This window comes from Kitasatospora sp. NBC_01300 (genome assembly GCF_041435235.1).
Lineage (GTDB): Bacteria > Actinomycetota > Actinomycetes > Streptomycetales > Streptomycetaceae > Kitasatospora.
In genome coordinates this window covers 3,813,240-3,869,943 of sequence record NZ_CP108408.1, presented here as the reverse complement: position 1 = coordinate 3,869,943, position 56,704 = coordinate 3,813,240, and the positions used below count along the sequence as shown (strand labels likewise).

The 56,704-nt window shown below is 71.3% G+C and carries 53 protein-coding genes and 1 riboswitch (2 of these 54 only partly in view); of the genes, 42 read left to right on the top strand and 11 right to left on the bottom strand.

Translation table 11 applies throughout. The features are described 5' to 3' along the window. On the bottom strand, positions 1 to 764 hold the 5' portion of the coding sequence (locus tag OG556_RS17270; RefSeq protein WP_371522649.1) for an IS30 family transposase. Its footprint begins 370 nt before the window's first position; only the first 764 of its 1,134 coding nucleotides appear in the window; the start codon lies at positions 762 to 764; the stop codon falls past the left edge of the window. 238 nt (positions 765 to 1,002) lie between these two features. Then, positions 1,003 to 1,137: riboswitch (TPP riboswitch) on the top strand. Between OG556_RS17270 and thiC the strand changes: the two genes are divergently transcribed. The 3 genes from thiC (at position 1,133) to OG556_RS17255 (ending at position 3,811) form a co-directional block, all read left to right on the top strand. Then, on the top strand, positions 1,133 to 2,989 hold the full coding sequence (gene thiC, locus OG556_RS17265; RefSeq protein ID WP_371517829.1) for a phosphomethylpyrimidine synthase ThiC: 1,857 nt from the start codon (positions 1,133 to 1,135) through the stop codon (positions 2,987 to 2,989). Its footprint overlaps the riboswitch before it by 5 nt. Positions 2,990 to 3,147: 158 nt before the next feature. Further along, positions 3,148 to 3,375: an AbrB/MazE/SpoVT family DNA-binding domain-containing protein gene (locus tag OG556_RS17260; RefSeq protein WP_371517828.1), complete on the top strand. Its 228-nt coding sequence runs from the start codon at positions 3,148 to 3,150 to the stop codon at positions 3,373 to 3,375. Continuing rightward, complete coding sequence (locus OG556_RS17255; protein WP_371517827.1) at positions 3,365 to 3,811, top strand: type II toxin-antitoxin system VapC family toxin; 447 nt, start codon at positions 3,365 to 3,367, stop codon at positions 3,809 to 3,811. The genes OG556_RS17260 and OG556_RS17255 overlap by 11 nt, the downstream gene beginning before the upstream one ends. Positions 3,812 to 3,901: 90 nt before the next feature. On the opposite strand, the gene OG556_RS17250 is transcribed toward OG556_RS17255, so the two are convergent. Next, positions 3,902 to 4,333: a CBS domain-containing protein gene (locus OG556_RS17250; RefSeq protein WP_371517826.1), complete on the bottom strand. Its 432-nt coding sequence runs from the start codon at positions 4,331 to 4,333 to the stop codon at positions 3,902 to 3,904. A gap of 319 nt (positions 4,334 to 4,652) precedes the next feature. Here OG556_RS17250 and OG556_RS17245 point away from each other — a divergent pair, with 319 nt between their 5' ends. Beyond that, entirely contained in the window at positions 4,653 to 5,159 is a 507-nt protein-coding gene (locus OG556_RS17245; RefSeq protein ID WP_371517825.1) for a DUF5994 family protein, read from the top strand. Here the strand turns inward: OG556_RS17245 and OG556_RS17240 are convergent. The 3 genes from OG556_RS17240 to OG556_RS17230 all read right to left on the bottom strand — a co-directional run bounded on the left by OG556_RS17240 (position 5,055) and on the right by OG556_RS17230 (position 8,657). Further along, entirely contained in the window at positions 5,055 to 5,888 is an 834-nt protein-coding gene (locus OG556_RS17240) for a hypothetical protein (protein WP_371517824.1), read from the bottom strand. The two genes, OG556_RS17245 and OG556_RS17240, sit on opposite strands and share 105 nt — an antisense overlap. 240 nt (positions 5,889 to 6,128) lie before the next feature. Further along, on the bottom strand, positions 6,129 to 7,385 hold the full coding sequence (locus OG556_RS17235) for a metallophosphoesterase (RefSeq protein WP_371517823.1): 1,257 nt from the start codon (positions 7,383 to 7,385) through the stop codon (positions 6,129 to 6,131). A gap of 114 nt (positions 7,386 to 7,499) precedes the next feature. Next, positions 7,500 to 8,657 (bottom strand): LacI family DNA-binding transcriptional regulator, encoded by a 1,158-nt coding sequence (locus OG556_RS17230; protein ID WP_363581576.1) that lies wholly within the window; start codon positions 8,655 to 8,657, stop codon positions 7,500 to 7,502. Between the two features lie 383 nt (positions 8,658 to 9,040). On the opposite strand from OG556_RS17230, the gene hisC reads away from it, so the two are divergent. The 5 genes from hisC to OG556_RS17205 all read left to right on the top strand — a co-directional run bounded on the left by hisC (position 9,041) and on the right by OG556_RS17205 (position 14,550). Next, positions 9,041 to 10,117, top strand: coding sequence for a histidinol-phosphate transaminase (gene hisC / locus OG556_RS17225; protein ID WP_371517822.1), 1,077 nt, complete (start codon positions 9,041 to 9,043; stop codon positions 10,115 to 10,117). A gap of 306 nt (positions 10,118 to 10,423) precedes the next feature. Beyond that, positions 10,424 to 11,830 (top strand): efflux RND transporter periplasmic adaptor subunit, encoded by a 1,407-nt coding sequence (locus tag OG556_RS17220; RefSeq protein ID WP_371517821.1) that lies wholly within the window; start codon positions 10,424 to 10,426, stop codon positions 11,828 to 11,830. A gap of 2 nt (positions 11,831 to 11,832) precedes the next feature. Continuing rightward, a complete protein-coding gene (locus OG556_RS17215; protein WP_363368137.1) occupies positions 11,833 to 12,636 on the top strand; it encodes an ABC transporter ATP-binding protein in 804 nt (267 codons plus the stop codon). After that, positions 12,633 to 13,844 (top strand): ABC transporter permease, encoded by a 1,212-nt coding sequence (locus tag OG556_RS17210; RefSeq protein ID WP_371517820.1) that lies wholly within the window; start codon positions 12,633 to 12,635, stop codon positions 13,842 to 13,844. The genes OG556_RS17215 and OG556_RS17210 overlap by 4 nt, the downstream gene beginning before the upstream one ends. Positions 13,845 to 13,851: 7 nt before the next feature. After that, the gene (locus tag OG556_RS17205) at positions 13,852 to 14,550 is read left to right on the top strand and encodes a hypothetical protein (RefSeq protein ID WP_371517819.1); all 699 of its coding nucleotides are present in this window, start codon (positions 13,852 to 13,854) and stop codon (positions 14,548 to 14,550) included. A gap of 65 nt (positions 14,551 to 14,615) precedes the next feature. Here OG556_RS17205 and OG556_RS17200 read toward each other — a convergent pair whose 3' ends face one another. From OG556_RS17200 to OG556_RS17190, 3 genes are read right to left on the bottom strand one after another with little or no spacing between them, the layout of a single operon-like run. Then, on the bottom strand, positions 14,616 to 14,750 hold the full coding sequence (locus OG556_RS17200; RefSeq protein ID WP_371517818.1) for a hypothetical protein: 135 nt from the start codon (positions 14,748 to 14,750) through the stop codon (positions 14,616 to 14,618). Next, positions 14,747 to 15,001, bottom strand: a complete 255-nt coding sequence (locus OG556_RS17195) for a hypothetical protein (RefSeq protein ID WP_063348409.1) — start codon at positions 14,999 to 15,001, stop codon at positions 14,747 to 14,749. The genes OG556_RS17200 and OG556_RS17195 overlap by 4 nt, the downstream gene beginning before the upstream one ends. Beyond that, positions 14,998 to 15,360, bottom strand: coding sequence for an ATP-binding protein (locus tag OG556_RS17190; protein ID WP_371517817.1), 363 nt, complete (start codon positions 15,358 to 15,360; stop codon positions 14,998 to 15,000). The genes OG556_RS17195 and OG556_RS17190 overlap by 4 nt, the downstream gene beginning before the upstream one ends. A gap of 240 nt (positions 15,361 to 15,600) precedes the next feature. Between OG556_RS17190 and OG556_RS17185 the strand changes: the two genes are divergently transcribed. The 3 genes from OG556_RS17185 (at position 15,601) to OG556_RS17175 (ending at position 16,963) form a co-directional block, all read left to right on the top strand. Further along, on the top strand, positions 15,601 to 16,461 hold the full coding sequence (locus OG556_RS17185; protein ID WP_371517816.1) for a Scr1 family TA system antitoxin-like transcriptional regulator: 861 nt from the start codon (positions 15,601 to 15,603) through the stop codon (positions 16,459 to 16,461). Position 16,462: 1 nt separating this feature from the next. After that, complete coding sequence (locus OG556_RS17180) at positions 16,463 to 16,663, top strand: DUF397 domain-containing protein (RefSeq protein ID WP_363368129.1); 201 nt, start codon at positions 16,463 to 16,465, stop codon at positions 16,661 to 16,663. Between the two features lie 99 nt (positions 16,664 to 16,762). Next, on the top strand, positions 16,763 to 16,963 hold the full coding sequence (locus OG556_RS17175) for a DUF397 domain-containing protein (protein ID WP_371517815.1): 201 nt from the start codon (positions 16,763 to 16,765) through the stop codon (positions 16,961 to 16,963). A gap of 56 nt (positions 16,964 to 17,019) precedes the next feature. Here OG556_RS17175 and OG556_RS17170 read toward each other — a convergent pair whose 3' ends face one another. After that, positions 17,020 to 19,221 (bottom strand): transglycosylase domain-containing protein, encoded by a 2,202-nt coding sequence (locus OG556_RS17170; protein ID WP_371517814.1) that lies wholly within the window; start codon positions 19,219 to 19,221, stop codon positions 17,020 to 17,022. A gap of 772 nt (positions 19,222 to 19,993) precedes the next feature. Here OG556_RS17170 and OG556_RS17165 point away from each other — a divergent pair. The 7 genes from OG556_RS17165 (at position 19,994) to OG556_RS17135 (ending at position 24,778) form a co-directional block, all read left to right on the top strand. Further along, positions 19,994 to 20,521, top strand: coding sequence for a DUF6879 family protein (locus tag OG556_RS17165; protein WP_371517813.1), 528 nt, complete (start codon positions 19,994 to 19,996; stop codon positions 20,519 to 20,521). A 134-nt stretch (positions 20,522 to 20,655) separates the two neighbouring features. Next, positions 20,656 to 20,847: a hypothetical protein gene (locus OG556_RS17160; RefSeq protein ID WP_371517812.1), complete on the top strand. Its 192-nt coding sequence runs from the start codon at positions 20,656 to 20,658 to the stop codon at positions 20,845 to 20,847. Beyond that, positions 20,831 to 21,343 carry a DUF6879 family protein gene (locus OG556_RS17155; protein WP_371517811.1) on the top strand — a complete coding sequence of 171 codons (513 nt, stop codon included), beginning with the start codon at positions 20,831 to 20,833 and terminating at the stop codon, positions 21,341 to 21,343. Before OG556_RS17160 ends, OG556_RS17155 begins: the two co-directional genes overlap by 17 nt. Then, the gene (locus tag OG556_RS17150) at positions 21,340 to 22,194 is read left to right on the top strand and encodes a helix-turn-helix domain-containing protein (RefSeq protein ID WP_371517810.1); all 855 of its coding nucleotides are present in this window, start codon (positions 21,340 to 21,342) and stop codon (positions 22,192 to 22,194) included. Before OG556_RS17155 ends, OG556_RS17150 begins: the two co-directional genes overlap by 4 nt. Before the next feature lie 140 nt (positions 22,195 to 22,334). Further along, positions 22,335 to 22,673, top strand: a complete 339-nt coding sequence (locus OG556_RS17145; RefSeq protein ID WP_371517809.1) for a hypothetical protein — start codon at positions 22,335 to 22,337, stop codon at positions 22,671 to 22,673. A 1-nt stretch (position 22,674) separates the two neighbouring features. Continuing rightward, positions 22,675 to 23,664 carry an ATP-grasp ribosomal peptide maturase gene (tgmB, locus tag OG556_RS17140; RefSeq protein WP_371517808.1) on the top strand — a complete coding sequence of 330 codons (990 nt, stop codon included), beginning with the start codon at positions 22,675 to 22,677 and terminating at the stop codon, positions 23,662 to 23,664. Continuing rightward, entirely contained in the window at positions 23,645 to 24,778 is a 1,134-nt protein-coding gene (locus tag OG556_RS17135) for a methyltransferase domain-containing protein (protein ID WP_371517807.1), read from the top strand. Before tgmB ends, OG556_RS17135 begins: the two co-directional genes overlap by 20 nt. 6 nt (positions 24,779 to 24,784) lie before the next feature. Here OG556_RS17135 and OG556_RS17130 read toward each other — a convergent pair whose 3' ends face one another. Continuing rightward, positions 24,785 to 25,465, bottom strand: coding sequence for a sigma factor-like helix-turn-helix DNA-binding protein (locus tag OG556_RS17130; RefSeq protein WP_371517806.1), 681 nt, complete (start codon positions 25,463 to 25,465; stop codon positions 24,785 to 24,787). Positions 25,466 to 25,793: 328 nt separating this feature from the next. Between OG556_RS17130 and OG556_RS17125 the strand changes: the two genes are divergently transcribed. The 21 genes from OG556_RS17125 (at position 25,794) to OG556_RS17025 (ending at position 54,761) form a co-directional block, all read left to right on the top strand. After that, positions 25,794 to 26,267: a carboxymuconolactone decarboxylase family protein gene (locus tag OG556_RS17125; RefSeq protein ID WP_371517805.1), complete on the top strand. Its 474-nt coding sequence runs from the start codon at positions 25,794 to 25,796 to the stop codon at positions 26,265 to 26,267. A 298-nt stretch (positions 26,268 to 26,565) separates the two neighbouring features. Continuing rightward, entirely contained in the window at positions 26,566 to 27,354 is a 789-nt protein-coding gene (locus OG556_RS17120; protein WP_350876882.1) for a response regulator transcription factor, read from the top strand. Between the two features lie 12 nt (positions 27,355 to 27,366). Continuing rightward, a complete protein-coding gene (locus OG556_RS17115; RefSeq protein WP_371517804.1) occupies positions 27,367 to 28,977 on the top strand; it encodes a sensor histidine kinase in 1,611 nt (536 codons plus the stop codon). A gap of 174 nt (positions 28,978 to 29,151) precedes the next feature. Next, positions 29,152 to 30,117, top strand: a complete 966-nt coding sequence (locus OG556_RS17110) for an LAETG motif-containing sortase-dependent surface protein (protein ID WP_371517803.1) — start codon at positions 29,152 to 29,154, stop codon at positions 30,115 to 30,117. Between the two features lie 287 nt (positions 30,118 to 30,404). Next, a complete protein-coding gene (locus OG556_RS17105) occupies positions 30,405 to 31,427 on the top strand; it encodes an LAETG motif-containing sortase-dependent surface protein (RefSeq protein WP_371517802.1) in 1,023 nt (340 codons plus the stop codon). A 206-nt stretch (positions 31,428 to 31,633) separates the two neighbouring features. Beyond that, a complete protein-coding gene (locus OG556_RS17100) occupies positions 31,634 to 32,212 on the top strand; it encodes a Uma2 family endonuclease (RefSeq protein ID WP_371517801.1) in 579 nt (192 codons plus the stop codon). Further along, positions 32,205 to 33,593 carry an oxygenase MpaB family protein gene (locus tag OG556_RS17095; RefSeq protein ID WP_371517800.1) on the top strand — a complete coding sequence of 463 codons (1,389 nt, stop codon included), beginning with the start codon at positions 32,205 to 32,207 and terminating at the stop codon, positions 33,591 to 33,593. The genes OG556_RS17100 and OG556_RS17095 overlap by 8 nt, the downstream gene beginning before the upstream one ends. A gap of 428 nt (positions 33,594 to 34,021) precedes the next feature. Further along, the gene (locus OG556_RS17090; RefSeq protein ID WP_371517799.1) at positions 34,022 to 35,566 is read left to right on the top strand and encodes a cytochrome ubiquinol oxidase subunit I; all 1,545 of its coding nucleotides are present in this window, start codon (positions 34,022 to 34,024) and stop codon (positions 35,564 to 35,566) included. Between the two features lie 19 nt (positions 35,567 to 35,585). Beyond that, positions 35,586 to 36,611: a cytochrome d ubiquinol oxidase subunit II gene (gene cydB / locus OG556_RS17085; protein WP_371517798.1), complete on the top strand. Its 1,026-nt coding sequence runs from the start codon at positions 35,586 to 35,588 to the stop codon at positions 36,609 to 36,611. 4 nt (positions 36,612 to 36,615) lie between these two features. Beyond that, the gene (gene cydD, locus OG556_RS17080; RefSeq protein ID WP_371517797.1) at positions 36,616 to 40,119 is read left to right on the top strand and encodes a thiol reductant ABC exporter subunit CydD; all 3,504 of its coding nucleotides are present in this window, start codon (positions 36,616 to 36,618) and stop codon (positions 40,117 to 40,119) included. A 139-nt stretch (positions 40,120 to 40,258) separates the two neighbouring features. Then, the gene (locus OG556_RS17075) at positions 40,259 to 42,067 is read left to right on the top strand and encodes a GAF domain-containing protein (RefSeq protein ID WP_371517796.1); all 1,809 of its coding nucleotides are present in this window, start codon (positions 40,259 to 40,261) and stop codon (positions 42,065 to 42,067) included. Positions 42,068 to 42,361: 294 nt separating this feature from the next. Beyond that, a complete protein-coding gene (locus OG556_RS17070) occupies positions 42,362 to 42,790 on the top strand; it encodes a hypothetical protein (protein ID WP_371517795.1) in 429 nt (142 codons plus the stop codon). Beyond that, a complete protein-coding gene (locus OG556_RS17065; RefSeq protein WP_371517794.1) occupies positions 42,780 to 43,184 on the top strand; it encodes a hypothetical protein in 405 nt (134 codons plus the stop codon). Before OG556_RS17070 ends, OG556_RS17065 begins: the two co-directional genes overlap by 11 nt. 321 nt (positions 43,185 to 43,505) lie before the next feature. Beyond that, on the top strand, positions 43,506 to 44,546 hold the full coding sequence (locus OG556_RS17060; protein WP_371517793.1) for a PstS family phosphate ABC transporter substrate-binding protein: 1,041 nt from the start codon (positions 43,506 to 43,508) through the stop codon (positions 44,544 to 44,546). A 210-nt stretch (positions 44,547 to 44,756) separates the two neighbouring features. Continuing rightward, a complete protein-coding gene (locus OG556_RS17055; protein WP_371517792.1) occupies positions 44,757 to 45,341 on the top strand; it encodes a hypothetical protein in 585 nt (194 codons plus the stop codon). A 312-nt stretch (positions 45,342 to 45,653) separates the two neighbouring features. Next, positions 45,654 to 48,233 (top strand): hypothetical protein, encoded by a 2,580-nt coding sequence (locus tag OG556_RS17050; RefSeq protein WP_371517791.1) that lies wholly within the window; start codon positions 45,654 to 45,656, stop codon positions 48,231 to 48,233. A gap of 455 nt (positions 48,234 to 48,688) precedes the next feature. After that, entirely contained in the window at positions 48,689 to 49,681 is a 993-nt protein-coding gene (pstC, locus tag OG556_RS17045) for a phosphate ABC transporter permease subunit PstC (protein ID WP_371517790.1), read from the top strand. 43 nt (positions 49,682 to 49,724) lie between these two features. Beyond that, complete coding sequence (gene pstA, locus OG556_RS17040) at positions 49,725 to 51,020, top strand: phosphate ABC transporter permease PstA (RefSeq protein WP_371517789.1); 1,296 nt, start codon at positions 49,725 to 49,727, stop codon at positions 51,018 to 51,020. A gap of 38 nt (positions 51,021 to 51,058) precedes the next feature. Beyond that, positions 51,059 to 52,924: a substrate-binding domain-containing protein gene (locus tag OG556_RS17035; RefSeq protein ID WP_371517788.1), complete on the top strand. Its 1,866-nt coding sequence runs from the start codon at positions 51,059 to 51,061 to the stop codon at positions 52,922 to 52,924. Beyond that, positions 52,921 to 53,832 (top strand): class E sortase, encoded by a 912-nt coding sequence (locus OG556_RS17030; protein WP_371517787.1) that lies wholly within the window; start codon positions 52,921 to 52,923, stop codon positions 53,830 to 53,832. The genes OG556_RS17035 and OG556_RS17030 overlap by 4 nt, the downstream gene beginning before the upstream one ends. 38 nt (positions 53,833 to 53,870) lie before the next feature. Beyond that, a complete protein-coding gene (locus OG556_RS17025) occupies positions 53,871 to 54,761 on the top strand; it encodes a phosphate ABC transporter ATP-binding protein (RefSeq protein ID WP_371517786.1) in 891 nt (296 codons plus the stop codon). Between the two features lie 51 nt (positions 54,762 to 54,812). Here OG556_RS17025 and OG556_RS17020 read toward each other — a convergent pair whose 3' ends face one another. Beyond that, positions 54,813 to 55,667 carry an HAD family hydrolase gene (locus tag OG556_RS17020; RefSeq protein ID WP_371517785.1) on the bottom strand — a complete coding sequence of 285 codons (855 nt, stop codon included), beginning with the start codon at positions 55,665 to 55,667 and terminating at the stop codon, positions 54,813 to 54,815. Positions 55,668 to 55,877: 210 nt separating this feature from the next. Here OG556_RS17020 and OG556_RS17015 point away from each other — a divergent pair, with 210 nt between their 5' ends. Next, the gene (locus tag OG556_RS17015; protein ID WP_371517784.1) at positions 55,878 to 56,054 is read left to right on the top strand and encodes a hypothetical protein; all 177 of its coding nucleotides are present in this window, start codon (positions 55,878 to 55,880) and stop codon (positions 56,052 to 56,054) included. A gap of 285 nt (positions 56,055 to 56,339) precedes the next feature. Then, positions 56,340 to 56,704 carry the beginning of a phenylacetate--CoA ligase family protein gene (locus OG556_RS17010; RefSeq protein ID WP_371517783.1) on the top strand. It continues 1,105 nt past the right edge of the window, so the window shows 365 of its 1,470 coding nt (coding positions 1–365); the start codon lies at positions 56,340 to 56,342; its stop codon lies off the right edge, out of view.

Sequence of the window (56,704 nt, the reverse complement as noted above, 5' to 3'; positions counted from 1 at the left end):
AGCATGACGTAGCGGGTGGCGCGTTCGACCAGGGTTCCTATGGCGGACTTGCCGTCCTTGCCGAGGATCAGGTCGCCTTCCCAGTGGCCGGGGACGGCCCGGTCCTCGGCTTCGGCCGGCCGCTCGCTGATCATGACCATGGGGTCGGTGAAGCGGGGCTGGCGGCAGTTGGCCTGCCGCTGGGGTCTGCGGCGGGCCCGGCCACTGCGCAGGGCACCGGCCAGTTCGCGGCGCAGTTCGCCGCGGCCTTGGACGTAGAGGGCCTGGTAGACGGTTTCGTGGACCACGTGCATCTCCGGCCGCTCGGGAAACTGTGCCCGTAGAGCGTGACAGATCTGCTCCGGGCTCCATTTCCTGTCGAGGTGGTGCTGGATGAAGTCCCGCAGCCCGGGTATCCGGCCGATCTTGCGGGGTTTGGGACGTGGCCGGCGGGCGTCGGCCCGGGCCTGGGCCGCGTGTGGGCGGTAGGCGCCGCTCTCGGGGTGCCGGTTGCGCTTGATCTCGCGGCTGACCGTGGAGGGGCTGCGGCCCAGCTCGGCGGCGATGGTACGGACCGCCGCCCGCTCTCGAAGCCTGTCGGCGATGTGGATGCGCTCGTCCTCGCACAGGTAACGGGAGGGACCGGAAGGCGGCACCACCGCGTGAATCGGTGGTGCCGCCTTCTGCCGTCGGTCGGCGCTGCGGCCGTTGCGCCACCGACGGCCTGTCCGGGGGGTGATCCCGACGATCCTGCACGCCTCGGTGTTGCTGTAGCCCTGCTGCATGAGCCGGGAGTATGCCGCTCGCTCCCGGCTCAGCTTCACGGGCCCCTGAGCCGTCCGGTCCTTGCGGATCTCGAAGTCCAATGCATCCCCTGAACTGGGGTGTTGCAACGACTCCTAGAACCCAAGGACGGGGGGCCGGGCCTTCGGCGTTCCTGGCGCGGCGTCCGGCCTGGTGGGGCGTGCTGGACCTGCGGCGATCGGCTCGCTACGGTGTTGGGCGTCATGTGCAGGCAACACCGCCTGCCGACGCGGGAGCTCGGAGCACCGGGCTGAGAGGGCGCTGACCGGGACGTCGACGGACGGACCGACGGCTGCGTCGACCGCAGGAACCTGACCGGGTAATGCCGGCGTAGGGAGTATGAGGTCAGATGACCACGTTCGAAGCACAGCCGCAGCCTGCCCGCAGCACCGGGAACAGCGGCACTGAGGTCGGCGATACCGCCACCGCCACCGTCACCAGCGCGGGCACCGGCTACCCCACCCCGGCCTGGCGCAAGGCCTACCGCGAAGGGTCCCGGCCCGACCTGCGGGTCCCGTACCGCGAGGTGCAGCTCACCAACGGCAGGACCGTCCCGCTGTACGACACCTCCGGCCCGTACACCGACCAGGCCTACGAACCCGACGTGCGGCGCGGCCTGCCCGCCCTGCGCGACGCCTGGATCCGCCAGCGCGGCGACGTCGAGGAGTACGACGGCCGCGAGGCGCGCCCCGAGGACGACGGGATCAAGCACACCTCGCCGCGCGGCGGAAACCTGCGCAACCTGGACGCCGTCTTCCCGGGCCGCCCGCGCCGCCCGCTGCGCGGCCGCGGCGGTGCCGCCGTCACCCAACTCGCCTACGCCAAGCGGGGCGTGGTCACCCCCGAGATGGAGTTCGTGGCGCTGCGCGAGGGCCTCGCCCCCGAGTACGTGCGGGCCGAGGTGGCCCGCGGCCGGGCCGTCATCCCGGTCAACGTGAACCACCCCGAGGTGGAGCCGGCGATCATCGGCACCAACTTCCTGGTGAAGATCAACGCCAACATCGGCAACTCCGCCGTCACCTCCTCGATCGAGGAGGAGGTGGAGAAGATGACCTGGGCCACCCGTTGGGGCGCCGACACCGTCATGGACCTCTCCACCGGCCGCAACATCCACACCACCCGCGAGTGGATCCTGCGCAACTCCCCCGTGCCGATCGGCACCGTGCCGCTCTACCAGGCCCTGGAGAAGGTCGACGGCAAGGCCGAGGACCTGAGCTGGGAGGTGTACCGGGACACCGTCATCGAGCAGTGCGAGCAGGGCGTCGACTACATGACCGTCCACGCCGGCGTCCTGCTCCGGTACGTCCCGCTGACCGCCCGCCGCAAGACCGGCATCGTCTCGCGCGGCGGCTCGATCATGGCCGCCTGGTGCCTGGCGCACCACCAGGAGAACTTCCTCTACAGCAACTTCGAGGAGCTCTGCGACATCCTCGCGCGCTACGACGTCACCTTCTCGCTCGGCGACGGCCTGCGCCCCGGCTCCATCGCGGACGCCAACGACGAGGCGCAGTTCGCCGAACTGCAGACCCTTGGCGAACTCGGCCGGATCGCCCGCGAGCGCGACGTCCAGGTGATGATCGAGGGCCCGGGCCACGTCCCGATGCACAAGATCAAGGAGAACATGGATCTCCAGAAGGAGATCTGCGACGAGGCGCCGTTCTACACCCTCGGCCCGCTCACCACCGACGTCGCCCCAGGCTACGACCACATCACCTCGGGCATCGGCGCCGCGATGATCGCCTGGTGGGGCACCGCGATGCTCTGCTACGTCACGCCCAAGGAGCACCTGGGCCTGCCCAACCGCGACGACGTCAAGACCGGCGTGATCACCTACAAGATCGCCGCCCACGCCGCCGACCTCGCCAAGGGCCACCCCGGCGCCCAGGACTGGGACGACGCCCTCTCCGACGCCCGCTTCGAGTTCCGCTGGGAGGACCAGTTCAACCTGGCCCTCGACCCGGAGACCGCCCGCGCCTTCCACGACGAGACCCTCCCCGCCGAACCCGCCAAGACGGCCCACTTCTGCTCCATGTGCGGCCCGAAGTTCTGCTCGATGAAGATCAGTCAGAAGATCCGCGCCGAGCACGGCGACGGTTCCAGCGCCGTGGAGACCGAGTTCGACGCCGAGGCCCTGGCGGGCATGGCGGAGAAGTCCGCCGAGTTCGCCGCCCAGGGCAACCGGGTCTACCTGCCCCTCGCCGACTGACGTCGTTCTGTCGAAGCGCTGCTCCGGGGGTCTCGCTGTTCCCGTGGCAGCGCTTCGGCATGCCTGGGCCACGGGGCTGCACGCGGGCCACCGGGGGAGCCGGTCGCCGAGCTAGTATTACGTGGTAGTGGTAATACGTGCTACTTCGGAGGTGGGAGATGCGGCTCAACAGCAAGGGGCAGGTCACGATCCCCGCGGAGCTTCGCGAGAAGTGCGGCCTGCGTCCCGGAGACGAGGTGGATGTCATCGAGGAGGACGGCGTCCTGCGGATAGTGCGTCGGGCAGGCCACAGCACCAGGGGGCAGCGGGTGGCCCGCCGGATGAGGGGAAGCGCCGAGGGCGGCATGTCCACTGACGAGATCATGGAGTTGCTGCGTGGCGAGTAGCCGACTGAGGCTGGTCGGCTCGGGCCGGGCACGGCCGGTGACGCTGGTGGACTCCTGTGTGCTGCTGGATCTGATGACGAACGACGAGACCTGGGCCGATTGGTCGGAGGCCGCGCTGTCCAAGGCCCAGGACGAGGGCGAAGTGGTGATCAACCCGATCGTCTACGCGGAGGTCTCGGTGGCGTACGCCGCGATCGAGGACCTCGACGCCGTCCTTCCGGCCGAGGACTTCGCGCGGGAGCCGCTCCCTTACGAGGCGGGGTTCCTGGCCGGCAAGGCATTTCTGCTGTACCGCAAGCGCGGCGGGCAGAAGACCGCACCGTTGCCGGACTTCTACATCGGTGCGCATGCGGCGGTGCGCGGCTACCGGTTGTTGACCCGTGATGCCGCGCGCTACCGCACGTACTTCCCGACCATCGAGTTGATCTGCCCCTAGTCGGGCTGCGACTGGCCGAGTGAGGCCGCAGCGCATGGGCGAGCCCCCCGGAGGCCGGGTAGGGCTCGCCGCGCGTTCCGGCGGGGCGGGTCAGGCGAGGGCGGGGGCGGGTTCGAGGAGGACGGTGGCGCGGTCGGCGGTGAGGATGCCGAGGATGTAGCCGTCGTCGTCGACGACGGGCCAGACCGCCATGCGCTTGATCCGCATCGTGATCGCGGCCAGGGCCAGGCCCAGGCCCGGCCAGGCGAAGGGGCCGCGCTGGTGAGCGGTGGCGCTTATCGAGGTCCGCTCGGTGCTCAGGGGGTGCTCCAGGAAGGTGTGGAGCCCGGTGCGGGTGACCATCCCCTCGCACCGGCCGTCGTGGCCGCGGACGAGCAGGTACTCGACGTGGGCGCCGCGCAGGATGTCGTTGGCCTGGTCGACGGTGCTGTCGTCGGCTATCTGGTACTCGCAGGGCTCCATCGCGTCGGCGACCGTGAGGCCGCGGCCGGTGCATGCCGCCTGCGGGGTGTGAGTGGTCACGGTGGTCACCGCTTCCCGTCCCCGGGTGCCCGGCCGGAACGGCCCGGACGACCCTTCACCCAGAACGAAGCCGGAACGGGTACCGGGATGCGGAATGCCCTGGATGTCTTCGAGCGTACTCCCGTGACGGCAGGCCCGCCGGAGGGTGCCGCGGAGTACCGTTGGGAGACAACCGAGGACATTCCGTATACCGGTAACGGCGCTGGTGTCGCCCTGGGTCATGACAGGTCCTTGCGGACCGGACGGGCGGCTTCTGATGCTGCCGATCCCTCTTCCCGTTCCCGCCACTCCCGGGCCGTGGTCCGTGCCCGGAGTCCCGTTGCTGCCACGTCTGGTGCTGGAGCCGACGATGGCGCGGGGCGGGGTGTTCGACGGCGCCTGGTGGCCGCGTTCGAACCGGGTGCTGGCCGAACTGCCGGACTTGGTCACCGCGCTCGGCGCCCACCTGGGGCGCATCATCCGGGTGGGCCTGGACACCTCGGCCTGGGACGGCGTGCCCCGTTCCGTCGTGGTGAACGGCCTCCTGATCAGGATCAACTGGCTCACCAGCAGCAGCGCGACGATCAGCGTCACCCGCGGCTTCCAGGACCACTTCCTCCTCCTGGTCGTGCCGCCCCGCACCGACCCGGAGACGGCCTCCACGGCCATGGCGGCGGCGTCGGCGACCGGCAACCGCACCCCGGCGGCCGAACTCCTGCTGGACTGGCCGGGGTTCGGGTGTTCAGGTGACGTCGTCGGGGCTGGTGAAGGCGGGGCTGGTGTAGCCGGGGGTGGTGAAGTCGGGGGCTGGGGTGGGGACGGTGCCGGGGCTGGTGAAGTCGGGTGAGGTGTAGTCGGCGGTGGGGACGGGGCCCGGGCTGGTGAAGTCGGGTGAGGTGTACCCCGGGCTGGTGAAGTCGGGGGCGCCGGCGGGGACGGCGGGCAGGTGGGTGTGCAGGTAGGGGAGCAGGCCGCGGTCGCGCAGCGCGGTGCGCCATTCGCGGTGGGCGTCGGCGAGTTCGGCGGCGAGTTCGGGGTCGGTGCCGGCCGGGGCGGCGGCGCCGCCGTCGCGTATGGCGGTGAGGACGAGTCCGATGATGCCGATGGCCATCGCGGCGACTCCGGCGGCGAGGGCGACCCAGCCGGCGGTGACGAGGCTGCGGGCGAGGGTGAGGTCGGGGTTGGCGGCGCGCAGCAGGTAGCCGATGAGCAGCAGGACCAGGGCGGCGGTCCAGGCGAGGACCGGGGTGAGCACGGTGAGGACGGGGAAGAGCCCGGCGCCGCCGTTGGCGGAGCGCAGTTGGGTGAGCAGTCCGGGGGCGGTGGGTTCGGCGCCCGGGGGCGGCGGGGGTGTGGTGCGCAGGGTCTCGCGCAGCCGGGTGTAGTGCGTGTACTCGGTGGCGGCCGAGGCGGCGATGGCGTCGGCGTCGCGCAGGCCGCGGATGCGCAGCTGGTCGGCGGTGAGCGCGCCGGGGGCGCGCAGGGCGGTGAGGACAGTGTGGTCGCGCAGGGCTTCGGCGAGGAGGCGCTCGTATTCCGGGCGGTCCTCGGCGAGCAGCGGCGGGGGGTTGGTCATGGGGACCCCGTTCATGCGGACCCCGGTTCGCTCCGCCCCAGGGGCCGCGGGACCCTCAGGGGCGCCGAAACGGGCGCGGAGGCGAGCCGCCGGACGGGCGGCCGGGTGTGGTGTGCCTCATGTTAGGTGCGGGCGCGGCCGTGCTGACAGTCGGTTTCCGGAATTTCGCGCCCCGGCCCGCGCGCGTGCGGTGGCCCGGGCGCCGGGAACGCCCGTTCGACCGGCCCCGGTCCGCAGGCCTCAGTTGACGGGGAGTCGGGCGACGAGCAGGCGCCCTTCCATGGTGACGCCGCCGTCCATGGCCACCGCGAGGTCGTCGGCGTAGACGTAGGGGCCGGGGATGTGCGGCGGCTGGCCGTCGTCGGCGTGCACCGCGCCGGTGAGGTACGGGATGGGGCTGTGCCCGTGCACGATGCGGGTGCCGCCGTAGGTGTCGAGGAGTTCGTGGACGGCCGTCGGGCCGGCGTCGCCGCGGAAGGCGAAGCGCTTGGTGAAGCGGCGGAAGCAGTCCCACCACTCGTCGACGCCCTCGTCGGCGAGCAGGCTGTGGACGGCGTCGTTGACGTCGGGGATGGACTCGCCGTACTCCAGGTACGCGGTGGTGTCGGAGTGCAGCAGCAGGTGGCCGTCCTCCAGCGCGATGGCGGGCAGCCGGGAGAGCCAGCTGATGTGGTGGCCCTCCAGCCGGTCCAGGTCGTGCTGCTGGCCGCCGTTGAGCCGCCAGGCGGCGAGGAAGGAGGCGGTGCCGGCGGTGGACTGGACGGGTTCGTCGCCGTACCGGGCGGCGCCGAGGAAGAGCAGTTCGTGATTGCCCATCAGGGCGCGGCAGTAGCCGCCGGCGGCGGCGGCTTCGGCGGCGAGCTGCATCACGAGGTCGATGACGCCGATGCCGTCGGGGCCGCGGTCGGTGAAGTCGCCGAGGAACCAGATCCGGGAGCGGCCGGCGGACCAGTGGCCTTCGGCGTCGATCAGGCCCTGGTGGCGCAGCTCGGCGCGCAGCTCCTCCAGGTAGCCGTGCACGTCGCCGACGACGTAGAGCGGGCCGGGGGGCTCGCCGGGGCCGGGGGCGGGGTACGGGTAGCTGGGCGCGGAGGGGTCGGGCAGCGGCGGGCCGAGTTCGATGGTCGGCGGGTCATCGCGGCCGTGGTCCTGGTGGGCGGGGGACTGCTGGTCGGACAGGGTCGGCTCGTAGCCGGGGTGGTCCTGGTGGGAACCGCCGTGGTCCTGGTGGGAGCCGGGGTGGTCCTGCGGGGAGAAGAGCGGGGCGTTCTCCGGGGCGTGCACGGTGTGGTCCTGCCCGTCGGCGGGCCAGTGCTGCTCCAGGTAGCGGGCTCCGCCGTAGCCGCTGTAGGTCTCCGCTTCGTACGGCGTGCCGGGGTAGCCGGTGGCGGGCTCCGGTTCGTAGTAGGTGCCGTACGGCAGCACGTCGAGGTCCGGCTGGTGGCGGGGGCCTGAGTCGGGGTGTTCAGGCCCGGGGAAGCGGTCCTCGGGTGTCATTCGCCCATCATAGGAAGACCACTCTCCCGGCGTCGTCACCTGGTGGGTATCCAATCCTCCGGAGCGTCAGCCGGGCCGTCCCGCAAGGTCCGTTTTGTCCCGGCTCGGTATGGTCTAGACCTCGCCCGGGAGTCGGGGAGGGCTGACGGTGGTGCGCGGGCTCCGGCGCTGGGAGGACGCGCGAACGATCAGCTCGGTCGGCATCAGGGTGCCCGGTGGCGGGCCGGTGCCGGCGGTGCGGAAGCGCGGCGGGAAGAGCCGGGCGATGTCGACGCCCGTCCCCGAGTCGACGCCCTCGATGGCGTCGATGAGCAGGTTGACCACGGTGGTGCCGATCCGGCGCGGCTTGAGGGAGAGCGTGGTGATCGGCGGTTCGGTGGTGGCGTAGACGTCGCTCTCGCTGCAGCAGACCAGCAGCAGGTCGTCGGGGACCCGCAGGCCGTAGCGGCGGGCGGCGGCGAGCAGGTCGGTGCCGTTGGGGTCGAACAGGCCGTAGACGGCGTCGGGCCGGTCGGGGCGGGCGAGCAGCCGGTCGGCGGCGACGGCGCCGGCGGCCGGGTCGTGCGCGGGGTAGGCCTCGTAGACCGGCTCCTGTCCGACCTTGGTGCACCAGCCGAGGTAGGCCTCGGTGGAGAGCCGGGTGTAGGTGTCGGTGCTGGTGCCGGTGAGCAGGCCGATGCGGCGGGCGCCGGCCTCGGAGAGGTGGTCGAGGATGCCGAGCACGGCGGCCTCGTGGTCGTTGTCGACCCAGGCGGTGACCGGGCAGTTGCCGGGCTTGCCGTCGCTGACGACCGGGACGCCGGACCGGTACAGCTCGCTGACCAGGGGGTCCTGGTCGGGCGGGTCGATCACCACGGTGCCGTCCAGGGCGATGTTGCCCCAGACGTCGTGGCGGGAGGAGGCGGGCAGCACCACCAGCGCGTAGCCGCGGCCGAGGGCGGCGCTGGTGGCGGCCCGGGCCATCTCGGCGAAGTACGCGAACTCCGTGAAGGTGAACGGTTCTTCACCGTAGGTCGTGACGGTCAGCCCGATCAGGCCGGACCGTCCGGTGCGCAGGGTGCGGGCGGCCGCGGAGGGCCGGTAGCCGAGGCGCTCGGCGACCTCGCGCACCCGGCTGCGGGTCTCGTCGGGCAGGCGGCCCTTTCCGTTCAGCGCGTCGGAGACGGTGGTGATCGACACTCCGGCGGCTGCTGCCACATCCCGGATGCCGGCCCGCTCCAGACGCCGTGAGGTGGTGGGACGCCGACCGCTCTGGTTGGCTGCTGCTGTCATGGCGGACCGATCGTATGGCTCCTGACAAGGGTCTGTGACCGGCGCATCGGGAGCCCTTGGAGATACGTTTCTCCAAGAGTGAGCCGGGGTGCGCTCCTTCGATACCCGCACGAAACCAGCCGTCTTACCTCTGACATGTGCCAAAGGAACCCGGCAGAATGGCTGATCTGCGCCTGTCACCCGACCGGGCATCTCACCCCTACGGGTGAGCGCGGTCGGTATCGTTCAAGGCACCCGACCGGGGTGCCCCGGACGCGTTCCGAGATCCCCGGCACGGTGGCGATCCCACAGGTGGCGGGGGCGACCGCACCGGAGAACGCGCACCGAACACGCGCCGAACGCGTGCCGAACGCGCGCGGACAGCATCGAGAAGGAGTAGGACCGTGACGAGTACGTCAGCGCAGGGCCCGCGGCTGCGGCCGACCCTGGACGGCATCCCCACCTACAAGCCCGGCAAGCCGGCCGGCGCCGACGCGTACAAGCTGTCCTCCAACGAGAACCCGTACGACCCGCTGCCCGGCGTGCTGGAGGCGGCGGTCGCGGCGGCCGGCTCGCTCAACCGCTACCCCGACATGGCCGTCGGCGAGCTCAGCGAGGTGCTGGCCGAGCGCTTCGGCGTGCCCGTCGAGCACATCGCCACCGGCACCGGCTCGGTCGGCGTCGCCCAGTCGCTGATCCTCGCCACCGCGGGCCCCGGCGACGAGGTGGTCTTCGCCTGGCGCTCCTTCGAGGCGTACCCGATCATCACCCAGGTCGCCGGCGCGACCCCCGTCCCGGTGCCGATCACCGAGGCCGGCGACCACGACCTGGACGCGATGCTCGCCGCGATCACCCCGAAGACCCGGCTGGTGTTCGTCTGCAACCCCAACAACCCCACCGGCAACGTGATCCACCGCGCCGAGCTGGAGCGCTTCCTGGACGCCGTCCCGTCCGACGTCCTGGTGGTCGTCGACGAGGCGTACATCGAGTTCATCCGCGACCCCGAGGTGCCCAACGGCATCGACCTCTACCGGGACCGCCCCAACGTCTGCGTGCTGCGCACCTTCTCCAAGGCGTACGGCCTCGCGGGCATGCGGGTCGGCTTCGCGATCGCGCACGAGCCGGTGGCCAACGCGCTGCGCAAGACCGCCGTCCCGTTCGGCGTCAGCCAGCTCGCCCAGAACGCCGCCGTCGCCTCGGTGCGCGCCGAGCAGGCGCTGCTGGAGCGGGTGGACGCGCTGGTCGAGGAGCGCACCCGGGTGGTGGCCGGGCTGCGCGCCCAGGGCTGGGAGATCCCGGACTCGCAGGCCAACTTCGTCTGGCTGGGCCTCGGCGAGCGCTCGCAGGAGTTCGCCGTCGCGTGCGCCGAGGCCGGGGTGATCGTCCGGCCGTTCCCGGAGGGCGTCCGGATCTCCATCGGCGAGACCGAGGGCAACTCGATCTTCCTCTCGGTGGCCGAGGCGTTCCGCAAGACGCTCTGATCCCTCTCCTCTCCGTAGGGTCTTCATCCGTAGGGGCGCGCCGTTCGCGGTGCGCCCCTACGGCGTTCCCGGGGGCCTGGGCCGGTCGGCGTCGGGACCCGGGGCGCTGCCGGATGGCTGGAGATCACCGGAACTCACCGGAACTCACTGGGAGCCCGCTGGGAGTTCGGCCAACGACGGCCCACGGCGGGGCCAAGGCGCCCGCGCGAACCGGGTGGTGTGACCGGAATGCCCGGATCCGCCCGGTCAGTCTTCTCCCAGCCCGCGCCCAGGGCTCCGCAAGAGCGCCCAGGAAAGCTGTCCGGCATGAAGGTGCTCCCGCGACGGCGAGGCGTCGTCCTCGTCAACTCCGCGCTCGGCGTGGCGCTCCTGGGCGGTGCCGCCCTGGTGTACGCCACAGTGAACAGCGGCACCAGTGCCGCCGCCGGCAAGACCCAGATCCGTACGGCGACCGTGGCCAAGGGAACGGTCCTGGCCACCGTGTCCGGAACCGGCACCCTGGTCTCACCGACCGACGCGGCCCAGGACTTCGCGACCGGCGGCCGACTCACCTCGGTCAAGGTCGCGGTGGGGGACGCCGTCAAGAAGGGCCAGGTGCTCGCCACCGTCGACACCACGGCCGCCCAGCAGCAGGTGGACGCCGCCCAGGCGTCCCTGACCACGGCCAACGCCAACCTCACCAAGGCGCAGGCCGGTGTCACCACCACGACCACCCAGCCGCTGCCGGGTGCGACCTCCGGCGCCGGCGGCAACGGCGGTGGTGGTGGGGACCGCGGAGCGGGCGCGAACAGCACGCCCGCTCCGCAGACCACCACCATCACCACCACCAAGGTCGACGACGCGGCCGTCGCCCAGGCCCAGCAGCAGGTCGCCACCGCGCAGACCACCCTCGCCAACGCCCAGGCGGCGCTGACCGGCACCACCCTGACCGCCTCGGTGGACGGGACGGTCGCGTCCGTATCGGCGAAGGTCGGCGACACCGTGGGCGGCGTGAGTTCCGGCGGCTCGTCCGGCTCGTCGGGCTCGTCCGGTTCCGCCGGGTCGACCGGCAAGTCGTCCACCGGCAGCACCGCTTCGGGCGGCGCGCCGAGCGGCTTCATCGTGCTGACCAACCCGACCGGGATGCAGGTCACCGCCAACTTCTCCGAACTGGACTCGCTCAAGCTCAAGAAGGGCGAGGCGGCCACCGTCACCCTGAACGCGCAGTCCGACACCAAGCTCAACGCCAGTGTCCTGTCCGTCAGTTCGCTGCCCAGCAGCAGCGGCGGCAGCGCCGGTTCGACGGCCGTCCAGTACGCCGCCACGCTCCAGCTCAGCGGTGACACCAGCGCGCTGCGCACCGGCCTCAGCGCCACCGTCCAGGTGATCACCGGCGAGGCGGACAGCGCGCTGTCGCTGCCCACCGCCGCGCTCTCCGGCACCGGTGCCAGCCGCACCGCGACCGTGGTGCACCCGGACGGCTCCAGCGAGCGGGTCAGCGTCGGGGTCGGCGTCGAGGGCGACAGCACGGTGCAGGTGGTCTCCGGGCTGAAGGAGGGCGACAAGGTCGAACTCCCCACCACCAGCGGCGGCAACGGCTTCCCGAACGCCTCCTTCCCGGGGATCGGCGGCGGCCAGGGCCGTGGCGGCCAGGGCGGCGGCGCCGGACTGGCGGGCGTCGGCGGGGGCGGCGGTGCCGCCGGCGGCGGGGCCGGCCGGGGCGGTAAGGGCTGAGCATGCGTCACGTCATCGACAAGCGCGTCCCGGCGGCGCCCCCGCCCGTCATCCAGCTGCGCCGGATCACCAAGGCGTACGGGCACGGCGACGCCGTCGTGCACGCGCTGCACGGCCCGGAGGACCCGGACACCGGCGGCCCGCTCGGCGTCAGCCTGAACATCCACCAGGGCGACTACGTCGCGGTGATGGGCAGCTCCGGCTCCGGCAAGTCCACCATGATGAACATCCTCGGCTGCCTGGACGTCCCGACCGCCGGCCGCTACCTGCTGGACGGCATCGACGTCGGGCACCTCGACGAGGGGCAGCTCGCGCTGGTCCGCAACCGCAAGATCGGCTTCGTCTTCCAGTCCTTCAACCTGATCCCGCGCACCACCGCGCTCGCCCAGGTCGAGCTGCCGCTCGCCTACGCGGGCGTCCGGGCCTCGGAGCGGCGCCGCCGGGCCCTGGCCGCGCTCTCCCTGGTCGGCCTCGCCGAGCGCGCCGGGCACCGGCCCAACCAGCTCTCCGGCGGCCAGCAGCAGCGCGTCGCGGTCGCCCGGGCGCTGGTCACCGCACCGGCGATGCTGCTCGCCGACGAGCCCACCGGCAACCTGGACAGCCGCTCCACCGAGGAGGTCCTCGACCTCGTCGACGCGCTCAACGCCACCGGCCGCACCGTCGTCCTGATCACCCACGAGGACGAAGTCGCGCGGCACGCCAAGCGGGTGCTCCGGCTGGTCGACGGCCGGATCGTCAGCGACGTCCGGCAGGCCCCGGTGGACGGGCCGCCGCCACTGCTGCGCGAGCTGGGGGTGCCGGCGTGATCCTCTGGCAGATGCTCCGCTTCGCGGTCGGCGGCCTGGCCGCCAACAAGGTGCGCTCGGCGCTCACCATGCTCGGGGTGCTGATCGGCGTCGCCTCGGTGATCCTGCTGCTGGCCGTCGGCAACGGCTCGTCGGTCGCGGTGAAGGAGTCGATCACCTCGCTCGGCACCAACTCGCTGACGGTCAGCTCCGGTTCGGCCAGCGGCGGCGCCCGCGCCACCTCCTCGGTGAAGAAGCTGACGGTCGCCGACGCCAAGGCACTGGCCGCCGACACCGACTCGACCGCGATCAGGTCGGTCGCCCCGGTGGTCACCACCAGCGGGACGGCGCTGTACGGGGACATCTCGTACAGCCCCGGCTCGATCGTCGGCACCTACCCGGCGTACTTCGAGACCGCCAACCAGAAGGTCGCGCACGGCGAGTACTTCACCGACGACGACGTGCTCGGCTCGCGCAAGGTCGCGGTGCTCGGCGCCACGACGGCCAAGCAGCTGTTCGACACCGCGGACCCGGTCGGCAAGAAGATCGTCCTCGGCGGCACCCCGTTCACCGTGGTCGGCGTGCTCCAGGCCAAGGGCGGCAGCGGCTTCACCGACCCGGACGACGTGGTGATCGCCCCGCTGCCGACCGTGCAGAACGCCTTCACCGGCTTCGGGTCCGTCAACCAGATCCTGGTGCAGGCCAGTTCGGCCGACAGCACGACCGCGGCCCAGGCCGAGATCACCCGGGTGCTGCTCGGCACCCACGCGATCGCCGACCCGACCAAGGCCGACTTCCGGATCACCAGCCAGTCCTCGCTGCTCACGGCGAGGGAGAGCACCACGAAGACCTTCACCGTGCTGCTCGGCGCGGTGGCGGCGATCTCGCTGCTCGTCGGCGGGATCGGGATCACCAACATCATGCTGGTGACGGTCACCGAGCGGACCAGGGAGATCGGCATCCGCAAGGCGCTCGGCGCCCCGCGCGCGGTGATCCTCGGGCAGTTCCTGACCGAGTCGACCCTGCTCTCGGTGCTCGGCGCCGGACTCGGGGTGGCCGCCGGGATCGCCGGCTCGCACTTCAGCATCGTCGGCATCAAACCGGTGGTGATCCCCGAATCCGTGATCGGCGCGTTCGGCATCGCCGTCGCCATCGGCCTGTTCTTCGGCAGCTACCCCGCCAACCGGGCCGCCTCGCTGCGGCCGATCGACGCCCTCCGGCACGAGTAGGACTCCCATGAGCAACGAGATCGCCACGGTCAGCAGCAGCACGCCGGCCGAGCAGGTCGCCCTGCTCGCCACCCCGCCGGACGCCCGCGACGTCACCGCCGAGCTCGCCGCCCCGCCGCGGCGCAAGCTGCCCTGGCTCAGCCTGGTGCTGGCGGGGGGCGTGATCGCCAGTGGGGCCTTCGCGGGCGGGGTCTGGTACCAGCAGAACCACGGGACGAGCGGCGGCGCCTCGCACGCGACGGCTTCCGCCGCCGGGCAGCAGCGGGCGGCCGGGGCGGCCGGGGCGGGTGGGGCGGCTGGTGGTGGCGGATACGGGCAGAGCGGGTCCCGCCGGGGTGGGCAGGGCGGTGCTCAGGGTTCCGGTCAGGGCGCTGCTGGTCAGGGTGCTGGCCAGGGTGGCCAGGGCGGGTTCACCCGGGGCACGGTCAAGGCCGTCGACGGCACCACCGTGTACCTGACCGACGCCAACGGCAACACCGTCAAGGTCACCACCGGCGACGCGACGAAGGTCCAGCTCAACAAGGAGGGCAAGGTCGCCGACCTCCAGCCCGGCCAGAGCGTGACCGTCGTCGGCACCCCCGACGCCAACGGCGGCTACGCGGCCAGCCAGCTCGTCGAGGGCTCGGCGGCGGGTGCGGGCGGCGCGGGCGGTTTCGGCGGTGGCTTCGGCGGTGGAGGTGCTCCCAAGAACCCGTCCGGGGGCTGACCCCGTAGCTCCCGGACGCCGCGAGGCCCTCGCCCAATCCCTGGGGCGAGGGCCTTCGCATGTGGTCAGCGCTGGTTGTCGTAGTCGTCGCGGTCGCCGGGGCGCGGCATCCTGAGGGTCGCGATGACGCCGAGCGCCACGGTGACGATCGCGAGCGCGAGGAGCGCCACCAGAACGGCTCCGACGAAGAAACCCATCATCCCCACGCCTCGTCCCGTTCCACGTCGCGGAGGAGGTGGAGGAGGTTGAGCAGAGTGCTCACGGGGGCGTTGCCGAAGTCGACGAGGATGCGGCCGTCGAGGGTGGTCTCGTGGGGGAAGGCGGAGCCCCAGAGGAGACCGTAGGAGCGCCCGCGCTGGTGCACCTCGCCGAGCAGGGCGACGATCTGGGGCTGGGTGTAGTCGCGCATCCGGGGGTCGTCCGGCGCGACGGGTTCGCGGGCGGCGCTCACGCGGCGAAGTCCAGCTCGTACCAGACGGTTTTGCCGCGCTCCTGGGAGTCCACGCCCCAGCGGTGCGTGAGCCCTTCGATGAGCTGGAGCCCCCGGCCGGTCGTGGCCAGGGCGGGGAGCTGGCGTCGTTCGGGGAAGACGTCGCTCTCGTCCGAGACGGAGACCCGGAGGGTGCCGTCGAGGAGCGAGAGGAGGACGACGGGGGAGGCGGTCTTGCCGTGCCGCCAGGCGTTGACGACCAGTTCGGCCAGGGCGAGTTCGGCGAAGAAGATGGTCTCGGCGTCCCACCCGGAGCGGGTCAGGGCGTCCCGCAGGGACTGCCGGGCGAGCGCGAGCGAGGGGGTGTTGAGGGTGCACACGGGAACCTCCGCGAGGCTGCTGGTGTGGGGAGGGGGGATGCCTTCAGCGCGCGGGCAGCAGGCGCCTACTGCCCGACGAACAGGCATTGCTGACGATCCATCGGATCGATCTGAGGTTGACGATAGCGCACCGGAACTTAAATTTAGGTAGTTGCGAGGAAGATCCCTCTCCCGGGGGACGGATGGTCCTTGCCGCAGCCGACGCGGCACACTGATCCCACAGGATGTTGAGAGGACGCCATGCCAGGTCGCCACAACCCAACCCTTCGTCAGCGTCGCCTGGGCGCTGAACTGCGAAAGATGAGAGAGCAAGCAGGCCTCGGAGGCAGCCAACTTGCTCGCGTGCTCGGAGTGAGCCCTGCCCAGGTGACGCAGATGGAGAGCGGGAAGACCAGCGTCAGCGTGGACCGGCTCCGGACAGTCGCCGATGCCTGCGAGTGCTACAACCAGCCGCTCATCGACGCCCTCAACGGCATCATCACAGTGCGAGACAAGGGTTGGTGGGAGCAGTACCGCAACCACATCCCCGACGTCTTCCTCGAATCCGCCGAGCACGAGGACTTCGCGGCAACGACGATCAGGGTTTGCGCGTCGACGTTCCTTCCGGGGCTTCTGCAGACAGACGACTACACACGAGGAATCTTCAGTCGACGGATCCCTCGACTTCCTGCCGACGAACTCGATCTGCATGCCGCGTTCCGATCGGAGCGCAGAACGAGGGTCCTTCAGAGCCCTCGGAAGAAGCTCGAAGCCTATCTACATGAGTCCAGTCTGCTCACGCGCTTCGGTGGCACCGACGTGCTGCGAGGGCAGCTTCACAGCCTGATCGATGACTCCCTCAGGGATGACATAAGCATCCGCGTCATTCCCTTCACCGCCCACACCTATCCCGGACCGGTCGAGAGCCTCATCTACACCTCCGGGGAGGTGCCCGAGCTTGATACGGCCGAGGTGGAGTCATCGCAGGGCCCGATTTTCTTCGATGCCCCGAGTGAGCTTGAGTCCTATCGTGAAGTCTTCAACCGCATCGAGAAGGCTGCCCTCAGCGGCGAGGATTCGCGAGATCTAATCCATCGCACGGGCAAGAACCTGAAAGGCTGAGATGTCTCAAGACCAATGGCAGAAGTCGTCCTTCAGTAGCTCCAGCGAAAACTGTGTCGAGGTCCGTGCGGTCGCCGGGCTGGTCGAACTCCGGGAGTCCGACGAGGGCGAGGTCATTGTCCGCACCACCGCCCTCAAGTTCGCCGCGTTCCTCCAGGGCGCGAAGGCCGGGGAGTTCGACCACTTGACCGCCGACGTCTGAGCGAAACGATCCGGCGGCCCCTTGCTCGTCGCGAGGGGCCGCCGACGAGGGATCCTTGGGACCTCGTCCGATCGAACGAGAAGAGAGATGGCAGTAGGCATGACTAACTCCGGTTGGCAGAAGTCTAGTTACTCAGGTTCGAACGCCGACTGCGTTGAGGTCCGCGCGGTCGCCGGGGCGATCGAACTCCGGGAGTCCGACGAGGGCGAGGTCGTCGTCCGCACCACCGCCCACAGGTTCGCTTCGTTCCTCCAGGGTGCGAAGGCGGGCGAGTTCGACCACTTCACCGTCGACGCCTGAGCGAAACGATCCGGCGGCCCCTTGCTGCTCGCAAGGGGCCGCCGGAGTGACTGCTGTCAGTGCTGCTGGTCGGGCTGGTTGGTGGCCGGGGCGCCCGTGCCGGTGCCGGTGTTGTTCGGGTCGGTCTTGGGGGCCGGGTCGGGGATGTCGGCCATCGGCAGGGACTGCTTGGGCGTGCCGCGCAGGGCCTGGTTCATGGCGTCGCGCCAGATCGGGCCGGGGCCGTCGGCGCCGAACACCTCGGTGCGGTACTTGCCGTTGATGGTGAGGTTGCGCATCTCGACGCCGCCGTTGGGGCCGCCGAGCCAGACCGCCGTGGCGAGCTGCGGGGTGTAGCCGTTGAACCAGGCGGCCCGCTTGCGGTCCGAGGTACCGGTCTTGCCGGCGATCTGGCGGTTGTCGTCCAGGTTGAGCGCGGCGCCGGTGCCCTTGTTCTCGGTCACGCCGTTCAGGACGGTGTTCATCGCCCGGGCCGTGTCATCGGAGAACGCCTTCTCGCACTGGCCGGCCGGGACGGGGACGTCCTTGCCGTCCACGGTGGTGATCTTGTTGATGGCGATCGGGGAGCAGTGCGTGCCCTGGGCGGCGAAGGTCGCGTAGATGTTGGCCATGGTCAGCGGGCTCATCTCCTCCACTCCCAGGGCCATCGCGGGGACCTCCTCCAGCGGCTTGCCGCTGGCCTTGCTGGTGACGCCCAGCTTGTTGGCCATCTGCTTGACCGCACAGAGGCCGATCTCCTGCTCCATCTGCACGAAGTAGGTGTTCACCGAGAGGGCCATCGCCTGCTTCAGCTGGTAGGGGCCCTTCTCGCTGGCGGACTCGTTGGGCACCACCGCCTTGGGCCGTCCCTGGTTCTTCCAGGTGCCCTCGCAGGTCTTCATCGTGGGGTACTCCATCGAGTTCGGGGCCGAGTACTCCTGGGTCGCCGGCAGGCCCGCCTCCAGGGCCGCGGCCGCAACGACCGGCTTGAACGTGGAGCCGGGCTGGAAGCCGTTGCCGCCGCCCATCGCCGCGTCCACGTTGAGGTTGACGACGGTCTGGTTCTTGTTGGCGTCCAGGCCGTACGGGCGGGTCTGCGCCATGGCGAGGATCTTGCCGGTGCCGGGCTCGACCATGGTGGCGGCGGCCGAGACGGTGTCGGTGACCTTCACGTTGGAGGTCACCGCGCTCTGGGCGGCGGCCTGCTTGTCCGGGTCCAGCGTGGTGTAGATGTTCAGGCCGCCGGTGTCCCAGAACTTCTTGCGGTCGGCGGCGCTCTGGCCGAAGGCCGGGTCCTGCTTGACCACGTGCCGGACGTAGTCGCAGAAGAAGCCCATGCCGCCCTGGGCGGTGGCGGTGATGCAACCGTTCTGCGGGTCCTTGAAGTTGAGACCCAGCGGGGCGGCCTTGGCCTCCTTGGCCTGGTCCGCGGTGATGTGCTTGTTCTCGACCATCTTGTCGATGACCGTGTCCCGGCGCTTCTGCGCGGCCACGGGGTGCAGCTTCGGGTCGTACTGGGAGGGGTTCTGCACCAGCCCGGCCAGCATGGCGGCCTCGGCGATGGTGAGGTCCTTGTTGCTCTTGCTGAAGTAGCGCTGGGAGGCGGCCTCCACGCCGTAGGCGCCGTTCCCGTAGTACGTGATGTTGAGGTAGTTGGTGAGGATCTGGTCCTTCGACAGGTCCTCCTCCAGCTTGATCGCGACCTTGAGCTCCTGGATCTTGCGACCCAGGGTCTTGCGCTGCGCCTCCAGCACCGCGGCCTGGTCCTCGCCCGCCTTCTCCACGTTGACGTTCTTCACGTACTGCTGGGTCAGCGTCGAGGCGCCCTGCGAGGCGGTGCCGCTCTCGGCGTTCTTGCTGATCGCCCGGAGCACGCCCTTGAGGTCGACGGCGCCGTGCTCGTAGAACCGGGCGTCCTCGATGTCGACTTGAGCCTGTCGCATGAACGGCGACATCTGCTCAGGGGTGATGACCGTGCGGTCGCGCTCGTACACCTTGGCGATCAGGCCGCCCTTGGCGTCGAAGATCTGCGTCGCCTGGGTGAGCGGCGGGGTCTTGAAGTCGCTGGGGATGTCTTCGAAGCCCTCCGCAGTGCCCTTGGCGGTCAGCCCGAAACCGCCGGCGGCGGGCAGGGCGAGGCCCGCCAGCAGCACACCGGACACCACGCTCGCCGCCAGGAAGATCCCACCGAAGCGGGCCAGCCGAAGCGGCGCCTTGCGGGGCGGGGGGAGAGCCGCGCTGTCGGAGGCATTCCATATCGGAGGGAGATTCGATTCCATCCAGGAATGCTAGCCCGCACACCTCGCCGGTCGAACGATTTTTCGCACACAGCTGTCACGGCTGTGCAACAGATACCGGAAATCGACTTCGGCACGTCAAGTCGCATACGTACCAAATCGGCAGAATAGGAAATACGGGCCACCTGCAACCAATTCGGATCCCCCCCTGGGGAAGCGTGACCACGGACCACGCCTGCGTCCCTGCGGCTCCGCCTACCGCGCCCTCCCCCTCTCGCGACCCTGACACCACTTAGATGCCGCGAGCGGGCCAAAAGGTTGCCTACGCCCGGTGAGCCCCGACACCGACTCGCACGACCCGCCCCCATCCGCACACCTGCCCTCCCCCATCGTGCCGGTGACGGCACCTCTCCTGACGGCCAGCCACGGCACCGACGGAACTCCCCCAGCACAGGAAGTCGGCCAGCCCGACTTCCTGTGTCGACGCCACCCGTCCCCCTGTTCCCTCCGGCCCTCCCGCGTGAGGGGCCACGCCCCACTACGACGTTCGCCGCGTCCCAGCGACTCGTCTCCGTCGGCCCCTTGCTCTCCGCAAGGGGCCGACGGAAGCCAGGCATGTGGTCGCACTGCTGGCCCTCAACAGTGCTGCAGTGCTCCCGAGGTGCCCAGCAAGCCGTCCTATTCGGAAGGCTTTGGTCCAGAACGGGAAAAACCGCCCTCCCGCGTAGACAGGGCTTCGAATAGATCCCTAGCGTCGTGTCGTCCTCAACGGCAGGCTTTTCCCTGACCGATCGGCCTCTTTGAAAGGCGACCCATGGCAGCCTTGGACAAGACACTCGGCGACTGGCTGGACACGTTCGAAGTCGAGGCCTTCCGCCTGGAGACGCTGGATGACTACAGCCAGTCCGGCGGTGTGGAGGCCTATCAGGCGTTCCTCGCCGGTGAAATTCAGCCTGAGTCGTTCCGCACCGCGGCGTGGGTGAAGACTGTCGGCGATGCCGTCCAGGCCGGGAGGCGCATGTACCGGGTGCATGTCCTGTCCCGGCCGCTCACCTCGTACCTCAGGTTCGAGCTCGGCTGGGGCTACCGGCGGAACGCTCTGGCGGGCGAGGAGTTCTTCATCCTCGACACCACCAGCCGGGAGACCCCGGTCCCGGGCGTGCCCGACTTCTGGATGTTCGACAACCAGGTCGTCGGGGCCATGAGCTACGACGCCCATGGAGCTTTTCTCGGCGTCGACTTCGACGCAAGCGAGCGCGTGGAGGAGTTCGTGGCCTGGCGCGATACCGCGCTGGCCCATGCCGAACCGTTCGCGAACTGGTGGGCGAGGCATGGCGACTGAGCCACTGCTTCCTCACACGGAGAGTGCCATCGGAGCGGGTGAGTCTATGCGGGAACGTGAATGATCCTTGCCCGGCTCCCTCGGGGCTCCCTAGGGTTCTAGCCACCAATCCGCACAGATCGTGGAGGGGAACAATGGAACTCACGCGGATCGCCGGCGGTGACCCGGACTGTCGCAACGACGACTGTCCGACCGTCTACACGACGGACCGAGGCACCATCGCCGTCCAGGGCTACACCGTGCGGCGGCAGACACCTGAGGGCGAAGCAGTGGTGGAGATCCCGGAGAACGTGCTGAGGGAGGCGTTTCGTGCTCTTGGCTGGTGACTCCTGGCGCACGTTCTTCGATTCGTTCGAGAGCGAGGCGTTCCGGTTGGAGACCCGGAGTACCTACGCCATGCCCGGCGAGGACGAGGAGTTCCAGCAGTTCCTGGCTACGGGAGAGCTCCACATCCCCGCAGACGACCCGTGGCTGACTCGCGTGCGGAACTTCCGCGCGAGCGGCCGTCGGATCGGACGGGTGCATGTGCTGACCAGGCCGCTGTCCGACTACCTGCGCTATGAGTTCGCTGCCTACGCGTACAACGTCGAGGCCGGTGAGGACATTCGGATCCTGGATCTCACCGAGCGGGAGAATCCCGGTCTTCCGGACCAGGATTTCTGGTTGTTCGATGGCGCGAAGGTGGTTGACATGAGGTACCGGTCGGATGGCACGCAGATCGGCCGGGATCTCCTGGCGGATCCGAACCTGGACCAGTACCGACACTGGCGTGATCTCGCGCTGTCCCTCTCGGTTCCGTTCGCGGAGTACAGCTCAGATTGACCGTCGATCCCGGTAGGGCCGGAGAGCAACGTCGAAACCTTGCAGCGGCGCTCAAGGATCTTCGACGTGCCTCCGGCCTTTCTGGTGAACGACTGGCCGCGCGTTGCAGCATGAGCCAGAGCAAGATCTCTCGTATCGAGACAGGGAAAATCCTGCCGTCAGTCGCCGACGTCCAGCAGGTCATCAATGCGCTGGGCGTAGATGACGGATTGGCTCGGGAACTGCTCGACCTGGCCAGCGTGGCCAATGCTGAATACGAGGATGTCCGCGCCTCTGTTCGCCGCGGACTGCATCTTCGGCAGCGTGAGCTGGCAGCTCTCGAAAATGGGGCTGACCATATCCGTTACTTTCTTCCGGCGATGCCGTCCGGATTGCTTCAGACCCCCGAATATATGCGCACGGCCATGAGTCCTCCCGTCGACCCCGTCGATGGCGATGTGTCTCAAACGATCACCCTGAAGATCGAACGGCAGGCGATCCTCTACGACGAGAGCAAGCGATTCGATTTTCTGCTGACCGAATCGGCCGTCCGATGGAAGCTGTGCGCCCCTTCGGTCATGGCTGTCCAGCTGGACCGGATTGCCTCCGTCTCTCGGCTGCCGAACGTCAACGTCGGGATCATCCCACTGTCTGCCCAGGTCGCCGATGTGCCGTTCCATACCTTCACGGTCTACGGGACGAAGCTGGTGACCATCGAGCTTTTTACCGGACGGGTTGTTCTACGCGACCCCAAGGATATCGATCACTATGGGCGGCTGTTTGATTTCTTCCATGCGGCCTCGCCGTCCGAAGGCGACGTCAGGGCCCTGCTCGAACAATGGTCGGATGACTTTCGGCGTTCTCCGCATTGAGCTCGTGAAGAAAATCTATGCAGGAACCTGACTGGACGTGGCCGAGGCGCCTCCTGGAGCCTTAGCGTTATTGCCAGGCCCGATACCCGGGGTCGTCCGCAATCTGCGATTCGATGCGGCGAAACAACAAGGAGGCACAGATGTCCATCACTGTCATGAGCCGGGCGCGGGGTGTCCCGGCTTTCGGCCGGGCGGAATCCCGGCTGCCGATGGGCGCGGCCGGGGCGGTGCCCCTGCCCGAGTTGGATGGCAAGCGGGGCCCGGAGAGCCCGTTCGCCTTCCAGTTCCTGGTGCCGGTCACCGGGGCCGGGGGCATCCTCCCGGCTGACATCAACTACGACGACGACACGCAGACCTGCACCTACGAGGGACTCCCGCCCGGCGTTTACATGACCAGCACGCCGCCGAAGACGTACGGCCCGACCGAGCCGACCGGGCAAATGGACGCGCCGGACGATCCCGGAAGCAGCGACGACTGAGATGACGACCGCCGATGCCGTTCTCGTGCTCACGGGGGCGTTCGATCCCACCGCCGACCTCGTGATCGAGGAGCTGAACCGGCGCGGTACCCCCGTCTTCCGGGCGGACACGGCGTGGTTTCCGTCGAGGCTGGCCCTGTCGGCCAGCCTCGACGGGGCGGCCGGCTGGTACGGGACGCTGGCCACGGAACGACGCACGCTCGACCTCTCAGCGGTACGAGCGGTCTACTACCGTCGGCCGACCGCGCCGGAGTTTCCGGAGTCGATGTCCCCCGAGGCTCGCGGTGTGGCGTCCGCAGAGGCACGGCGCGGGTTCGGAGGTCTGCTGTCCGCGTTGCGATGCCGCTGGCTGCCGCCGCCAGGCCGTGCTGCTGACGCCGAGTACAAGCCGTTCCAGCTCCGGGTGGCGGCTGAATCGGGGCTGCGAGTCCCACGGACATTGATCACCAACGATCCTGAAGCGGCGGGGGAGTTCGCGACCGGCATCGGGAAGCCCGCGGTCTACAAGCCCTTCACGCCAATCCGCGGGACGCTCGATGGCTGCTCGGTCGCTGTGTACGCGAGTGTGCTGCAACCAGGCGACGCCGATCACCCGTCGATTTCCACCACAGCGCACCTGTTCCAGGAATGGGTGCCCAAGGCCCACGAGGTGCGGCTCACTGTCGTCGATGACCAGTTGTTCGCCGCTGAAATCCACGCCAACTCGGATGCGGCTCAGGTTGATTGGCGCAGTGACTACGACAGTCTGACGTATCGGGTCTGCGAGCCGCCGAGTGAGATCACCGTCGGGGTCCGGCGGATGCTCGAAAGACTCGCCCTTCCCTACGGCGCATTCGACTTCGTCGTTTCCCCCTCGGGCGAATGGACGTTCCTCGAGGTGAACCCGAATGGACAGTACGGGTTCATCGAGCAGGCGACTGGCCTGCCCATCACCGCCGCCATCTGTGACTACCTGGAAGGATCGACCGGGCATGACCAGCGTCCTCGATGAGCAACTCCTGCGGATCGGCTTGGCCTCGGAGATCGAGCGGGGGAGTGCGGTGCTGTCCTCGCGGGTGGTCGAGGCGTTCCTCAATGTCCCCCGGCATCCGTTCGTGCCGGTGTTCTACCGGGAGGAGGGTGGCCTCTACCGGGCCTGGTGTGCAACGGACTTGGCGGACAGCGCGTGGTTGCGGCAGGTGTACACGGACCGGGTGTTGGTGACCGAGGTCGACGGGATGCATGCGGAGGACGCGGGGCTGGACGGTCGAAAGGGCGCGGCCACCTCCTCGTCCACGCTGCCGAGTCTGATGGCGGACATGCTCGACGCGCTGGATGTCCGGCCTGGGGATCGGGTGCTGGAGATCGGGACCGGGACGGGCTACAACGCCGCTCTGCTCTGCCACCTGGTCGGCGCGGCCCACGTCACCACGGTCGACCGCACCGAGCAGTTGGTGACCACCGCCCGGGCGCGGTTGAGCGAGGTCGGGTTCGAGCCGACCGTCGTGCGGGCGGACGGGGTGGCGGGGTGCCCGGGCGGCGCGCCGTACGACCGGATCATCGCCACGTGCTCCGTGCGGAGGATTCCCCAGGCCTGGCTCGACCAGTGCGGGCCGGGCGGTCTCATCGTCGCCCCGATCGGTGGTGCCCTGGGCGGAGGCGCCCTGGCCCGGCTGACCAAATTGCCGGACGGGCGTGCGGTGGGGCGTTTCCTGCACAGGCCGGCCGGCTTCATGCCGCTGCGTTCCGGCGACGCGCCCGGCCCGCCGGCTCGCGAGCCGCGAGCCGGCGGGCGGATCACGGAGGTCGGCGCCCGGGTCCTGGACGACTACGGGTTCTCCTTCTGGGCGGGACTCCACCTCGCCCCCACGATCGTCCGGCACGGCCGCACCCTGCACGACCCTGCCGACGGCTCGGCCGCCCGCGTGCAGGACCACCCCGACGGCTCGTCCACCGTCGCCGTCAGCGGCCCCCGAGACCTGTGGCAGACCATCGAGACCGCGTACCGGACCTGGCTCGACCGCAACCGGCCCCGGCGGGAGTGGTTCACCGTCGAGACGGGGCCTGACGGGCAGTCGGTGGGCTACACGGGCCCGGACGGGTCTTCGAGCCGGTGGAAGCTCTGAGGAGGGTCACCTCGTCTTCACCAGGGCGATGTCGGAGACCGGGCCGAGGTGGGTGAGTTTGTCGGGGTTGGACACCGAGTGGACCGCCTGGATGGCGCCGTCGGCGATGTCGAGTTCCAGCACGCCGGCGATGCGGCCCTCGGTGTCATGAAGGGCAGCGCCCGGGCGGCCGTTGACGGTGGCAGGCGTCAACGTGACGCCGAGTCTGCGGTTGCGGCGGAGGCCGCCTATGAGGAGCTGGGCGACGCGGCGTAGGCCGGTGAGGGCCTTGCCGAGGGCGCGGGCCTTGCCGCCGCCGTCGCCGTGGAAGACGACGTCGGGGGAGAGGAGTCGGAGCAGGGCCTCCAGGTCGCCGCCTTCGGTGGCTTCGAAGAACCTGCGGGCGAGTTCGTCGGCCTCGGCCTTGCGTACCAGGGTGTCGACGGCCCGGGCCGAGGGGGCGAGGCGCTTGCGGGCGCGGGTGAGGATCTGGCGGCAGTTGGCCTCGGACTTGCCGACGGCGTCGGCGATCTCCGGGTAGCCGTACCCGAAGGCCTCGCGGAGCATGAACACCGCCCGCTCGGTCGGGGAGAGTGCTTCCAGCAGGACGAGGAACGCCATCGACAACGCGTCGGCCAGTTCGGCGTGTTCGGCCGGCCCCGGGCGGTCGGCGGTCGCCACGACGGGTTCGGGCAGCCACTCGCCCACGTACGTCTCCCGGCGGACCCTCGCCGACGTCAGGTGGTTGATGCCCAGCCAGGCCGAGGAGGGCGTCCTGGACGATGTCCTCGGCGTCGCCGACGGAGCCCGTCATCCCGTAGGCGATGGAGAACAGCAGCGGCCGGTAGCCGGCCGCATCCGTCGCAACTGCCGATCCCACCATGGCACTCCTCCCCCGGTTCGCCGAGCAGGGTATCCGCAGGGTACCCAACGACCCGCCGGAGACGGTGACGCAGGTCACATCCGCACCTGTCACGGCCCGCCGGGCTGCCCTGTCTCAGAGGGCACCAGCGGACAACGACAAGGGAGCGACACGATGGAAGCCCGCCTGAACCCCTTCGCCAGCCAGACCATGTCCAAGTTCCTCAAGCACCTCATCGCGGCCAACAAGGTGATCGTGGACTCGACTCTGCCGTTCGCGACGCAGGAGTTGGTGAAGCTGCGCGCCAGCCAGATCAACGGCTGCGGCTTCTGCGTCGACATGCACTTCAAGGACGCCGTGCACGGCGGGGAGGAGGCGACCCGCCTCAACCTGGTCGCGGCCTGGCGGGAGGCGACGGTGTTCACGGACGCCGAGCGTGCCGCCCTGGAGCTGGCGGAGCAGGGCACCCGCCTGGCCGACGCGGCCGGCGGGGTCACGGACGAGGCCTGGGCGAACGCCGCGAAGCACTACGACGAGGAGCAGCTCGCGGCCCTGGTGTCCCTCATCGCGATCATCAACGCCTTCAACCGCGGCAACGTGATCGCCCGGATGCCCGCCGGTAGTTACCGGCCCGGTCAGCACGCCTGAGCGGAGCCCTGACCGGAGTCCTTCCGCGGCCGGGGAGCGGCCTCCTCGGCCCCGGCCCCGGCCCCGACCGCGGTCCCGGCCCACGGGCGCCGGCTTCCCGGCCGCAGGCGTCGGGTTTTCGGCCGTCGGTGCTTCCGGGGCGTTACCGTCCGTGCGCATACCACCCAGCCTGCGCTGGGGGCCTTGTGCTGAAAAAACCGACCGATAAGGTGTTAATCCAACATTCATCGATGCCGCATAGCCTCCGGGGGCTAGCCTCATGCCGAATGCCATCGTCCGACCAGGAGGCGAAAGCCCCGTGCAAGGCACAGTCACCACACCAGGCGGGTCCGCGGTGGCCGGCGGCCCTGGCGAGGCCTTCCTCCTCGTCGTCGACGACGAACCCAACATCCGCGAGCTGCTCGCCGCCTCGCTGCGCTTCTCCGGTTTCCGGGTCGCCTCCGCCGCCAGCGGCACCGAGGCCCTCGACCTGATAGCCGTCGAACGCCCCGACCTCGTCGTCCTCGACGTGATGCTCCCGGACCTCGACGGCTTCACCGTCGTCGAGAAGCTGCGCGAGCGGACCAACCGCGGCCAGATCGCCGGGCCCGTGCACGGCCACCCCGGCGACCACCTCCCGGTGCTCTTCCTCACCGCCAAGGACGGCGTCGGCGACAAGGTCCAGGGCCTCGCCGCGGGCGCCGACGACTACGTCACCAAGCCGTTCAGCCTGGAGGAGCTGATCGCCCGGATCCGCGCCATCCTGCGCCGCTCCGGCGGGCCCGCCGAGGACGGCCGGCTCATCGTCGCCGACCTCAGCCTCGACCCGATCGCCCACGAGGTCACCCGGGCCGGCACCCCCGTCGCGCTCTCCCCGACCGAGTTCAAGCTGCTCCACTACCTGATGGCCAACGTCGGCCGGGTGGTCTCCAAGGCGCAGATCCTCGACCACGTCTGGGCCTACGACTTCGGCGGCGACCTCTCCATCGTCGAGTCGTACATCTCCTACCTGCGCCGCAAGCTCGACTCCGGCCCGGCCCACGGCCCCAAGCTGATCCACACCGTGCGCGGCATCGGCTACGCGCTGCGCCGCCCCCCGCAGGGCTGACCGGTCCGCTCCGTGTCCGCCCGGCTCTCCACCCGGCTGTCGGTGTTCCGGCGGCGGCTCTCCCGGCTGCCCCTGCCCCGGCGGCAGCTCTCCCGGCTGTTCTCCCGGTTGTCGAGGCTGTCCGGGCTGTCCCGGCTGTCCCTGCGCGCCCGGCTGCTGGTGCTCGCGCTGGTGCTGGTCACCACCGGGCTGGCGGTCAGCGACGCCGTCGTGCTCGGCACCGTCCGGGTGCAGCTGGTCGATCAACTCGACGAGCAGCTCCAGCGGTACGGGCTGCCGCTGTCCCACAAGGGCCCGGTCCGGGTCGGCACCCCGGAGGCCGGGCGCCCCGCCGTCACCGGCAAACGCAGCACCCTGCCCAGCCAGTACCTGGTCCAGTACCTCTCCTCGGACGGCAAGGTGCAGGCCGTCATGCGCCAGCCCGTCTCCGACAGCGACCCGGCGCCCCAACTCGCCGGCCTCGACCCGACCCGCACCGAACCCGACGTCCCCTTCGACCTGCCCGACCAGCGCGGCCACTACAACTGGCGGGTGCTCGTGCTGCCGATCCAGACCCCCCGGGCCCCGGCCGCCGCCAGCCCCAGCGACTACGCCTCGCCCGCCGTCACCGCGACCTACGTCATGGTGGCCGTCTCCCGCGCGGACATCGACGCCACCGTCGGCAAGCTGCGCAGCTCCTTCCTCGCGATCGGCGGCGCCGTCCTGCTGCTGATCGCCGCGCTCGGCTTCTTCGCCGTCCGCGCCGGGCTGCGGCCACTGCGCCGGATCGAGGCCGGCGCCGCCCGGATCGCCGACGGCGAACTCTCCCACCGGATGCCGGAACTCTCCCCCGGCACCGAGGTCGGGCGGCTGTCGATCGCGCTCAACGGCATGCTCACCCAGATCGAGGCCGCCTTCGCCGCCCGCGCCGAATCCGAGGCACGGATGCGGCGGTTCGTCGCCGACGCCTCGCACGAGCTGCGCACCCCGCTCGCCGGGATCCGCGGCTTCACCGAGCTCTACCGGATGGGCGCGCTGCCCACCGACGGGGACGTCAAGCGGACCATGACCCGGATCGAGAGCGAGGCCGTCCGGATGGGCGCCCTGGTCGAGGACCTGCTGGTGCTCGCCCGGCTCGACGAGGAGCGCCCGCTCGACCTCGCCCCGATGGACCTGCGCACCCTCGCCGCGGACGCGTTGCACGACCTCACCGCCCTCGACCCGACCCGGCCCGTCTCCCTCACCGGCCCGTCCGGCACCGGCGCCCCCGGCGCGGCCCCCGTCCTCGGCGACGAGGCCCGGCTGCGGCAGGTGGTCACCAATCTGGTCGGCAACGCGGTCAAGCACACCCCGCCCGGCACCCCGGTGCGGATCGGGGTCGGCGGCGCGGGCGGCGTCTGCCTGCTGGAGGTCGCCGACGCCGGGCCGGGGCTCACCGACGGCCAGGCCCAGCGGGTCTTCGACCGCTTCTACCGGGTCGACGCCTCCCGCAGTCGGCACGGCGGCGGCGGCGCCGGACTCGGCCTCGCCATCGCCACCGCGCTCACCCACGCGCACGGCGGCACCCTCACTCTGGACACCGCCCCCGGCGCCGGCGCCACGTTCCGGGTCGAACTGCCCACCAACGGTGACCGGACTTCCTGACGGCATTGTCGACACGTCAATTCGCTTGCTGACCAGGCAATGGCGGGCCGTTTTCGTTGCCGGAATGCGGCATGGAGCGTAAAGAATCCGTTTGCCTATGATCAACGTCGTCGGGACGCCAAGAACGGCCCGGCAAACGGCTTTTGCTTTCTTTCCGACCCGAAAGGGGTCATTGTGAAACTCCGCCGTACGCTGGTCTCGGCCGCCCTCGTCGCCGCCGTGATCTCGCCCGCAGCCATGTTCTCCGCGGCACCCGCCTTCGCGGAGTCGGCTTCGACGGCGCAGACCCGGAACGACACCGGCTCGATCGCGGAGCTGGAGAAGGCCGCCGCCGCGGCGGCCAAGGCCCACCAGGCCGCCGTCGCCGCCGAGGCCGCCGGGCAGACCGAGGCCACGGCCTTCATGAACAACCCGCAGCCCTACCTCGGCAAGCTCCAGGAGGCCCAGGCCGCCGCCAAGACGGCCGCCGCGGCCCACGAGAAGACCTACAACGAAGCCGTGGAGGCCTCGGCCGCGTACCGCTCCGCGAAGCCGGAGGAGCTGGAGGCGGCCAGGGTGCGGATGCTGGCGGCGTTCGACGCGGCCAACGCCGCCACCGACGCGGACACCAAGGCCAAGGCCGCCGTGACCGCCGCCGGCACGGCGCTGGACGACGCCAAGGTCGACGCGATGCGCAAGCTCCACGGGCTGCAGGAGGCCACCAAGACCGCGGCCGCCGCCAAGGCCACCGCGGACAAGGCCCTCGCCGACGCCAAGGCCGCCGCCGAGAAGCCGGCCGACAAGCCCACGGACAAGCCCGCGGACAAGCCGAGCGACAAGCCGGCCGACAAGCCGGTCGAGCAGCCCGCGCCGGCCACGGCGGAGCAGCCGGCCGCCGTCACCCCGATCTCGGACACCACCGCGTCGACCAGCTCCACCAAGCCGACGGCCAAGGCGACCACGGCGAGCAGCCAGACCAAGTCGACGACCGCCGCCACGACCGCCACGACCAAGGCGACCACCGGCTCGACCACCGAACTCGCCGAGACCGGGTCCACCCCGGCCACCCCGTACCTGGCGCTGGGTTCCGGCCTGGCCCTGAGCCTGGGTGCCGCGGCGCTCTACGTCTCCCGCCGCAAGCCGGCCCGCTCCTCCTCTTGATCCACCCGGTTCGCGCCCGCTCGGGAGGAGGGCGCGGACCCCACAGCACCCCGCACCGCAGGGCAGGCCCCCTCCCGGCCCGCCCTGCGGTTTCGCGTTTCCCGGCCCCGAAACGCCCCGATCGGCGGCATCGGTTATGGGTGGGTGCGGGACGGCCAGGTGAGCGCAGGGCTCAAGGTTCAGGTCGGGCCTCACCGAGGAGCGGCGCGACCGGATCCAGTTTGTCGATTCATCAATTCCCTTACTGTGCTCGAAAACGAAATGGAATGTGAAGAATCCGTACGCCTATGATCAGCTCTCGTCGTGCGGTCAAGGACCGTTCGGTGAACGGACTTTGCCTTCCATTCGTCCCGAAAGGGGTCATGTTGAACCTCCGCCGTACGCTGCTCTCGGCCGCCCTCGTCGCTGCCGTGATCTCGCCCGCAGCCATGCTCTCCGCGGTACCCGCTTTCGCGGAGTCGGTTTCGACGGCGCAGACCCAGAACGACACCGCCTCGATCGCCGCCTTGGAGAAGGCCCAGGCCGACGCGTCCGCTGCCGTTGATGCGGCCCGCATGCGGGCAGTCTCCGGGAGGGCCAACTTCGAGACCTTCAAGGCAAACCCGCAGCCGTACCTGATGTGGGTGCAGCGAGCCAAGGAAGCGGCTGAGAAGACCGCCGGGGTGGCAGCTGCTGCCAACAAGGAGGCCGAGGCGGCCGCGCTGGCGTTCGGATCCGCCAAGCCGGAGGAGCTGGACAAGGCCCGGGAGCGGATGCAGGCGGCCAGCAAGGCCGCCAACGAGGCGATCGACGCCGACCGCAAGGCCAAGGAGGCCGTGACCGTCGCCGAGAAGAAGCTGAATGACGTACTGGCTGCCGAGAATGCCAAGGTCGTCGAGGCTGAGGAGGCCGTTCCGGTGGCGATCAAGGCGTACCAGGCCGCCAACAAGGCGTACGCCGATGCGAAGGCGGTCGAATACGCCCGGCAGGAGGCCGAGCAGCGGAACGACAAGCCCACCGACAAGCCCACCGACAAGCCGGCCGAGCAGCCGGCCACCGTTGCCCAGGCAGCGGACACCACCGCGTCGACCGCGTCGACCAGCTCCACCAAGCCGACGGCCAAGGCGACCACGGCGAGCAGCCAGACCAAGTCGACGACCGCCGCCACGACCGCCACGACCAAGGCGACCACCGGCTCGACCACCGAGCTCGCCGAGACCGGGTCCACCCCGGCCACCCCGTACCTGGCGCTGGGTTCCGGCCTGGCCCTGAGCCTGGGTGCCGCGGCGCTCTACGTCTCCCGCCGCAAGCCGGCCCGCTCCTCCTCTTGATCCACCCGGTTCGCGCCCGCTCGGGAGGAGGGCGCGGACCCCACAGCACCCCGCACCGCAGGGCAGGCCCCCTCCCGGCCCGCCCTGCGGTTTCGCGTTTCCCGGCCCCGAAACGCCCCGATCGGGTGAACGGCGGGAGTTCACCCGACCGGCCCCTCGGGCGTGTGCGACGGTCCAGGTGCTCACTCACGCACCGGGAGATCGCTATGGACCCTGATCAGAGGTTGTGGAAGGCCTGGAAGACCATGGCCCTCCCGAAGCACACGCGCGCGGAGATCGACGAAGACAGCATCACCATCTCGGTCATCGGTGACCTCCGTCATGCAGCGGTGGGAGGTGGCCTCAGGAAGGCGCTGACGAAGCACCTTCGCGGGACGGGGTACACGGCGACGCAAGGCCGGTATGTGACCGCCGGTTTGAGGGTGATGAAACCTGACCTCGCCGTGGCACCGGACGACACGAAGGCGGTCGAACACCCTGAGGGTGTGGGGCTGTTGGCGTCCGGGATTCCCCTTGTCGCCGAGGTCGTGTGGCCCGACTGCTACGAACGCCGTGACCAGGAGTTCAAGCCGCGCGCCTACGCTTCCGCAGACATTCCGGTGTACGTGATCATCGATGACTACGATCACGGCGGTGCCGTGACCATCTTCACCGGCCCCGACCCCGAGCGCCGTGCCTACGCCGCCTCGACCCGGATCCCGTACGGCGAGGAGGCCGTGATCCCCGAGGGCCCCGCCAAGGGGTTCGTGATCGGGCCGGAGATCACCGGTGAACGCCGTGGCTGATCACGTGGCTGGTCCCGGGGTGTCGTTCCGGCGGGATCTGTCCGAGTGGCGGGTCGTGCTGGTCGCGTGGCGGCTGCTGGTGTTGCAGGCGGCGGATCCGGTGGTGGGGGCCGGGATGGCCGAGCACTCGACGTACCAGGCGCATCCGTGGCGGCGGGTGGAGCACACGCTGGGGAGCGGGCGGCGGCTGTTCTACCAGGACGGGGAGGCGCTGCGGCGGGAGGTCGCGCGGCTGGACCGGGCGCACAAGCGGATCCGCGGGACGGCGCCGGACGGGCGGGCGTACGACGCCGAGGACGCGGCGACCCGGGCGTGGGTGCTGCTGACGCTGTTCGAGTGCGTGGTCGCGATGCGTCGGCTGGGCGGGGATCCGTACGATGCCGGCCAACTGGAGGCGGCGTACCAGGAGTTCACCGGGTCGGTGGCGGCCTTCGGGCTGCCCGAGGGCGAACTTCCCGCCAGTGCGGCCGAGTTGCCCGCGTACTTCGCCCGGGCGGCGCGTGAGCGGCTGGAGCTCACCGAGGCGGCCCGCTACCTGCTGGAGGACATGCTGCGCGGGGCGCCGCGGCCGCGGCGGCTGTGGTTCCTCGGCGACGCCGGGTGGCGGGTGCTGCGGGTGGTGGTGGCGCGGGCGATCACGGCGCTGACGGTGGCGGACCTGCCGCCGGCGGTGCGGGAGCGGTTCGGGCTGGTGCGGACGCGGCGGGCCGCGCTGCTGTCCTGGCTGCTGCACCGGGGCGCCGGCGCGGTCGTCCCGCGGCTGCCGGACCGGCTGCGCTACCGCTCCCCGGAGCAGGGCGGCGCCCCGGCCCGGTGGCGTCCGCCGCGTCAGGGCCGGCGCCGGGACGCGCGCGGGTCCCGGGTGGACCGGTTCTTCCGCGAGGTGCTGGACCAGACCGGCGACGGCTTCCTCACCGTCCACGACCTGCGGGCGATGGCGCACAACGTGTGCTGGCAGCTGGAGTTGGACGAGGCCGCCGAGGCGCGGGTGTACCAGGCCTTCGACGGCTGGTGGGAGCAGCTGCGCGCGGCGATGGACGCGAACGGCGACGGAAAGGTGAGCCGGGAGGAGTTCGTGGCGGCGACCGTCGCGGGCTGCGACCGGGATCCGGCCTATCTGGAGCAGGGGCTGCTGCCCGCGCTGCGGGCCGTGTTCACCGCCGCCGACACCGACGGCAGCGGCTTCCTGGAGGCGGACGAATACCGGGCGGTGTTCGGCGGCCCGCGCGTCCATCCGGCCGAACTGTCGCACGGGTTCCGCCAGTTGGACGTGGACGGGGACGGTCGGATCACCGTGGAGCAGTTCCTGCACGGCTTCACCGAGTTCTTCACCGCCCGCGCCGACTCCACTCCCGGCACCCAGCTCCTCGGCCGGGCGTAGCGGAGAAACGGGGACGGGGCCAGGGGTCGCTGGTCCCGTCAGGCGCCCACGCCGCCCGCGACGGCGTGGGCGCCGCCGTGTCAAGCGACGGATCGGCCAAGATCGCTCCGCCAGCTGCCCGGCCGTTCGTTGTCAGGGCCGTGGGCGGCTCCGCAGACTGTCCCCACCGCCGCTGCATCCACCACCGCACCCCGCCGCACGGCCGCACACGGCCACTCCCTGCTACGTGCGGCTACACACCGTTCCGAAGGTGTCAACCCCACCCCGCCTGCGATTCCTTCGTAAGGATGATGGATACTGCTCCTTGTGAACGTGTTCACGTTCACAAGCGGACAAGCTTGCGTGGTTGTGCAGCGGTCTACAGCTATAGATGAAGTTTGTCCGAAACATGCCCTTCAACAGGGCCGGTCGGTTGGAGAGAGGGCGACGTGGAGCTGGCAATCGCTCACGAGACCATCGCGCGATGGCAATTCGGCATCACCACCGTTTACCACTTCCTCTTCGTCCCGCTCACCATCAGCCTCGCCGCCATCGTGGCCGGGCTGGAGACCGCCTGGGTGAGGACGAACAAGGAGAAGTACTTCCACGCCACCAAGTTCTGGGGGAAGCTTTTCCTGATCAACATCGCGATGGGCGTGGTCACCGGCATCGTCCAGGAATTCCAGTTCGGCATGAACTGGTCCGACTACTCCCGTTTCGTCGGCGACGTCTTCGGCGCCCCGCTCGCGATGGAGGCGCTGATCGCCTTCTTCTTCGAGTCCACCTTCATCGGCCTGTGGATCTTCGGCTGGGACAAGCTGCCGAAGAAGATCCACTGCGCCTGCATGTGGATGGTCGCCCTGGGCACCGTGCTCTCCGCCTACTTCATCCTGGCGGCCAACTCCTGGATGCAGCACCCGGTCGGCTACTCGATCGACCCGGCCACCGGCAAGGCCCAGCTCACCGACATCGCCAAGGTGCTGTTCCAGAACACCACCCTCACCGTGGTGGCCCACACCCTGACCGCCGCCTTCCTCACCGGCGCGGCCTTCATGGTCGGCATCGCCTCCTTCCACCTCTGGAAGGCCAAGCGCAAGCCGGAGAGCGCCGACCCCAAGAAGACCGCCGTGATGCGCACTTCGCTGCGGCTCGGCCTGGTCCTCGCCGTGGTCTTCGGCGCCGGCACCGCGCTCAGCGGCGACTCGCTCGCCAAGGTCATGTTCGAGCAGCAGCCGATGAAGATGGCCGCCGCCGAGGCCCTGTGGGACACCCAGTCGCCCGCGCCGTTCTCGATCTTCGCGGTCGGCGACGTCAGCAAGGGCCACAACTCGGTCGAGCTGGAGATCCCCGGGATACTCTCCTTCCTCGCCCACAGCGACTTCAACTCCTCCGTCCCCGGCATCAACGACACCGCGGCCGCCGAGGCCGCCAAGTACGGCGGCGACCCCAAGGACTACATCCCGAGCATCTTCGTCACCTACTGGGGCTTCCGCCTCATGATCGGTTTCGGGATGACCTCCTTCGTGGCCGGCCTGATCGGGCTCTGGACCACCCGGCGCAAGAAGTTCCTGCGCCCCGAGTTCCGCACCGGCGACACCGAGGTGCCCCGGCTGATGCTCACCCCCGGGCGGGAGATGGGTCCGTTCCTCACCAAGTGGAGCTGGCGGATCGGCATCCTGACCATGGGCTTCCCGCTGATCGCCAACAGCTTCGGCTGGATCTTCACCGAGATGGGCCGCCAGCCGTGGGCCGTCTTCGGCCTGATGACCACGGCGAACGCGGTCTCCCCCAACGTGAGCGTCGGCACCCAGATCGGCGCCCTCACCACCTTCACCCTGCTGTACGCGATCCTCGCCGTCGTCGAGGTCCGGCTGCTGGTGAAGTACGCCAAGGCCGGCCCGGTGGTGACCGAGCAGCCCCCCGCCAAGGACCCGACCCTGCGCGGACCGTCCTCGGACGACGACGCCGACAAGCCTCTCGCCTTCGCCTACTGAGGACCACAGGGGATCTGACATGCAACTCCACGACGTCTGGTTCGTACTGATCGCGGTCCTGTGGATCGGCTACTTCTTCCTGGAGGGCTTCGACTTCGGGATCGGCATCCTCACCAAGCCGCTCGCCCGCAACACCGCCGAACGGCGCGTCCTGATCAACACCATCGGCCCGGTCTGGGACGGCAACGAGGTCTGGCTGCTGACCGCCGGCGGCGCCACCTTCGCGGCCTTCCCGGACTGGTACGCGACCCTGTTCAGCGGCTTCTACATCCCGCTGCTGATCATCCTGGTCTGCCTCATCGTGCGCGGCGTGGCCTTCGAGTACCGGGCCAAGCGCGACGACCCGCGCTGGCAGCGCAACTGGGAGGAGGCCATCTTCTGGACCTCGCTGCTCCCGGCCTTCCTGTGGGGCGTGGCCTTCGCCAACATCGTGCGCGGCGTCGACATCGACGCGCAGAAGAACTACGTCGGCACCTTCTGGGACCTGCTCAACCCCTACGCCCTCCTCGGCGGCCTGGTGACGCTCAGCCTCTTCACCTTCCACGGCGCGGTGTTCGCGGCGCTCAAGACGGTCGGCGAGATCCGCGACCGGGCCCGGGCCACCGCCCTGCGGGTGGGCGCGGTGGCGGCCGTGCTGGCGCTGGTCTTCCTGCTCTGGACGCAGGCCGACAACGGCAACGGCCGCAGCCTGGCCGCCCTGGTCATCGCCGCGCTGGCCCTGGTCGCCGCTCTGGTGGCCAACCAACTCGGCCGCGAGGGCTGGGCGTTCATCCTCTCCGGGGCGACCATCGTGGCCGCCGTCGCGATGCTCTTCCTGGCGCTCTTCCCGAACGTCATGCCCTCCACCCTCAACGACGGCTGGAGCCTGACCGTCAGCAACGCGGCCTCCTCGCCGTACACGCTGAAGCTGATGACCATCGTGGCCGCGGTGTTCACCCCGCTCGTGCTGCTCTACCAGGGCTGGACGTACTGGGTGTTCCGCAAGCGCATCGGCGTCCAGCACATCCCCGGGCACGGCCCGGCCGCCCCGCTCGACCAGGCCTGACGCCGTGAAGCCGGTCGACCCCCGACTCCTCGGGTACGCCCGCACCACCCGTGCCTTCCTCGCCGGATCCGTGCTCCTCGGCGGGGCGGGCGCGGCCCTGGTGGTCGCCCAGGCGAGCCTGATCGCCGAGATCGTCGTCCGCGCCTTCCAGCGCCAGGCGACCCTCGGCGAACTGACCACGCCGCTGCTGCTGCTCGCCCTGACGGCCGTCGGGCGCGGGCTGGTCGGCTGGCTCACCGAACTCACCGCGCACCGGTCCGTCGCCCGGGTGAAGTCCACCCTGCGGCGCCGGCTGCTCGACCACGCCACCGCGCTCGGCCCGGCCTACCTGGCGGGCCGGCGCACCGGCGAACTCACCACCCTCGCCACCCGCGGCATCGACGCGCTGGACGACTACTTCGCCCGCTACCTGCCGCAGTTGGCGCTCGCCGTCGTCGTCCCGGTGATCGTGCTGCTGCGGATCGTCGGCGCCGACTTCACCTCGGCCGCGATCATCGCCGGCACGCTCCCGCTGATCCCGCTGTTCATGGTGCTGATCGGGATGGCCACCCAGAGCCGGATGGACCGGCAGTGGGGCACCCTGGCCCGGCTCTCGCACCACTTCCTCGACGTGGTGGCCGGGCTGCCCACCCTCAAGGTGTTCAACCGGGCCCGCGCCCAGGCCGCCACCATCGCCCGGATCACCGCCGACTACCGCCGCGCCACCCTGCGCACCCTGCGGATCGCCTTCATCTCCTCCTTCGCGCTGGAACTGCTCTCCACCCTGTCGGTCGCACTGGTCGCGGTCACCGTCGGCTTCCGGCTGGTGGACGGCACGCTCGACCTGGAGACCGGGCTGCTGATCCTGATCCTCGCCCCCGAGGTGTACTTCCCGATCCGCCAGGTCGGCGCGCTCTACCACTCCAGCGTGGAGGGCCTGACCGCCGCCGACGAGATCTTCCAGGTGCTGGAGACCCCGCTGCCCGCCGCCGGCACGGTGCCCGCACCCGCCCTCACCGGGGCCGCCGTCACCGTCGCCGACCTGGTCGTGCGCCACCCCGGCCGGACCGAGCCCGCGCTGGACGGCGCCGCGCTGACCCTGCGCCCGGGCACCACCACCGCCCTCACCGGCCCGAGCGGGGCCGGCAAGTCCACCCTGCTCGCCGTGCTGCTCGGCCTCGTCGCCCCGGACGCCGGCACCGTCCGGATCACCGCCGCCGACGGGCGGACCCACGACCTGGCCGCGCTGGAACCGGCGAGCTGGCGGCGGCAGATCGCCTGGGTGCCGCAGCACCCGCACCTGTTCGCCGGGACGGTCGCCGACAACCTGCGGCTCTACCGCCCGGACGCCACCGACGAGCAGCTGTGGACGGCGCTGCGGGCCGCGCACGCGCTCGACTTCGTGACCAGGCTGGACACCCCGCTCGGCGAGGACGGTGCCGGGCTCTCCGCCGGACAGCGCCAGCGGCTCGCGCTCGCCCGCGTCCTGCTCGCCGACGACCGGCCGCTGGTCCTCCTCGACGAGCCGACCGCCAACCTGGACGGCGCCTCCGAGGCCGCCGTCGTGGACGCCGTCCGGACGCTCGCCGAGGACCCGGCGCGCACCGTGCTGATCGTCGCCCACCGGCCGGCGCTGCTGGCCGTCGCCGACCACCGGGTCCGGCTGGCGGGGGCGCCCGCCCCGGCCGCGGCCGCGTCCTCCGCCGCGATCGAGCGGCCCGCGCACAGCGGGCGGCCGACGCCCGCCCCCGCCACGACGGAGGACGAGCCCGAGACCGCCGCCGCCACCCCGAGGCTGGCGCTGTCCGTCCTGCTCGGCGCGCTCGCCCTCGGCTGCGCCGTCGCGCTGATGGCCACCTCCGGCTACCTGATCTCCCGGGCCTCCGAGATGCCGCCGGTGCTCTACCTGATGATGGCCGTCACCTCGGTACGGGCCTTCGGCATCGGCCGCAGCGTCTTCCGCTACGCCGAACGGCTGGTCTCGCACGACGCCGTGCTGCGCACCCTCGGCACCCTGCGGGCCGCCGTCTACCGGCGACTCACCGCGCTCGCCCCGGCCGGACTGCCCGCCTTCCGGCGCGGCGACCTGCTCTCCCGGCTGGTCTCCGACGTCGACGCGATCCAGGACCACCACCTGCGCTGGCGGCTGCCGGCCGCCGTGGCGGGCGTGGTCTCGCTGGCCGCGGCGGCGGCGATGGGCGCCTTCCTGCCCGCCGCCGGGGTCGTGCTCGGGGTCGGGCTGCTGCTCGCGGGCGCGGTGGTGCCCGCCCTGGCCGCCCGCTGGTCGGCCGGTGCCGAACGGCGGCAGGCCCCCGAGCGCGGGCGGCTCGCCACCACCGTCGTCGACGCCTTCACCGGCACCGCCGAACTCACCGTGGCCGGCGCGCTGCCCGGCCGGCTCGCCGCCGTCCACGGCGCCGACGCCGCGCTCACCCGGCTGGCCGCCCGCTCGGCGGCCACCACCGCACTCGGCACCGGGCTGATCGCGCTGCTCACCGGGCTGACCGTGGCCGCCGCGGCGGCCGTCGGCGTCCAGGGAGTGCACGGCGGCGCGCTGGCGCCGGTCTGCCTGGCCGTGGTCGTGCTCACTCCGCTGGCCGCGTTCGAGGCCGTCACCGGGATGCCGCTGGCCGTCCAGGCGCGCCAGCGCAGCCGGGCCGCGCGGGCCCGGCTGGACGAGGTGCTGGAGGCCGAGGCCGCCGTCCAGGAGCCGGCCGCGCCCGCCGCGCTGCCCGAACAGCCGCTGCCGGTCGCCGTGCGCGGACTGACCGTCCGGCACCCCGGGCAGGCCGTGGACGCGCTCACCGGCGTCGACCTCGACCTCGCGGCCGGCCGCCGGATCGCCGTGGTCGGCCCGTCCGGCTCCGGCAAGACCACGCTGGCCCAGGCGCTGCTGCGGTTCCTGGAGCCGAGCGCGGGCGGCGTCACCTTCGCCGACGGCCGTCCACAGGCTGTGGACAGCCGCTCGCTCGCGGGCGAGGACGTCCGCCGGGTGATCGGACTGTGCGCCCAGGACGCCCACGTCTTCGACAGCTCGCTGCGGGAGAACCTGCGGCTGGCCCGGCCGGACGCCACCGAGGACGACCTGCGCGCCGCGCTCGCCGCCGCCCGGCTGCTGGACTGGACGCTGACCCTGCCCGACGGACTGGACACCATGGTCGGCGAGCACGGCGCCCGGCTCTCCGGCGGCCAGCGGCAGCGGCTCGCACTGGCCCGGGCCCTGCTCGCCGACTTCCCGGTGCTCGTCCTGGACGAGCCCGCCGAACACCTCGACCTGCCCACCGCCGACGCGCTCACCACCGACCTGCTGGCCGCCACCGAGGGCCGCACCACCGTGCTGATCACCCACCGGCTGGCCGGCCTGGACGACACCACCGTCGACGAGGTGCTGGTGCTGGACGGCGGCCGGGTCGCCGAGCGCGGCCGTTGGTCGGAGCTGGTCGCGGACCGGGACGGGCGGCTGCACGCCATGTGGCGGCGGGAGCGGGAGGCGGACGGGCTGCTGGAGCCGGTCGGGGCCACCTGTTAGACCCGGTCGGGGCCGCCCGTTCGGCCTGGTCGGGCCGCTCGTTCGGATCGGTCGGGGCCGCTCGTCGGGCCCGGTCAGGGCGCGTTTTCCGAGTCGCGCCCATCCTTCGGATGAAAAGCGTACAAACTAGGCTTTCTGCATGGACCCCACGCCAGAGCCCTCCGCCGCCGCGCCCGAGCCGACACCCCATCGGGTGCCGGAGATCGCCTCGCTCGGGCTGGACACCCTGGTCACCGAGGTCGCGGAACGCCTGCAGTCGGCCGCCGCGGTCACCGACCGGATGCAGCGGCTGCTGGAGGCGGTGGTCTCCATCGGCGCCGGGCTCGACCTGCACGCCACCCTGCACCGGATCGCCACCGGCGCCGCCGAACTCGTCGACGCCCGGTACGCGGCCCTCGGCGTGATCGCCCCCGGCCGCACCGGCCTGGCCGACTTCATCCACGTCGGCGTCGACGACGAGACCGCCGCCGAGATCGGCGACCTGCCCGCCGGCCGCGGCATCCTCGGCGCGCTGATCGACCGCCCCGAGCCGCTGCGGCTCGCCGAGCTCGGCGCCGACCCGCGCTCCTCCGGGTTCCCGCCGCACCACCCGGAGATGAAGACCTTCCTCGGCGAGCCGATCCGGGTCCGCGACGAGGTCTTCGGCAACCTCTACCTCACCGAGAAGAAGGGCGGCGGCGCCTTCACCCCCGAGGACGAACAGGTGGTGCACGCGCTCGCCGCGGCGGCCGGCGTCGCCATCGAGAACTCCCGGCTGTACGAGGAGGGGCGGCGCCGGGAACGCTGGATCGCCGGCGCCTCCGCCGTCACCACGGCGCTGCTCTCCACCGACCAGGCCGAGAGCGCGCTCACCGTCGCGGCCGAGCAGGTCCGGGAGCTGGCGGACGCCGCGCTCGGCATGATCCTGCTCCCGACTGAACCGACGGAGGACGGCGACGGGCAGATGCGGGTCGCCCACGCCTCCGGCGAGGCCGCCGAGTTCGTCCGGGGCGAGCTGCTGCCCAGGGAGAGCTTCGCGGCCCGGCTGCTCGCCGGGGAGAGCGTCTACCTGGACGACATGTCCAGCGACCCGACCGTCGAGATCCGGCTCGCCCGCGCCTTCGGCCCGTCGATGGCCGTCCCGATGGTCGCCGCCGGGCGGGTGCTCGGCGGGCTCTGCGTCTGGCGCCCGCGCGGCGCCCTGCCGTTCACCGACACCGAGAAGCAGCTCGCCGAGACCTTCGCCTCGCAGGCCGCGCTGGCCCTGCGGCTCGCCGAGGGCCAGCGCGACCAGCAGCGCCTGGCCGTCTTCCAGGACCGCGACCGGATCGCCCGCGACCTGCACGACCTGGTGATCCAGCGGCTGTTCGCCACCGGGATGATGCTGGAGAGCGCGGCCCGGCGGTCCGTGGTGCCCGAGGTGAAGGTCGGCATCGGCAAGGCGGTGGACGAGCTGGACGCCACCATCCAGGAGGTCCGCACCACCATCTACGCCCTCCAGCACGACAACCACGGCGACGCGCCGGACACCCTGCGCACCCGGGTGCTGCGCGAGGCCAGCCAGGCCGCGGCCGCGCTCGGCTTCAAGCCCTCGGTGAGCTTCGTCGGGCCGGTGGAGAGCCTGGTCGAGGAGAAGAACGGCCGTCAACTGCTCGCCGCGCTCAGGGAGATGCTCTCCAACACGGCCCGGCACGCACGGGCCTCCCGGGTCGGCGTCGAGATCGACGCGACCGCCCACCTGGACGACGCCGGACGGCCGGTGAGCGGCGACCCGGAGTCGCTGGACCGGGGCGGGCGCCCGGGCGTGCTGCTGACGGTGACGGACGACGGCGTCGGCATCCCGGCGGGCGGCCGCCGCAGCGGCCTGCTCAACCTGACCCGGCGGGCCGAGGCGCTCGGCGGCGCCGCCTGGCACGAGGCCGGGCCGTACGGGAAGGGCACCCTGGTCCGCTGGACGGCCCGGCTCTGAGCCCGGCCCGATCCTCCTCGGCGGTTGGCCGGTGAAAGTTAAACGAGGGAGAACTTCCCGACCAACACCGCAAGTTGTGAACGTTCTGGGCTTTCCGTGGGTCCGTGTGCACACATAGCTTTGCACCGGTCTCGGAGGGGTAACCGGACGGGGGGAGCAGTGGACGCGTCTGGCCGCGGGAACACCGCAGCAGGGGCAAGTCGAGGCGGGTTCAGGACGGAGCGCGCCCCGGACGGGCGGTACCGCTGGCAACTGAAGGCGCCGAACGGCCGGGTGGTGGCCATCACCGCCGCCATGTTCGAGACGCCCGTCGAGGCCGAGCGCGGCTTCGACGGATTACGCGTCGGCGCCGCCGAACTCACCGCGCGGATCACCCACGTCCGGGACGGCATCGGCTGGATCTGGGTCGTCCCCGGGTCGCGCAGCCTGCCCGAGGTGCGTTCCAGCCGCGCGTACGAGCGGTACGCGACCTGCCAGAACGCCTTCCGGCGCTTCGTCGTGCTGCTGGCCAAACAGCCCGCGCGGGACCTGCCCGTCCGGGACCTTCCCGCCCGGGAGCTGCCCGGGCGTGACCGTCCCGGTCGCGACCAATCGGTTCGCGACCAAGCAGTTCGTGAGCGGCTAGTTCGTGAGCAGTCCGGTCGGGAACGCCCCGCTCGCGACCTGCCGGGCCGTGAACTTCCCCGGAACACCGTCTCGTTGAGACGCCCCGATGGCCGCTGAGGGGCGCGGCCCCCGTCTGCTGATCGTCCCCGCACCCGAACGCTGCCTGGGCTGGGCGCTGCGCGCCGCCAACGGGCGGCCGCTCGGCGTGGGCGTGCGCACCTACCGCAGCGAGGAGGAACTCGCCGAGGCGGTCCGGGTGTTGCTGATCGAGCGGGCGGCCCTGCGATGTTCGGTGGCCCAGTCCGAGGGCCGGCAGTGGGTGTGGTCCGCCTACCTGCCGGCGCGCAGCACCCGGCGGACGGGGGTCGAGCCCGCGCCGGTGGCGCGCAGCGCCCGCGGCTACCTGCGGCGCGACCAGTGCCAGGCCGGCGCCGAGGGCTTCCTGTCCGGACTCCAGTGGGTGGGGCAGGAGTTGCGGCGGGGCGGTCGGGACGGCCGCTGGCCGCTGTGAGGCGGTCGGGGCCCACGTGCAGTTCCGGTGAAGCGCAGGTTTCCGGCAACACCCCGAGTCGCCACCTGGAGAAGAACGTCACCGGCCTCCGACCACCCCCTTTCCTCTCCGCCACGCCCGCGCTGACCAGTCGCTAAACCTCGTCGAACCGATGAGTCGACAATCCCGGCCCGCCCTCGACCTCCCTTCCGGCGGAACCTCCGGGCCGGACAGGATCTGCACTGCCGGAGCGGCCGCAGCGGACGCGGCCACCGGCCCCGGGCTCCCAACCAGAGCACGGGTCCACGCGATGGACGTCTCTCCCACCGGAGGAAGAGAAACATGCGTAAGACCGCTGCCAAGCTGCTCACCGTTGCCGCTCTGGCGACCTCCCTCGCCACCGTCGCCTCGGGCTCGGCCATCGCCGACCCGGCCGCCGGTGTCACCCCGGCCGCCCAGGACATCGTGGGTGTCGGCTCGGACACCATCCAGGTCCTGCTGAACCAGTTCTCGGCCGACTACAACGCCTCCCTGGGTGCCGGTTCCACCGCGCCGCGCCTGTACAGCTGGGACGCGACCGGCACCTCGCCGATCACCACCAAGACCGGTGCCACCTCGATCGCCCGCCCGAACGGTTCCGGCGCCGGCATCAAGGCCCTGGTCGCCAACACCAGCGCGACCGTGGACTTCGCCCGCTCCTCGCGCGGCCCGGCGGCCACCGACGCCCACGGCCTGGACTTCGTCGCGCTCGCCAAGGACGCCGTCACCTGGTCCGCCCCGAGCACCGGCAACGCCCCGGCGCAGCTCACCTCGGCGCAGCTGACCGCGATCTACAACTGCACCACCACCAACTGGAACCAGATCAGCGCGAGCCTGCCGAACGCCACCATCAAGCCGTTCCTGCCGCAGGCCGACTCCGGCACGCGCTCCTTCTTCCTGGGCGCGATCGGCGTGAGCACCCCCGGCGCCTGCGTCACCACCGGCCCGGAGGAGAACGAGGGCACCGACGCCAACCTGACCGACCCGAACGTCGTCTTCCCCTACTCCGTCGCCCACTACCTCGGCCAGACCGTCGGCGGCCACGGCACGGCGACCGACGCCCCCGGCAGCCTGACCCTGCGCAACATCGTGGTCAACGGCGCCACCCTGACGCCGGTCACCAACAACGTGATCAACACCAAGTTCGCCAACTCCTCCTTCGGCCGCGTGGTCTACAACGTGATCCGCGACACCGAGTGGACGGCGACCGACGCGCACGGCCAGGCGCTCCAGGCCATCTTCGGCTCCAACGGCTGGATCTGCAACGACCCGGTCGCCTCCGCCGACCTGGCGAGCTACGGCTTCCTGGCCACCCCGGCCTGCGGTGTCGCCACCCTCACCTGATCCACCCTCACCTGATCCATCCCGCACCATCCGGCGGCCACGGGCTTCGCGCCCGTGGCCGCCGGCCCACCGGCAGGACGTCTCGGAGGGAACGGGCCGGCCGATGACCGAGTCGGCCCCCGACCACCACGTCCACCTGCTGCCGACCGCGGCCGCGGTGCCGCCACCCTCACCCTCAGCGCGAAACCTTCCTCTCCCAAGGAGACCCGCATGTCCCGTACCACCGGTCGGTTCCTCGCCGGCGGCGTCGCGGTCGTCCTCGCCGTCACCGCCTTCGGCGGCGTGGCCGCGGCCGACACCGCTCCCGTTCCCACCGGCAGCGCCGTGGTGACCGAGAACAACACCTTCCTCCAGTCCGCGGCGAGAAACGGTGTATTCATCGTTCCGCTGCCGAACGCCAGCGTCTCCTACAACACCACCGCGGGCCTGGCGACGAGCCTCCCGGTGACCGGCGGCAGCGTCAACCTGCGCGGCTACTACGGCAACGCGACGCTCGGCGGCAGCCTGCTGTTCGTCGACGTCTTCACCGGCAAGAGCGTGCTCTTCAAGCAGCTCGCGTTCAGCGCCGACGACTGGCGCCTCACCGGTGTGCCGGACGGCGCCACCGACCCGGTCCTGCTGTTCAAGCCGGCCGGCCTCCAGCGGACCGAGCAGAGCGGCACCACGCAGTCCCTGACCGCGTCCGCCCTCACCGTGGACGCCGCGGGTGCGCAGTTCCTCGACAGCAAGCTGAACACCTCCTTCTTCACGAACGGTCAGGCGGTCGGTTCCTTCGCGCTGACCTTCAACGGCTGAGCACCGCTTGCCGGTTGGTCCAGGCCCGTGCCGACAAGGCGCGGGCCTGTTTTCCGTGGAGGCGTCAACTCCGGCAGCGAGGTGCCGCGTTGTGGTCTCGTACACGCGGGCGACCGGATCCGGCCATCTGCGGCTGGCCGAATGGACGGGTACCGGAATCGTTGGCCGCTCGATGCCTGATCCCCTGCGCCGCGTCTCCCGGCGGCGCGCACTAGCACGGAGGTGCCCGCCATGAGAGTCCGACCGCCCGACCGGAGACCTTTGGGCCGGTGGCGCCGCCGACTGCCCGCTCTCGCGATGGTGTGGTCGTCGGTGGTCGCTGTCGGCGTGCTGCCGATCGGCCTGGGGGCGCTGCCGCAGGCCGTGGCGGAGGACTCCGCCGTCACGGTGCCGGGGCCCAAGGTGTGGCAGCCGAACGAGGGCGTGTACGGCCCCGAGGGCAGCGTGAGCGTCGTGCAGACCAAGAACCTGGTCAACCAGGTGGTCCACGTCGGCTGGAAGGGGTTCACCCCGACCTCGGACGCCAACGGCGACCCCTGGCTGAACGGGCCGGCGCCGCGCAGCGAGCAGCCCTTCTACCAGGTGCGGGTGTACCAGTGCCGGGGCACCGACCCCAAGGTCACCGACTGCTACGACAGCACCCTGTACAACGCCGACGCGGCGGCGGGCTTCCAGCAGAAGACTCCCGCACCGGGGACGACCTTCCCCGACTACCCGTCGAACATGGTCGTCTCGGTCACGGGCGCGGACGGTTCCGGCTTCGCGGACATCGAGCTCTACACGGCCGACCAGAGCCCCACCCTGGGCTGTGACGACAAGCACCCGTGTTCGCTGGTCGTCGAGCCCAACTACGGTGGCGACTCCATCGCCTGGGCGGACAAGACCCGCAAGGGCGTCCTCGGCTGCGACAACCACAGCCTGGACCTCGACTTCGGCATGGCGTCCGACCTGAAGCTCAACGGCACCATCAACCGCTACACGAACATGAAGACGTCCGAGCAGTGCTCCTGGGAGCGCCGCACGGTGGTGCCGTTGGAGTTCGCCCCCACAGCGGCGGCCTGTCCGGACCAGCACGCGGCCTTCCGGGTGGCCGGACTCGAACCGGCCAAGCGGGCGATGGCGCAGTGGCAGGCCGGGCTGTGCCAGGGCACCGAGCCGATGTCGCTCACGTACGGCTTCGCGAACGGCGACGCGCAGGCCCGCTCGGACTTCCTGTCGGGCGGCGGCGACATGGCGCTGGCGTCCCGGCCGGACACCCAGACGCCGCCACCGCGCCCGTACGTCTACGCGCCGATCGCGACCTCGGGGATCTCCGTGGTGTTCGTCGTGGACGACCCGAACACCGGTCGGCAGATCAGGAGCATGAAGCTCAACGCGCGGTTGCTGGCCAAGCTGCTCACGCAGTCCTACGCCTCGCCCGGCGCCGCGATCCCGTCGGTGAAGGGCAACCCGATCTGCATCTTCGACGACCCGGAGTTCCAGAAGCTGAACCCGCTGCCCTCGGACGGCACGGTCTCCTGGCCCACGGGTTGCCTCTCGAACAACACCAGCCCGACGGTGTTCGGCGGCACGGCGGACATGACGTACCAGCTGACGTCGTGGATCGCCTCGGACCCCGACGCGGTGCGCTTCCTGGACGGCGAGTCCGACCCGTGGGGCATGCACGTGGACAGCTTCTACCTGCGCCCCGCCTTCTCCGGCTACCCGACCGACTCCCTCGTCCGGCAGGACTCCTCGGGGATCCCGGACGCGAAGGAGGACGCCAAGCGGAACTGGAAGCAGTTCGAGTGGAACCCGATCTCGACCGGGCTGAACGACGTGGTGCGCAAGGTGCTGTGGAACCAGCCCAACTGCGTCAACGGGGACACGAAGTCGGACGGCTCGCACGACCTGTGCCCGCCGCTCAAGATCGGGAAGCGGACGCTGTTCGCGATCATGGACACCGGTGAGGCGAAGGCCTACTCGCTGCCCGAGGCCCAACTGCTCAACCCGGCCGGCGGTTTCGTCTCGCCGGACGGCCCGGGCTTCCAGGCGGCCGTCGCCGACATGACCGTCGACCAGGCCACCGGCGTGCAGTCCCTGCCGTACGGCACGTCCGACTCGGCCCTCTCGCGTGACCAGAAGGCCTACCCGCTGACCGCCGTGCAGTACGCGATGCTCCCGACCAAGGACGTCGCGGCCGGCAAGGTGGCCGCGATGACCAAGTTCATGCGCGCGGTGACCACCACCGGCCAGGTCTACGGGTACGAGCCCGGCCACCTCGCCCCCGGCTTCCTCGCCCTGACCGCCGCCCAGCGGACCCAGGCCGGGGACGCGATCGGCCACCTGGAGGCGCAGGACGCCAAGCTGCCCGGCAACCAGGCCGCGCCGCCGAACCCGCCCGCGACCGGCGGCGACGGTTCGACGCCGGCCTCCGGTACGGGGGGTGGGCAGGGCGTCGCCCCGGTCACCCAGGTCGGTGAGGGCGGGGCGTCCGGCGGGAGCGGGGCCGCGGCCTCCGGCGAGACCGGGGACCAGGCGTCCGGCGGGTCCGGCGGATCCTCCACCGGTGGCCTGTCCGGCACCGGTGCGGGCGCCGCATCCGGTGGAGCGGGAACGGCGGCCGGTGGAACGGCGGCCGGTGGAGCGGCGGCGGGTGCCGGGGCAGGTGCCAAGCCCGGTGCGACGCCCAGCACGCCCGGCAAGCCGCTGTCCGCCGCGCCCGTCGCGGCCGGTACTCCGGCGCCCGACCGCTCCGGCGCCGCGCGGCTGCTGCTGCCCGTCGCGCTGATCGGCGGCCTGGTGCTGCTGGTCGGCGGTCCGGCGGTCCTCTTCCTGGGCGGGACGCCCGCCGGGGCGCGGGCGCTGGCGGAGGTCCGGAAGGGCTGGTCGCGGTTGCGCCGCCGTCCGTGACGGTCTGACGCGGGACACAACAGAATCACCGAAGCACGACTCGGCGGGGCCGCCGTTTCGGCCCCGCCGAGTCGTTTTCGCTTGGCTGAAGTCGCTTGGCTGAAGCCACTTGTCCGAAGTCGCTTGGCTGAAGTCGCTTGGAGTCAACGCGCGTTGCGCCTGGTACGGAATCGGCCAATGGTCCGGCCGCGCGTGATCGAAGGCAAATACCTCCCACATCAAAGGACTTGGGCGAGAAGCCCCAGTACGGACATGTCATCCGCCGATCCGGCCAGGCCGCGAGGAGTTCCCAACTCCGCCGCCGAGTTGCCGCGTTGGGCCCTCGTACACACGCACGACCCGATCCGGCCACCTGTGGATGGCCGAATGGGTACGCACCGGATCCGTCCCCCGCACCCGAGCACGGAGAGCAGACCATGACATCCGCCGCCGAGCCAGCGGCACCGTACGCCGGGGTGCCAGGCCAACCCGGCCACGGGCCCGACCGGGACGTCCCGCGCACCATCACCGCCCCCGCGACCCCGGGCGACCGGTTGTTCCGCGGGGTGCTGCGGGTCGCCGGGCTCTCAGTCTTCGCGATCATGGGGATGATCGCGTTCTTCCTGGTCCTGCGGGGCACGGACGCGCTGCGCGCGGTCGGCTGGTCCTTCCTGACCGAGCAGAAGTGGCAGACCGCCGCGCACAACTTCGGCATCGCGGCCGTCCTGCCGAACGGCCTGCTGATCGCCGTCATCGCCCTGGTGATCGCCGTCCCGGTCGCCCTCTTCACCGCGATCTTCATCTCCGAGTACGCGCCGGTCCGGCTGCGGGCGGCGCTGATCTCGCTGATCGACCTGATGGCGGCGATCCCCAGCATCATCTACGGCCTGTGGGGGCTGTTCTTCCTCCAGCCGCGCATCATCGGCTTCGTCCGCTGGCTGACCAACCACCTCGGCGACACGATCCCCTTCCTCAAGGTGCGCACCGGCGACATCGGGACCTCCTACACCTCCTCCACCTTCATCGCGGGCGTGGTCGTCGCGTTGATGATCATCCCGATCGTGACCTCGCTCAGCCGGGAGGTGTTCTCCCAGGCCCCGCAGGGCGAGCGGGAGGGCGCGTACGCGCTGGGCTCGACCCGTTGGGGGATGGTGCGCGCGGTGGTCCTGCCGTTCGGCAAGGGCGGGGTGATCGGCGCGATCATGCTGGGCTTCGGCCGGGCGATGGGGGAGACGATCGCGGTCGCGCTGATCGTCTCGCCGAGCTTCAAGACCATCACGCACATCCTGGAGAACGGCGCCAACTCGATCTCGGCGCTCATCGCGCTGCGCTTCGGCGAGTCGGACGCGCTCTCGCTCTCCGCGCTGATGGCAGCCGGCCTGGTGCTGTTCGCGCTGACCCTGCTGGTCAACGTGGCGGCCGGCTTCGTGATCAACCGGTCCCGCTCCGGGGCCTCCACCGCGGACTGAGGCGGCGTACCGACATGATCCACCGCGTCGAAGGGACGACCCGATGACCACCCTCGACCTGCCACCGGTCGCCGCGTCCGGGCCCGGAGGTCCGATGCCCTCCGGCCCCGCCGAGGCCCCCGCCGAGGCCGCGCCACCACGACCCCAGACCAAGGTGCGGCTCGGCGGTGTGACCCGCGAGGACGTGTTCACCGTGGCCGGCTCGCTGGTCGGCTCGCTGGCGCTGAACTGGGCGCTGTACGAGCGGGTGCTGCCGTTCAGCGGCGCGTTCGGCTTCCTGGTCTGCTGGTACCTCCTGTTCCTGGCGGGCTACTTCGCGCTCGGCCGGCTCCAGTGGGGCAAGCTGATGGTGCGCGACCGGCTGGTGTCGGTGGCCTCCTGGAGCTCCGGGCTGCTGGTGGTCGCGCTGATCGTCGACCAGATCGGCTACGTGGCCAGCCGCGGCTTCGAGGCGGCCCAGCACCTCAACTTCTTCACCGAGTCGATGGAGCGGACCGCCGCGCTCTCCCCGATCACCTCCGGCGGCGCGCTCAACGCGATCGTCGGCTCGCTCGAACAGCTGGGCCTGGCAACGCTGTTCGCGGTGCCGCTGGGCATCGCGGCGGCGATCTTCATGTCCGAGGTCGGCGGCCGGCTGGCGCGCCCGGTGCGGACGCTGGTCGAGGCGATGACCGCGCTGCCCTCCATCGTGGCCGGCCTGTTCATCCTCGGCGTCTTCATCATCACCTTCGGCTTCGAGAAGAGCGGCTTCGCGGCCTCGCTGGCGCTGACCGTGATGATGATGCCGATCGTCACCCGGGCCGCCGAGGTGGTCATCCGGCTGGTGCCCGGCACCCTGCGGGAGGCCTCGTACGCGCTCGGCGGCAGCCAGTGGCGCACGGTGTGGAACGTGGTCCTTCCCACCGCCCGGCCCGGTCTGGTGACGGCGGTGGTGCTCGGCATGGCGCGCGGCGTCGGCGAGACCTCGCCGGTGCTGCTGACCTCGGGCTTCACCTCGCAGTTCAACGCCGACCCGCTCCACGAGCACCAGGTGTCGCTGCCGCTGTACATCTGGAACTACGTCAAGCAGCCCTATCCCGAGATGGTCGCCCGCGCCTTCGCGGCCGGACTGACCCTGATGGTCCTGGTGCTGATCCTCTTCGTCACCGCGCGCGTGCTCGGCGGCCGCAAGCCGGGCGAGCTGACCAGGCGCCAGAAGCGCCGGATCGACCTGGAGGCGCGGCGCGCCGAGGCCGCCGCGCGAGCCGCCCGGCCGTCCGACACCGTCCGTCCGGCGATGGCGCGGACCGCGTCCGCCCCTGCGTCGGCCACCGCCCTCCCACTCCCCGGGAACAGCTGATGACCCACTCAACCACCCTCCGTCCCAGAGGAGTCCCCATGTCGTGGGAGGCTGCCGGCCGCGCCGTGGCCCGCGCGCTCGCCCTGCTGATGTCCCTGTTGCTGCTCGCGGCCGCGCCGATGCTGGGGCCGGGCTCCCGGGCCTTCGCGGCGAGCGTCGCACTGAGCGCGGACGGGTCCAGCTGGGCCGGTCCGGCCATCGACCAGTGGCGCCAGGACGTCGGGTCGCAGGGCATCCAGATCAGCTTCAACCCGGTCGGCTCGGCGGCCGGCCGCAACTCCTGGACCCTCGGGCAGAACGACTTCACCGCCTCCGACGTGCCGTTCCGCACCACGCCCGACGCCGGCGTGAACGACGCGGGCCGCCGCAACGGCCAGGGCAGCGCGGAGCAGCCGACCTACGGCTTCTCGTACGTGCCGATCACCGCCGGCGGCACCACCTTCATGTACAACCTGGTGGTCGGCGGCAAGCAGGTCCGCGACCTGCGGCTCTCGCCGCAGACCGTCGTCGACATCTTCACCAACAAGATCACCAACTGGAACGACCCGAAGATCACCGCCGACTACGGCAAGACGCTGCCCAACCTGCCGATCACCCCGGTGGTCCGCTCGGACGGCTCCGGCGCCACCGCGCAGTTCACCCGCTGGATGGAGCACACCCACAAGGACCAGTGGGACGCGTACTGCTCCTCCGTCAACGGCGTCTCCTGCGGTGACTACACCGAGTTCTTCCCGCCGTCCGGTCGGATGGTCGCCCAGAACGGCTCGGACGTCGTCGCGGGCTACATCAAGGCCTCCTCCGGCCTCGGCACCATCGGCTACGACGAGTACGCCTTCGCCAAGCGCAGCAACTGGCCGGTCGTGAAGGTGCTCAACCAGGCCGGCTACTACTCGCTGCCGACCGCCTCCAACGTCGCCGTGGCGCTCACCGCGGCGAAGATCCGCGGCGTCGACGACAACACCCCGGTGTCCGACCCGAACTACCTGCAGCAGAACCTCGACGGCGTCTACACCATGGACGACCCGCGCTCCTACCCGATCTCCAGCTACAGCTACGTGATCGTGCCGCGCTCCGGGGCCGCGCTGCCCCCGCCGCCCCGCTTCAACAACGACAAGGGCAGTGCCCTCAGCCGCTTCCTCGCCTACGTGCTGTGCGAGGGCCAGGGCGAGGCGGACGGCCTCGGCTACTCGCCGATCCCGCGCGGCCTGGTCAAGGGCGGCCTGCTGCAGACCCGGAGCATCCCCGGCAACGCCAGCCCGGTCGACCCGGACACCCTGTCCAACTGCGCCAACCCGACCTTCAACTCGGCCGGTGAGCTGACCGTCCTCAAGAACGCGCCGCAGCCCAGCCCCTGCGACAAGCAGGGCGCTCCGCTGGACTGCACCGTGCAGGGCGGCCAGGCCGTCAAGACCGGTTCGGGCACCGGAGGTTCCAGCAGCGGCGGCAGTGCCGGCGGTGCGGCCGGCGGTACCGGTGGCGGCGGCGGTACGGGTGGCACGAGCGGCGGCAGCGGCGGCGGCACGGGCCGGACCGGCAACGGTACGAGCGGTGGTGCGTCCGGCGGCACGGGCGGTGGCGGCGCGGGCACCGGCGGCACCGGCGGCACCGGGGACGGCGCCGCGGCGGCCGACGGCGCGGCCGGCACGGACCCGAACGCGGCCGACGCCGCACCGGGCGACCCGGGCACCGAGGACGTGGTCGACCCGCAGACCGGCCAGGTCGTCGCCCGCGGCCGCGGCGGCAGCACCGAGGTCGCGGCGAACGTGGTCGAGGTGTCCGGCAAGCCCGAGGACTGGACGCTGAGCACGCTCACCGCCCTCGAACTGCTCGCCGTGGTGCTCGTCCCGCCGCTGCTCGGCCGGCGGCTGCTGCGCCGGCGCAAGTCCTCGGACGGCGCCTCGTGACCGCCCCGGTGCTGGAGAAGCCGGCCGCCCCCGCGCGGCCGGCCACGCCCGCGGGCCCGCCCGCCGCGTCCCCCGCGGCCGGGCCCGCCGCCGCCCCCGGGCGGCGCCGCCTCCTCCAGGGCGCCCGGGTGGCCTGCCTGCTGGCCGCGCTGGTGCTGGGCTTCGTCGGCTACCTGTTCACGCTCTCGCACGTCCAGGAACGGCACTTCCAGTCCACCGCGTACAAGACCTTCCGGGACCAGCTCGCCCGGGCCGTCGCCCCCACCGGGGCCGCCGCCGACGGCGCCCCGGTGGCCCTGCTGGACATCCCGGCGATCGGCCTGCACCAGGCCGTCGTGGTCGAGGGCACCACCGGCCGGGACCTCATGCGCGGACCCGGCCACCGCCGGGACACCGCCCTGCCCGGCCAGGGCGGCGTCGCGGTGCTGTTCGGCCGCGGGGCCACCTTCGGCGCGCCCTTCGCCGAGCTGTCCGGGCTCCGGGTCGGCGACAAGATCGAGGCCACCACCGGGCAGGGCAAGTTCACCTACACCGTCAACGTGTACGGCGACGGCGACCACCCGATCACCGACCCGGCCCGCAACCGGCTCGTCCTGGTCACCGGGGACTCCGACTGGATCCCCGGCTCGACCGTGATGGTCGGCGCCCGGCTGGACGGCGACCCCGAGCAGAACCCCGGCGGCCGGCCCCGGACCGTCCCGTACGACAAGGCGCTGGCCGCCGACAAGGGCGCGCTGGCCACGCTGCAGCTGTGGTCGCTCGGGCTGCTCGGCGCCGTGCTCGGCGCGCTCCTGCTGGCCCGGTACTGGCGGGCCTCGGCGGCCTACCTGAGCCTCGCGCCGGTGCTCGGCGCGCTGCTCTGGGCGGTCTACGAGAACGCCGCGGCCCTGCTGCCCAACCTCTACTGAAGCGCCCCCGGAAGGCCGTACCGATGACGGATGCACCGATGACCGACACCCCGACCGCCGGCCTGGGCACGGCGGGCGCCCCGGCGACCGACCCGGCCGCCGACACCCTCACCCTCCCGCCGCTGCCGCCGGACCCGCACCCCGGCGGCGAGCCGCTGGCCGGGCTGGAGACCAGGGACGTCTCCGCCTGGTTCGGCGCCCGCAAGGTGCTGGAGCGGGTCTCGCTGGCGATGCCGGCCGGCGAGGTCACCGCGCTGATCGGCCCGTCCGGCTGCGGCAAGTCCACCTACCTGCGGATCCTCAACCGGATGCACGAGATGGTGCGCGGCGCCGCGCTCGCCGGCGAGGTGCTGCTGGAGGGCGACGACGTCTACCGCCCCGGCCGGCGCCCCGCCGAGGTGCGGCGCCGGATCGGCATGGTGTTCCAGCGGCCCAATCCGTTCCCGGCGATGTCCATCCAGGACAACGTCGCCAGCGGCCTGAAGCTGGCCGGGATCAAGGTCTCCAAGGAGGAGCGCCGGGACCTGGTGGAGACCAGCCTGCGCCGCGCCGGGCTCTGGGACGAGGTCTCCACCCGGCTGCACACCCCGGGCGGCGCGCTCTCCGGCGGGCAGCAGCAACGCCTGTGCATCGCACGGTCGTTGGCGGTCTCGCCGGACATCCTGCTGATGGACGAGCCGTGCTCGGCGCTCGACCCGACCTCCACCCGGCGGGTCGAGGAGACCATCGCCGAACTGCGCGGGCGGCTCACCATCGTGATCGTCACCCACAACATGCAGCAGGCCCAGCGCGTCTCGCAGACCTGCGCCTTCTTCCTGGCCACCCACGACACCCCGGGCCGGATCGTGGAGGCCGGGCCGACCGCGCAGGTCTTCGGCAACCCGCGCGACCAGCGGACCTCCGACTACGTGAACGGCCGCTTCGGCTAGGCCCGGCCGGTACGTCCTGGGGGGCCAGGGGGAGCTGGGGGAGCTAGGGGGCTACGGGAGCTGGGGGAGCCGCAGCAGCTCCTCCAGCACCGCCGCGACGCCGTCCTGCTCGTTGCTCACGGTGTGCAGCGGCACCGCCGCCAGCACCTGCGGGTGCGCGTTGGCGACGGCGTACGCGGTGCCGGCCCAGTCCAGCATCTCCAGGTCGTTCGGCATGTCGCCGAAGGCCACCACCTCGCTCCGGTCGATCCCGTGCCCGGCGCACCAACGGGCCAGCGTGCTGGCCTTGGTGACGCCGGGCGCGCTGATCTCCAGCAGCGGGATCGGCGCCGAGCGGGTGATCTCGGCCAGGTGCCCGGCCACCTCCCGGGCCTGGACGAGGAACGTGTCCGGGTCGAGGTCGGGGTGCTTGGCCAGCAGCTTGAACAGGCCCCGGACCGGCCCGCCGGCGCTCAGCAGCTCCTCCGCCGGGCCGACCGCGTGCTCCAGGTCGTCGCCCCACATCGGCACCGCGTACTCGGGCTCGCGGGCCCACCCGTCCGGGTACTCGAAGGCGAACGCGGTGCCGGGCAGCTTGGCGCGCAGCACCTCGACCACTGCCAGGGTGGTCTCCACCGGCAGCGGGAACGACTCCAGCAGCTCGCCGCGCCGCACGTCCACCACCGCGCCGCCGTTCGAGCAGATCGCCACCCCGTGGCCGCCGATGTGCGCGCTCACCTGCTGCATCCAGCGCGGCGGACGCCCGGTGACGAACACCACCTGCACCCCGGCCGCCTCCGCGGCCGCCAGGGCCGCGGCGGTGCGTTCGCTGACGGTGCCGCCGGCGCACAGCAGGGTGCCGTCCAGGTCGGTGGCGATGAGGCGGGGGGCGGTACGGGCTTCGGTCACCGGTCCATCTTCGCCCATCGGTGCCGCACCGGTCACCGGCGAGGACGGACCTCGTCGCGGACCCGCAGGACGGCGCCGCCGACCCGCCGGGACCGGGCCGCCGACCCGCCGGACCTGTGGCTTTCGGCCCTCAAGACGCCGTTTCCGGCCTATTCGCCCGCCGGCCGGGGTGTCCCCGGAGCGCGACGGGCAGGAGTGTGCACGGCCACCCCGTCGGCAGGAAGAGCCATGCCCACTCGCCAGCTCCGAGACGAGCCTCCCCCGACCGCCCCGCCCGCCGCCTCCCCGGACGCCTCCCGCGAGCCGGTCCTGCTCGGCGACGTCCTCTTCCACACCCTCGCCGAGATCGCCCGCCGCGCCCCCGAGCCCCGCCTCCCGGCCCAGCGCACCCGCCCGCACCCGTAGCTGTGCCACCGCCGTTGCAGGGTGCGGAATTTGATGCTGTCTCACCCCTGGTCGCGCATTGTTCGATTCCCTAAACTGCACTCCCCACCACCGGCGCCGGAGCACGTCATCGGGGCGTGCTCGGCCGCGCCGGCCGGCCCCACCAGGAGGTCTTGACATGGTCAAGCACTACTTCAAGTACGCCCTGAGCACCCTCACCGCCGCCATGTTCGCTCACATGGCCTGACCGAGTCGTCCCGGCCTGGGCCGGGGTGAGCATCCCCGGCCCAGGTTCCAGGAGGTCTCGTGTTCGGCACTGCGGTGAGTCAACTCCGGTACGGCGCATCGATCCTGCTCAACCGCAGGATCCGGCCCCAGGACCTCGGGCGGATCGCCGACGACATGGTCCGCACGCTCGCCGAGTTCGGCGAACCGGGCGCGGACTCGGCGCTGCTGCCGGGGCAGGCCGGCCAGGTCGACCCGGAGGTGCGGCGCACGGTCACCCGGCGGAGCCTGCGGGCCACCGCGCGCGCCGCCGTCCGCCACACGGCCTACTACCGGCGGACCTTCGACGACCTCGGGATCGACCCCGAGACGCTCGACACGGAGACCTGGTCGCGGGTGCCCGTCACCCCGAAGGCTGCCCTGCGCGGCCTGCCCGCCGCGTTCGT

Coding starts and splice junctions, on each gene's coding strand:
- OG556_RS17145 (WP_371517809.1), top strand. CDS start 22,335: ATGTCCATCACTGTCATGAGCCGGGCGCGGGGTGTCCCGGCTTTCGGC.
- OG556_RS17065 (WP_371517794.1), top strand. CDS start 42,780: ATGGCCGCTGAGGGGCGCGGCCCCCGTCTGCTGATCGTCCCCGCACCC.
- OG556_RS17260 (WP_371517828.1), top strand. CDS start 3,148: ATGCGGCTCAACAGCAAGGGGCAGGTCACGATCCCCGCGGAGCTTCGC.
- OG556_RS17100 (WP_371517801.1), top strand. CDS start 31,634: ATGGACCCTGATCAGAGGTTGTGGAAGGCCTGGAAGACCATGGCCCTC.
- OG556_RS17025 (WP_371517786.1), top strand. CDS start 53,871: ATGACCGACACCCCGACCGCCGGCCTGGGCACGGCGGGCGCCCCGGCG.
- OG556_RS17170 (WP_371517814.1), bottom strand. CDS start 19,221: ATGGAATCGAATCTCCCTCCGATATGGAATGCCTCCGACAGCGCGGCT.
- OG556_RS17230 (WP_363581576.1), bottom strand. CDS start 8,657: ATGACAGCAGCAGCCAACCAGAGCGGTCGGCGTCCCACCACCTCACGG.
- OG556_RS17015 (WP_371517784.1), top strand. CDS start 55,878: ATGCCCACTCGCCAGCTCCGAGACGAGCCTCCCCCGACCGCCCCGCCC.
- OG556_RS17060 (WP_371517793.1), top strand. CDS start 43,506: ATGCGTAAGACCGCTGCCAAGCTGCTCACCGTTGCCGCTCTGGCGACC.
- OG556_RS17135 (WP_371517807.1), top strand. CDS start 23,645: ATGACCAGCGTCCTCGATGAGCAACTCCTGCGGATCGGCTTGGCCTCG.
- OG556_RS17035 (WP_371517788.1), top strand. CDS start 51,059: ATGTCGTGGGAGGCTGCCGGCCGCGCCGTGGCCCGCGCGCTCGCCCTG.
- OG556_RS17180 (WP_363368129.1), top strand. CDS start 16,463: ATGTCTCAAGACCAATGGCAGAAGTCGTCCTTCAGTAGCTCCAGCGAA.
- OG556_RS17105 (WP_371517802.1), top strand. CDS start 30,405: ATGATCAGCTCTCGTCGTGCGGTCAAGGACCGTTCGGTGAACGGACTT.
- OG556_RS17125 (WP_371517805.1), top strand. CDS start 25,794: ATGGAAGCCCGCCTGAACCCCTTCGCCAGCCAGACCATGTCCAAGTTC.
- pstA (WP_371517789.1), top strand. CDS start 49,725: ATGACCACCCTCGACCTGCCACCGGTCGCCGCGTCCGGGCCCGGAGGT.
- OG556_RS17175 (WP_371517815.1), top strand. CDS start 16,763: ATGACTAACTCCGGTTGGCAGAAGTCTAGTTACTCAGGTTCGAACGCC.
- OG556_RS17055 (WP_371517792.1), top strand. CDS start 44,757: ATGTCCCGTACCACCGGTCGGTTCCTCGCCGGCGGCGTCGCGGTCGTC.
- OG556_RS17240 (WP_371517824.1), bottom strand. CDS start 5,888: ATGACCAACCCCCCGCCGCTGCTCGCCGAGGACCGCCCGGAATACGAG.
- OG556_RS17235 (WP_371517823.1), bottom strand. CDS start 7,385: ATGACACCCGAGGACCGCTTCCCCGGGCCTGAACACCCCGACTCAGGC.
- OG556_RS17220 (WP_371517821.1), top strand. CDS start 10,424: ATGAAGGTGCTCCCGCGACGGCGAGGCGTCGTCCTCGTCAACTCCGCG.
- OG556_RS17165 (WP_371517813.1), top strand. CDS start 19,994: ATGGCAGCCTTGGACAAGACACTCGGCGACTGGCTGGACACGTTCGAA.
- cydB (WP_371517798.1), top strand. CDS start 35,586: ATGCAACTCCACGACGTCTGGTTCGTACTGATCGCGGTCCTGTGGATC.
- OG556_RS17185 (WP_371517816.1), top strand. CDS start 15,601: ATGCCAGGTCGCCACAACCCAACCCTTCGTCAGCGTCGCCTGGGCGCT.
- OG556_RS17215 (WP_363368137.1), top strand. CDS start 11,833: ATGCGTCACGTCATCGACAAGCGCGTCCCGGCGGCGCCCCCGCCCGTC.
- OG556_RS17160 (WP_371517812.1), top strand. CDS start 20,656: ATGGAACTCACGCGGATCGCCGGCGGTGACCCGGACTGTCGCAACGAC.
- tgmB (WP_371517808.1), top strand. CDS start 22,675: ATGACGACCGCCGATGCCGTTCTCGTGCTCACGGGGGCGTTCGATCCC.
- OG556_RS17205 (WP_371517819.1), top strand. CDS start 13,852: ATGAGCAACGAGATCGCCACGGTCAGCAGCAGCACGCCGGCCGAGCAG.
- thiC (WP_371517829.1), top strand. CDS start 1,133: ATGACCACGTTCGAAGCACAGCCGCAGCCTGCCCGCAGCACCGGGAAC.
- OG556_RS17020 (WP_371517785.1), bottom strand. CDS start 55,667: ATGGGCGAAGATGGACCGGTGACCGAAGCCCGTACCGCCCCCCGCCTC.
- OG556_RS17200 (WP_371517818.1), bottom strand. CDS start 14,750: ATGATGGGTTTCTTCGTCGGAGCCGTTCTGGTGGCGCTCCTCGCGCTC.
- OG556_RS17070 (WP_371517795.1), top strand. CDS start 42,362: ATGTTCGAGACGCCCGTCGAGGCCGAGCGCGGCTTCGACGGATTACGC.
- OG556_RS17075 (WP_371517796.1), top strand. CDS start 40,259: ATGGACCCCACGCCAGAGCCCTCCGCCGCCGCGCCCGAGCCGACACCC.